Below are 56,433 nucleotides of genomic sequence, written 5' to 3' on the forward strand. Positions count from 1 at the left end.
CTCAATCGGGAAGGGGCCCATGCCCAACATGCCGTTCTCGGACTGAAGGGTCACTTCAATACCGTCGGGGATATAGTTTGACACCAAGGTCGGAATACCGATGCCAAGGTTCACATACCAGCCGTCCTGCAGTTCTTGCGCGGCGCGTGCGGCCATTTGATTGCGGTCCCACATCTTATGCGCTCCTCACTGTGCGTTGCTCGATCCGCTTTTCATGTTCGCCTTGGATCAAACGATGCACGTAAATGCCCGGCAGATGAATGCTGTCAGGATCAAGCGACCCTGTCGGCACGATTTCTTCGACTTCGGCCACGCAAGTCTTGCCACACATCGCAGCAGGCGGGTTAAAGTTGCGGGCGGTCTTGCGGAACACTAGGTTCCCGGTCGCATCCGCTTTCCAGGCTTTCACGATGGCAAGGTCGGCAAAAATGCCTTCTTCCATAATGTAGGTTTCGCCGTTGAAGTCTTTATGCTCCTTGCCGTCAGCAATCACGGTGCCAACGCCGGTTTTTGTATAAAAACCGGGGATGCCGCAGCCGCCTGCGCGCATCCGCTCGGCAAGCGTGCCTTGAGGGTTAAACTCAAGCTCCAGCTCACCTGATAGATACTGGCGCATGAACTCCGCGTTTTCGCCCACGTAAGAACTGATCATCTTTTTGACCTGACGGGTCTGCAGCAGGATGCCTATGCCGAAGTCATCCACCCCAGCATTGTTCGACGCAAAGGTCAGATCCTTTGTGCCTGCGTCCTTGATGGCACTCAACAACAGTTCAGGGATGCCGCACAGGCCAAAGCCACCAGCGGCGATAAACATGCCGTCATGCAACAGCCCATCTAAGGCTGCGGCCGCATTTGGGTAAATCTTCTTCATTTTGGGTTCCCCGATAATCTGGCGCGGAAGGTGGCAATCTGATGGGGCGTTGTCAATTCAATTGCTGCGATGCGGCAGATCACATACCTGCAATGGGCCAAGCCTATCTGTTGGCTTTCATTGGCCGCAACGCTTTCGCAGGTGTCGACATCACTTGCTGTAAGTCTAGCTAGATAGCCTCAGCAATCACGACATAATTCTTGGGATACCCCTTGTCTTCGTACTTCAAGGCAACATCAAGTCGCGCCATAGGTCCGGTCAGCAGTCGCGCAGCACTGCGCGCAAAATACAAGATACAGGCATGACGCAGACGCATGAAAAAGCCGGCGTCAGAGGCAGGCCAGACTGGTAGGTTCCGAGCGATCCCCTTTAACTGGTAAGACACCGTCCCAAAATACCCTTCAAGCCAATCAATGCTTTTGACCTCAAAACCGGACTTGGCGAACATCATCTGATGGGCAAACTGCGTGTAGCGAAAGAAGTCGTAGGGCTGTTCGTGTTCTTCGTAATACAGCGGGCAGGTGCAGATAATGCGCCCGCCCGGTTTGAGGACACGGCGCAACTCAGTCAAAATGACAATCGGGTCAGGGACATGTTCAAGCACTTGATTAAGCACGACATGGTCAAACCTGCCGTCATCAACTGGTATCTGAGCGAGGTCACAGACATAGGTTTGCGGGGCATAGGTTTTCGACTCAACCTTGGTGAAATCCGCGCTCTCATAGACGGCATGGTCAAAAAGATCGGCATAGGGTTGTTCACCCGCGCCAGCGTCAAGGACATAATCGCCCTTTGACACCCCCGCTGCGAAGGCTGCATTGACCTTGCGCAAGTAGATCCGCGAAGAGTTGACTGCGGGCATCGGATACTAGCCTGACTTTGCGGCGGCTTTTTTCGCCACAGTTTTTTTCTTCTTCGCAGGCGCTTTCTTGCGGGCGGGTTTCTTCTTGCCCGCCTTCTCAGCGCGTTCATCAATCAGATGTACGGCCTGCGCCATGGTCAGCTCGGACGGTTCAATCGTGTCCGGGATCGTCGCGTTTATCTTTTCCCATTTCACATAAGGCCCATACTTGCCGTCAAAGATATTGACCGGACCGCCCGCTTCTGGATGTTCACCCAGCTCGCGGACAGGCAATGCCGCTTTGCCGCGCTGGCCACGGGACGCGACCTTTTCGGCCAACAATTGCACTGCGCGGTTCATCCCGACAGTCCAAACCTCATCAATGCTGTCAAGGTTGGCGTTTGTACCGCCACGGTGCGAGGTGCTTTCCGCGTGTTTGAGGTAAGGACCATAGCGCCCAAGATTGGCCCAAACGGCAACGCCATCCTCGGGGTGCGGACCCAATTCGCGGGGCAGAGATAGCAGCATCAGCGCCTGATCAAGCGTGACTTCCTCAGGCTCCCAACCTTCGGGTACGCCTTGACGGGGTGGCTTTTTGTTCTCTTCCGTCACTTCGCCGCGCTGGGCATAGGGGCCGAAGCGGCCTTTGAAGATGCGAATTTCATCGCCGTTATCAGTACCCAGCAACTTACCCTCAGGTGGAATCGCCGAGAGTTCTGCCTCTGGATTAGGCGGACCGAAGGCGCGGGTATAGCGACACTCAGGATAGTTGGAGCAACCAATGAACGCACCACCAGAGCGGGCAGTGCGCATTGACAAGCGGCCCGCGCCGCAGTTGGGACATAGGCGCGGATCGCTGCCATCTTCGGTGGGTGGGAACAGATGCGGCTCCAACACCTCATTGATTTTTTCAAGCACCTCGGTGATGCGCAGATCGGCAGTTTCGGCAATGGCGGCAGAAAAATCATGCCAGAACCGGCTTAGAACCTTTTTGTAGTCAGCATCGCCTGCACTGACTTCATCCAGCTGGTTTTCGAGATCAGCGGTGAAGTCATAGCCAATATAACGACGGAAATAATTCGTCAGAAAGGCCGTGACCAAACGCCCCTTATCCTGCGGGATCAGGCGGTTCTTGTCTTTTTCAACATAACCGCGATCCTGAATGGTGGTCACGATCGAGGCATAAGTGGAAGGGCGGCCAATGCCGAGCTCTTCCATCCGCTTGACCAAAGTCGCTTCGGTGTAGCGGGGGGGCGGTTGGGTAAAATGCTGTTCGGGATTGACCGATTTCTTCTCGGCTTTTTCGCCCTCGGCCAGTTGCGGCAAGCGCTTGTCGTCATCATCGACGACGCTGTCATCTTTGCCTTCCTCGTAAATCGCGATGAAGCCATCAAACACCATGACCTGCCCATTGGCACGCAACACGACCTGATCGTCGGCGCTCGTGATGTCGACCACGGTCCGTTCCAGCTTGGCGGCGGCCATCTGGCTGGCCATCGTGCGTTTATAAATCAGGTCATAAAGCTTGCGCTGATCTGCATCGACAATCTTGGCGTCTTCGGTGCTGACGTTCATTTCCGTGGGGCGAATGCACTCGTGTGCTTCTTGTGCATTCTTGGCTTTGTTTTTGTACATGCGCGGCTGATCAGGCAGGTATTTTTCGCCAAATCTCGCCTTGATTGCGTCACGCGCGCCGGTCACAGCCTCGGGTGCCATATCAATGCCGTCTGTCCGCATATATGTAATCAGGCCCGCCTCATACAAGCGCTGGGCGACGCCCATGGTTTGCTTGGCGCCCATGCCAAACTTGCGGCTCGCCTCTTGTTGCAGAGTAGACGTCATAAAGGGTGGTGAAGGGTTGCGGGTCGCGGGTTTCGCCTCAACCGATTTGATCACCAGATCACGCGAGTTTATCGCCTGCACCGCCAATTCGGCCTGCGTTGCGTTGCCCAGATCAAATTTATCAAGCTTCTTGCCCGCCAGCGTCGTCAGGCGCGCCTCAAAGGTTTGGCCCCGCGCCGATTGTAGCAGCGCTTTGACAGTCCAGTATTCCTGATTGCGGAACGCTTCGATTTCCATCTCACGCTCGACGATGATGCGCAGGCACACCGACTGCACGCGACCTGCGGATTTGGCACCCGGCAACTTGCGCCACAATACCGGCGATAGGTTAAAGCCCACCAGATAATCCAGCGCGCGACGCGCAAGATAGGCATCAACCAGCGGTGCATCGACCTGACGGGGGTTCTTCATTGCCTCTGTCACGGCGGCCTTGGTGATCGCGTTAAATACGACGCGGCTGACGGGCGTGTCTTTCTTGATCGCTTTCTTGGCGGTCAAAGCCTCAGTCAGGTGCCATGAAATCGCCTCGCCCTCGCGGTCGGGGTCAGTGGCAAGGATCAGTTCATTGTCTTCTTTCAGCGCGTCAACGATGGCTTTGATATGCTTTTTGCTGTCAGACGCGATTTCCCATTTCATGTCGAAATCTTCGTCAGGCAGGACAGATCCGTCTTTGGGTGGCAGGTCGCGGACGTGCCCATAAGACGCGAGAACCGTGTAATCGCTGCCAAGATACCCGTTTATTTTCTTGGCCTTAGCAGGGGATTCGACAACAACAACGGGCATGAGAATCCTTTACAGCAAATGCAGTTCCTTAAGTCGGGCAAGATGTGGCGTCTGTTCGCCGAATGTCAATGAGGGGAAAAGTCTTTGCCGAAAATCGGCGACTATTTTACACGACGCGGGCCAGTAACCCACCCGACTGCCGGGTGATTTTGCCATCAAGTTCAAGATCGACCAGCACAGGCGCCACGTCGGTTGCGGCGGCTTTGATGTCGCGCAACAGCTGATCTTCAGCGATGGGTGCAGGTCCCAGACGCGACAGAATTTCAGAGTGGAGTGCGGCCACATCGCGTAAGCTGCGCTTTGTTGCGGCGGGCAATGGCAGATCAAGTTCTGCCGTGCGTTCCGCAACAGGGGCTACCGCATCAATCACATCCTGCGCATTGCGCACCAAACTTGCCCCATCGCGTATCAGCATATTGCAGCCCCAGGCGCGTGCATCAAATGGGTGGCCCGGTACCGCCAGCACGTCGCGGCCTTGGTCCAGCGCGTTGCGCGCCGTAATCAAGCTGCCGGATTTACCAGCGGCCTCGACCACGACAACCGCTTTTGCCAATCCGGAAATGATTCTGTTGCGGACTGGGAAATGCCGCGCTTGCGGTTGCAGACCCATCGGCATTTCTGACAGGCGCAGACCTGTCTTTGCAATGTCATGGGCCAACTGCGTATTTTCTGCAGGATAGATGATGTCCGCACCACCGGCCATCACCGCAACTGTGCCACTGGCCAACGCACCATGATGGGCCGCTGCATCAATGCCGCGCGCAAGCCCCGACACAACAGTGAAACCAGCTTTGCTCAGGTCCTCGCCCAGTCGTTTTGCCATGCGCGTGCCAAGGGACGACGCATTGCGCGCGCCCACCAAGGCAATCATCGGGCGCTGTAAAAGAGAAATGTCGCCAATTGCCCACAGAAGTGGTGGCGCATCCGCAAGGTCCAGCAAAGACGCAGGGTAACCCGGTGCATCCTTGTGCAGAAGACGGGCGCCTGCCGCTTTGCCTGCTTTCAATTCGGACCGAACAACGCCTTCGGGACATATTGCGTAGTTGGCAACACCAGCGGCCTTTGCCACTTCCGGCAAGACGCGCAAGGCTTCAGCCGCACTGCCGTGTTCTGCCAGCAGCCGGTGATATGTTGCAACGCCAACCCGACGCGAACGCAATAGGCGGAGCCGGTTGACCGTATCGTCTTCCGTGGTGGGGTGGAGTGGGGGGTGAGTGGAAGAAAGTTGTGGTCCGGTCATCCCGTTAGCTCCGCCATATTGCCCTTTGATCATAAGGCGCACGAAGTTAACGAGTTCTGAATCAATCAAAGATGTTTTCGCGCAAAATGCGGCCTTTTGTAGTTAATCTTCTGCCGAAGGAATGAATTATCCTCAATTTGGTCAGTCTAAGCAGACCAAGAGGGAATCACAGCGATCGACTCAGGCCGTAGCCCCGCCAACCGTCAGACCGCCAATCATCAGGCTTGGTTGCCCGACCCCCACTGGCACCCATTGTCCCGCCTTGCCACAATTGCCGATACCCGGATCAAGGGCCAGATCATTGCCGATGCCGCGGATCTGCTTCAGTGCGGTGGCCCCGTCACCAATCAACGTGGCCCCTTTCACCGGAGCACCTACAACGCCATCCTTGACACGGTATGCTTCGGTGCAGCTGAACACGAACTTGCCGTTGGTGATATCGACCTGCCCACCACCAAAGCCCACGGCGTAAATTCCGTCCTTGAGGTCGGCAACCAAAGCCTCGGGTGCGGTGTCGCCCGCCAGCATGTAGGTGTTGGTCATGCGGGGCATCGGCGCATGAGCAAAGCTTTCGCGGCGTCCGTTCCCAGTGGGCTCCACCCCCATCAGGCGGGCATTCTGGCGGTCCTGCATGTAACCCACCAGCACGCCATCCTCGATCAAGGTATTCTTGGCGCTGGGCGTGCCTTCGTCATCAACGGTGATAGACCCGCGCCGGTCCGGGATCGTGCCATCATCCAGAACGGTGACGCCCTTGGCGGCGATCTGTTCACCCATCAGCCCCGCAAACGCGCTCGAACCCTTGCGATTGAAATCACCTTCAAGCCCGTGCCCGATGGCTTCATGCAGCAGAATACCGGGCCAACCAGGGCCCAGTACAACGTCCATCACGCCGGCTGGTGCAGGTTCCGCGTCCAGATTCACAAGGGCGATGCGCAGCGCTTCGCGGGCCACCGGTTCCCAGTGATCGCGCCCGATCAGACCGATCAGACCGGCGCGACCACCGCCACCCATACCACCGCTTTCACGCTTGCCGTTTTCCTCGACGATCACGCTGATATTCAGGCGCGACATGGGGCGGGTATCGGTCACCAGCGTGCCTTCGGGGCGCAGAATCAGCACTTCCTGATGCGATGCAGCCACGGTGGCCGACACCTGTACAACGCGCGGATCAAGGCCGCGGGCAAATTCATCAATTTCGCGCAACAGATCAATCTTAGCCGGGAAAGTCGCCTGCAACATCGGGTCATCATCGGAATAAAGCTTGCGATTGGTGCCTGCCGGAGCGTCGGCCATCGTGCCGCCACCATCGCCCACAGCCAAGCGGGCGGTTGCGACGGCACGTTTCAACGCATGTTCGTCAATCGTTGTGGAATGGGCATAGCCTGCCGTTTCTCCACGTACAGCGCGCAGGCCGAACCCTTCGGAGGCATCGAAACTGGCGGTTTTGATCCGCCCATCGTCAAAAGAAATCACTTCAGACTTGCGGCGTTCCAAAAATAGCTCGCCATCATCGGCACCGGCTGTCGCCTCTTGCAAGAGCGATAGTGCTCTATCCTGATCAAGATTGGTCTCAAACGGGCGAAACGGATCTGTGGACATGAAGTTTTCCCTCTACCAGACAAGAATTGTCACGAAAGCGTCTGTTTGACGCAATAGCAGTTCTTGAGTTGTTCATCAGGATATGGGACACGGTCGGTCGAATACAATGGGATTCCGTCCGCAGCCCGAACGGAAATTGCCAGGGATCGCATCCCACGGGGTGCAACGAAGATAGGGTACGATATGCGTTTGAACACCTTTGCGACGTCGCTTTGGACAACAGCTGGTCTGGTGATGGCAGGATCTGCGGCAACAGCACAGCAGATCAATCAAGAGCTTGAAATTGTAGGTCGCCCGGTCGACCGCGGCATGGGCTTTCAGCCTTCCGCCACTGAATTGGCGCGCGATGTTGTCTGGCTCGACAATTTGTTGCTGATCATCATTACGGCGATCACGCTGTTTGTGACGGCACTGCTGGCATGGGTTGCAATCCGCTATAACCGCACCAGAAATCCCGAGCCTGCGACCTTCACCCACAACTCACCGCTTGAGGTGGCATGGACCGTCGTGCCTGTTGTGATCCTGGTGTTTATTGGCGCGTTCTCATTGCCTGTGCTGTTTAAACAGCAGGAAATTCCTGAGGCGGATATCACGATCAAGGTGACAGGCTACCAATGGTACTGGGGCTATGAATATGTGGACCACGGGGTTGAATTCGACAGCTACATGCTGGCCCGTGACGAGTTGGAAGAGAACGGGTACAGCCAAGAAGAGTATCTGTTGGCAACCGACACAGCCGTCATTGTGCCAATTGGTGCCACGGTGGTGATGCAGGTGACGGCCGCGGACGTGATCCACTCTTGGACCATCCCGGCGTTTGGCGTGAAGCAAGATGCGGTGCCGGGTCGTCTGGCCGAGCTTTGGTTCGCGGCAGAGCGTGAAGGCATCTACTTTGGTCAGTGTTCCGAACTCTGTGGCAAGGACCATGCCTATATGCCGATCACGGTCAAAGTGGTCAGTCAGGATACGTACGACGCATGGCTCGCCGAGGCGACTGGCACGTCCTAAGGGTAAGGTGGGTCAAGACCCACCTTACATCAACCACCGTTCGATCATGTAAGGTGGGTTTCAACCCACCCACTTTTGAAGGTCAGTTATGAGCGACATCAGCGCATCAGATCAAAGCTATGAGGCGAACATGGGCGATTACTTTGCCCTGTTGAAGCCGCGTGTGATGTCGCTGGTCGTGTTCACGGCGTTGGTGGGGCTTTTAGTATCGCCAGTGCCAGTGCACCCGTTCATCGGCTTTGTAGCCATCCTTTGCATTGCCGTTGGAGCCGGTGCATCTGGTGCGTTGAACATGTGGTGGGACGCTGACATTGACGCGCGCATGAAGCGTACCGCCGGGCGTCCTATCCCGTCAGGCCGTGTTGAACCGGGTGAAGCGCTGGGCATCGGTCTTGCGCTCTCTGGCTTTGCTATTGTGTTGCTGGCGCTTGCGACTAACTTCCTTGCGGCCTTCCTGCTGGCCTTCACCATTTTCTTTTATGCTGTGGTCTATTCAATGTGGCTCAAGCGTGCCACGCCGCAAAATATCGTCATTGGCGGGGCCGCTGGTGCGTTTCCTCCGATGATCGGCTGGGCCGTGGCGACTGGGGGTGTCAGCATTGAGAGCGTGCTGATGTTCGCATTGATCTTCATGTGGACGCCGCCGCATTTCTGGGCGCTGGCCCTGTTCGTCAAATCTGACTACGGCAACGCAGGCGTGCCTATGCTGACTGAAACACACGGTCGCGACGCAACCCGCAAGCATGTGATCATCTACACGCTGCTACTGGTCCCGGTTGCAATCGGGCTTGGGTTTACCTCGATTGGTGGGCCTTTGTATCTGGCGGTTGCCGTGGTGATGAACGCCTGGTTCCTCAAGGGGGCCTATGACATCTGGCGTCGGACGGATGCAGATTGTGAGGCCGATAAGCATCGGGTTGAAATCAAGGTGTTCAAGGTATCGCTTTACTACCTTTTCGCACATTTCATAGCGCTTATGCTGGAAGCAGCACTACGCCTCTACGATCTGGGAGGCTGGTGATGCCAATGCAGGTTGAACATGAGCTTCATGAACGGCGCAAAGGGCGTAACTATGGGCTTGGACTCATCCTTGCCGGGTTCATTGCGGTCATTTTCGGACTGACAGTCGTGAAGGTTCTGCAACTGGGTGATACCGCCCAATTTGAAAGATTTGACCATGTGGCGCGGCCACAAATTATCCCGGAAGAGGGGGTGGGTGAATGATGCTTTTTCCAAACCTTCAAGGACCGCAGCGGACAGTTGTTCAAACTGTCTCGGTCGTGATCCTCATGGGTGGGCTCGCTTGGGCGTCTGTACCGTTTTATGACTGGTTCTGCCGGGTCACTGGGTTTGGCGGGGCAACAAATGTGGCGGAAACCGGCAGCGATGTGATCCTTGATGAAACCATCAAAGTGCGCTTTGATGCCTCGCTTGAGCGGGACATGCCTTGGACTTTCAAACCCGAAGTGCGCGAAATGGAAATCCGGATCGGTGAGACAGGTCTTGCGTTCTACGAAGCACATAACCCGCTTGACGTGCCGATTGCAGGGCAGGCGGCTTACAATGTTACGCCTTACGAGGCGGGCGCGTTTTTCGATAAGATCGAATGTTTCTGCTTTGTCGAACAGGTGCTGATGCCGGGCGAAACCGTCATGATGCCCGTCAGTTTCTTTGTGGACCCAGCCATCGTCGACGATCGCGAAGGGCAATATGTGCACACGATCACGCTGAGCTACACCTTCTACGAAATTGATTTGCCCGAGGATGAAATCCAAGCCTCGCTCGCACCGCAAGCTTTGACACCGGCGCCACAAGACGCCATACAAAATTAAGACGACGAACCGATAGGGAACGCACCACATGGCGCACGCGAAAAACCACGATTATCACATTCTGCCACCTTCGATCTGGCCGCTCATGGGCGGTCTTGGTGCGTTTATCATGCTATTTGGTGCTGTGATCTGGATGCATGGCTCCGGCCCTTACATGTTCCTGATCGGTCTGGCCGCAGTTCTTTACGTCATGTTCGCATGGTGGGCCGAGGTCGTAGCAGAAAGCAATGTAGGCGATCACACGCCCGTCGTGCGGATCGGCCTGCGCTATGGCTTTATCATGTTCATCATGTCCGAAGTCATGTTCTTTGCGGCATGGTTCTGGTCGTTCTTCAAACACACGATCTATCCGATGAGCGAATATGCAGGCACTTCTTATGTAGAGCCAAGTTTCTATCAAGTTGACGCTTTCCACCTGCCGTTGATCAACACGCTTGTATTGCTCTGCTCGGGTATGGCGGTCACATGGGCACACCACGCGCTGGTGCATGAAAACAATCGCAAAGACCTTGAGCACGGGCTTTTGCTCGCGGTTGTCCTCGGTATCCTTTTCACAGGTCTTCAGGCCTATGAATACTGGTATCTACTGGTACAGCAGGACTGGACGTTCGGTGGCGACAAGTTCTTCTCAAACTTCTTTATGGCCACTGGTTTCCATGGCTTCCATGTGATCATCGGGACGATCTTCCTGTTCGTTTGCTACATGCGGGCGCGGGCAGGGCATTTTACTCCCGAAAAGCATGTGGGCTTCGAGGCAGCAGCTTGGTACTGGCACTTTGTGGACGTTGTTTGGCTTTTCCTGTTCTTCGCCGTCTACATCTGGGGCATATGAGCGCTGATCATGTAAGGTGGATCTTGATCCACCATTCAAATGCAAACGCGCGAGGGCAGTCTCGCGCGTTTTCACCATCAAGGGCGCAAAATGCTGCGTAAGATTCTCTTTCCATTGATTCTCGGTCTGGCTGGTTGCGGCGTGCTGATCAGCCTTGGACTTTGGCAGGTTGAGCGGCTCGCATGGAAAGCAGCCATTCTTGAAGACATTGACACCCGGCTTGCCGCGGACCCTGTTCCATTGTCGCTTGACGTGACCGAAGACACCCACGAATACACACGCGTCAGCTTGGTGGGAATCCCGACAGGTGATGAACTGCATGTTCTGGTATCCGGCACCCAAGCAGGTACCGGCTACCGCGTGATCTCAAAGGTGCAAACCGCACTTGGGCCGATCCTGGTCGATCAGGGGTTGCTGGCGCTGGACAACAAGGATGCGCGGCCTTTGGTGGCTCCGATGGATATGACGGGCACTTTGCTTTGGCCGGATGATCAGAACAGCAGCACTCCTGACCCTGACTTGGATGCAAACATCTGGTTCGCACGCAATATCGCAACCATGTCCGCCGCGCTCGACGCCCAGCCTTTGATGGTTGTCACAACCCAAACGTCGCCTGCGGACCCGCGTCTGACGCCTTTGCCGGTGAACACGGCGACCATCAAAAACGACCATTTCGAGTATGCGGTGACATGGTTCTTGCTGGCCTTCGTCTGGGCGACTATGAGCCTTTACCTGATACGCCGTACCCTGCGCCCGAAGGACGCCCAAGACTGATGCGCTATATCTCGACTCGTGGTGCAGCACCCACGTTGAGTTTCGAAGAAGCGATGCTGACGGGTCTGGCCCGGGACGGCGGTCTTTATGTCCCGGAAGAGGTGCCATCGCTGACCCATGCCCAAATCGCGGCGATGGCGGGGAAATCCTACGAAGAAGTCGCCTATGATGTGATGCGCCCATTCATCGGTGACACTTTCACAGACGATGAATTCCGCGGCCTGATCAAACAAGCCTACGCCGGTTTCGGCCACGCCGCGCGCGCGCCGTTGGTGCAACTCGACAGCAATCACTACCTGCTGGAACTGTTTCACGGCCCGACGCTGGCGTTCAAAGACTTTGCCATGCAGTTGATTGGACAGATGTTCCAAGCTGCCCTCACACGTTCTGGCGACCGTGTCACCATTGTGGGGGCTACCTCAGGCGACACAGGCTCTGCGGCGATCGAAGCGTTCCGGGGGCTCAAGGCTGTCGACGTGTTCATCATGTATCCACATGGCCGTGTGTCCGAAGTGCAGCGCCGCCAGATGACCACGCCCACGGAAAGCAACGTGCATGCGCTGGCCGTCGATGGTGATTTCGACGACTGCCAAGCGGCAGTCAAAGACATGTTCAACGACTTCGCGTTCCGTGAAGAGGTGAAACTGGCCGGCGTGAACTCTATCAACTGGGGCCGCGTGCTGGCGCAGGTGGTTTATTACTTCACCGCCGCTGTTTCACTGGGCGCGCCGCACCGGGAGGTCAGCTTCACAGTGCCGACGGGCAACTTCGGCGATATCTTCGCAGGCTACATCGCCAAGAAGATGGGCCTGCCGATTGCCAATCTTGTGGTCGCCACCAACCGCAACGACATTCTGCACCGGACGCTCAAGACTGGCGCCTACACCAAAGAAGGCGTGGAGCCGACGATCAGCCCCTCTATGGATATCCAGGTCAGCTCCAACTTCGAACGCGCTCTTTTTGACGCCTACAACCGCGACGGGGCGACAGTTGCGGCACAAATGGAAGACCTCAAGCAGGGTGGTTTCCAGATCAGCCAAGGCGCATACCAGATGCTGAAAGACACCTTCAAATCCGGCCGCGCGTCCGAGGATGAAACGCACGCCGCAATCAAAACCTACCTCGCGAAACACGGCGAACTCCTTTGTCCGCACACCGCGGTCGGCGTCCATGTGGCCGAGGCGCATTTGGGCACAACACCGATGGTCACGCTGGCAACAGCGCACCCGGCAAAGTTCCCCGACGCCGTGAAAGCGGCCTCAGGTGTCGCGGCACCTCTTCCCCCACGCATGGCTGACCTGTATGACCGACCGGAGCGCGTCACACGCGTAAAGAATGACTTGTCGGCATTACAAGCCGTCATCAAGGAACGGATACGTAATTGACCATCCAACTGCACACGCTGTCCAACGGCTTTCGTATCGTCACCGAGGATATGCCAGGGCTGAAATCTTCCAGTATCGGTATCTGGGTTCAGGCGGGCGGACGCCACGAACGGATTGAACAGAACGGGATCGCGCACTTCCTTGAACATATGGCGTTCAAGGGAACCAAGACGCGGAGCGCCCTGCAAATTGCCGAAAGCATCGAAGATGTGGGTGGCTACATCAATGCTTATACCAGCCGCGAGATGACAGCCTATTACGCGCGTGTGCTGGAAGATGACGTGGCGCTCGGCCTTGATGTGATCTCAGACATTCTGCTGAACCCTGTCTTCGACCCCGCCGAGATCGAGGTTGAGCGTGGTGTGATCTTACAAGAAATCGGGCAAGCACTCGACACGCCTGACGACATCATCTTCGACTGGCTGCAAGAGGTGGCCTATCCTGATCAGGCATTGGGTCGCACGATCCTGGGGCCGACGGAACGGGTCAGCAGCTTTAGCCGCGATGATCTGCAAGGGTTTGTCGGCGAGCACTATGGCCCCAATCAGATGATCTTGTCTGCGGCAGGGGCCATTGACCATGACGCAATTGTCGCCCAGGCCGAAGCGTTGTTCGGACATCTGCCCGCAGTCGCACGTGCCCCAGAACTGATGCAGCCAGCCGCCTTTGGCGGTGGTGAGCGGCGCGAAAACAAGGACCTTGAACAGGTCCATTTTGCGCTAGCCCTCGAAGGGCCGACTTACCTCGACCCTGCGATCTACACCGCACAAATCTACGCCAACGTCATGGGCGGTGGCATGTCCTCGCGTCTGTTCCAGGAAGTGCGCGAGCATCGCGGGCTGTGCTACACGATCTTTGCGCAGGCAGGTGCCTACGAGGACACAGGCCTCACGACAATCTACGCAGGGACCAGTGCCGAACAGATTGCAGAACTTGCCAACATCACGATTGATGAGATGAAGCGCGCTGCTGACGACATGAGTGCGGCAGAGGTCGCGCGGGCGCGGAGCCAGATGAAAGCAGGCCTGTTGATGGGATTGGAAAGCCCGTCCAATCGGGCCGAACGGCTTGCACGGCTTTTGTCAATCTGGGGGCGTATCCCCAGCATTGATGAAACCATCGAGCGGATTGATGATGTGACGACAGGTGACGTCAAAGGTTTTGCTGGGGAAATGGCGGGGCAGGCAGGTACAGCGCTGGCACTCTATGGTCCGGCGGATGCGGCACCGTCGCTTGACGCTTTGAAAGCACGGTTGGCGGCCTAATGCTCGGGGCCAAAAAGAAGGTCCGTATCGAAACCGAGCGGCTGACATTGCGCCCGCCCGTGCACAGCGATTTCAGGGCGTGGTCCGGGTTGCGGCGCGATAGTGAAGCCTTCCTCAAACCGTGGGAGCCCACATGGGCCTCTGATCATTTGTCCCGTAAGGCCTTTACCAACCGGGTCTATTGGGCGCAGCGGTCGATTGCCAATGGCACCGCCATGCCGTTATTTTTGGTGCGGCGCGAGGACAATGGCCTCTTGGGGGCGATCACGCTCGACCACATCAAGCGGGGACCGGCACAATCAGGGATCACGGGGTACTGGATTGGTGAACCCTTCGCGCGGCAAGGCTATATGCGCGAGGCTATTCAAGCCGTCGTTCACCATGCGTTTACAGCGCTGGACCTGAGCCGGATTGAGGCGGGATGCCTGCCCGAAAACAACGCATCACGGCGTTTGCTGGAACAATGCGGCTACAAATACGAGGGTGTGGCCCAAAGCTATCTGCAAATTAATGGGCGCTGGCGCAACCATGTGCTTTACGCCAACTTGCGGGGTGACCGACGCGGCAAGACCGAAGTAGGCTAGCCTGCCGGGGCTAAGAGGGCCGCTTCGTGGCGCCGCAAGGTACGGGTTGCGACCGGTCCATAGCTGTCTAAACCTTGGGTCTGCAACTCTGGAAACAGCGTCATAATCTCGTCCTGCGCTGCACGGGCCATGCCGCGCAATGTCATGTCACCGGGGTACAAGCTTTCGCTGGGCACGCCGTTTGAGACGAGGATTTCGTGCTTGTCGAAAAGCAAGTGGAAATAGGTGATGCTGGCCAGATCAGTGACCTGTTCAACACCGTCCTGTCCAATCAGAAACTTTGCAGCGACCAGCACGTCCGGCTGCCCAAAATGGAGCTCATTTTCCGGTGATGAGATCAGCATCCGGTGGTTCGGCGAAACGGTTAGATCGCAGGTTGGCAGTCCAGCGCTAAGGGCCCCCGTGCTGATGCGCACGGGCCAAAGTCCATGATCCGTCGCAAAAGAGGGCAGGATCACGCGTCGCCCAATCCAGCGGATTATTTGTGTTTCACCCGACGCGGTCGTGACGTGGTCACCAACGTTGAGGTCATCAACCGCACGCTCGCCATCCGGCGTCATGATCATCGTGCCGGCGAAAAAGCAAGGCACGTCGACGATCGCGGTCGGATCGGTTGTATCTGGCGCGTTGAAGGGCGTGACGTTTGTTATCGAAAAAGTATAGGTGACACCGGGGTCCAGCGGTTCGGACACGATGTGGCCGACAAATACACCCTCAACTTCAACACGATACATCGTAATTGTCGCGCCGCCGGGGGCTGTCAGCAAGTACGACTCTTCAAGGTACATGTCGCCGCTGGCAAAGGTGGTGGTTCCATCGAGGTTGGTGGCAACGCCAGTTTGGGTCGCATCATCGCCATCTTCATCATCTAGACGGTCACCATCGAAAATAACACCGGCGTCGGTACGGCCGCCCAACACGGTACCACCCGCACCATCATTGACGTCGAAAACGCGCCGGTTGACGTTGGCATCGTAAGTGCCAGATAGCGACACGTTACCGCCGCTGAAAACAACCGCGGTGGTATCATATCCGATATAGGAATACTGCGCCATTTACTCGTACCTTACTACGTTACCGTCGCCTTTGCGCCGCAACGGTAATTTAAAACAGAACACTATGAACATCTACCTACCAAAAATGGCACTTTTGAGGAAAACGTAGGGCGGGAAACCTTACAGAATCAGGTTCCTATCGCAGCCTTAAAGGTCCCGCATACGTCCCAAAATATCCGCGCCCTGCATGGCAAGAAAGTGCAAAATATCAATGAATATCCAGTTTTCGGCCAGCTTATCGCCGTCGCGTCGATACAGATCCACGACCCGCATTTCGGATCGTGCCCCGGCGGGCATACCAAGATAGCCGCCGCCATTTGTTACGCTCAGGTTGGCCCAGCCAAAGAAACCGCCGAAATTCCCCTCGGCTGTGCGGCAGATGTGCCCGTTATAGACCCGATCCTTGATTTGCGTGCGAAACGGGCGTTGATGCTGCTCAATATAGCGGTCAATGGTGTAGGTCGCCCCAATCCCGTCAGGCCCCCACCAGACGAAATCGTCATGCCAGCTTTGAGCAAGCTCTTCTTGCGGGGTGCTGTATTTTTGATGAGTGTTGATATCGCCGATCATCTGGTTGATGAGCGTGAGCGTTTTCTCACCTTCGCCGGGTGCGGCATCATTAAACAACAAACCATCGTGGGTTGCAGGTCCCGGCTGCACCAGATGCATGCCCGTTTGCGGGGGCAGAGGGTATTGGCCCGCTTGGCTCATCAGGTGGATCAGATCGCAGAACATTGCCGTTTCAACGATCTTGCCGTCCACGACCTTATGGAACTCAGCATAGCGCAGCATCGCGATCCGGCGATTGGGTTTGATGCCAAGGAAAGGTGCATCAAACAGCCCCATCAGGTGACCCATAGAGATCACCCAGACCGACTGGAAATCATCAATCTCATTGCGACCGGCGATAAAGATGTCCTGCCGGCGCTGGACCTTGGTCATAGCCCTCAGAAACGGCGCCCAAAAACTCTCGGCGACGGCCTGCGCCCCGTCTTGTTCATAAAACGGATGCATCCCACGCCAGTGCCAATCTGCACTGGTGTGCACGGCCAGCGCATCTGCCACAGTTTCAGGTGTTGCTTTGGCCAGCGCATCATAATGGGCGCGCACCAGCGCTTTTTCAGATTGGAAACTCATTGCAATTAGCCTTTCACAGCGCCTGCGGTCAGACCTGATACGATCTGTTTTTGGAAGAAAATGATCATGATGAACAGCGGTGCCGTGATTGACACAACAGCAGCCACCGCAAACATCACATTACCCTTGGTTTGGGTCGTACCAAGGAAGCTGACCAGCTTGGGCACCATCGTCTGGTTCTCTTTGCTCAGCAGCATCGTTGTGACAGCAAAGTCGTTATAGGCCAGCAGGAAGCTGAACAAACCTGTGGTAATCACACCGGGCCACATGACCGGGATGATCACATGGCGAAAGGCCTGAAAACGGGTGCAGCCGTCAACCATTGCGCTTTCGTCAAGATCCGTAGGGATGTTTTTAAAGAAGGCATGCAGCATCCACAGGGTGAAAGGCTGGTTAATCGCCACAAGCACGATGATCGTCGTGCTCAGATGGCCCCAGAGGTTCCACTCAAAGAACGGCAACAGATAGCCCGATACCAGTGTCAGCGGCGGCATGGCGCGGAACATCAGCGCAAACAGCAAAAACCAGAACGCGTAGCGGTATGTGGATCGCGACAGGGCGTAGCCGCCCAAAGTGCCGCAGGTCAGTGAGATTGTGACAACGCAAACGCAAACGATGAATGTATTCAGTGCGGCGCGCCAGAACTCTTCTTGTATCCACGCGCCATAGTATCCGTCACCAGTAAAGCTGCCGCCGGTTTCGGCAATCGTCAGTGTACCAAACAGCGAGTTTGCCCAATCGGCCTTGGAAAAGAAGTCACCCTCAACCTTGAACGATCCCCAGAGGGTCCAGATGAACGGGAAGGCGGCCATGACCAGCCAGAGACCTAAGAAGCCGTAGGCCATGATCTTGGTTGTGGGGGAAAGTCGGGTGGCTTTTGACATCGGGCTACCTTGCCTTTCCGAAATCGCGCCACGTCCGCACAAGGACAGGCGACAACAGGATCGCGACACCAATGATTGTCAGCACCGATGTGGCGGCAGCAGAGGAGAGCAAACGCGTCTCGCCACCCAAATCGTTGAAGATGGCGAATGACAGCGACCTTGCATGGGCCTGTGCGCTGAAACTCACGATGGGTTCAAAGACGCGGAAGTTATCCATCAGCTGAATCAAGGCGATGAACGTGGTCAGCGGCACCAGATGAGGAATGACAACATAGCGAATGCGCTGCCAGCGGGTAGCCCCGTCAATCATCGCGGCCTCAAGCGTGTCTGTATTCACAGTTTGCAGACCAGCGTAATAGACGATGAAGGCAAAAGGGGCGGACGACCAGATGCCGTAGACCATCAGCATAATCCACGTCAGCGGGGTCGAGGCTTTGACCGAGAGGTTCGGGTCGTCGGCCAGCCACTGCAAGCCAGCACCCAGAACGCCCCGCGCATCCACCATCCAGAACAGGACCAGCGCGCCGACGATTGGGGTGACGATCATCGGCAAAAGCGATAAAAAGATCGTGGGCCCGCGCATCGTCCTTGCGACGGCGTTGACGCCAATGGCAATCAGAAAACCAAAGATGATCGTCAGGGGTGTGACCACGGCGGTATATGTCAATGTGAACGCAATCGCGTCATAGAACGGCAGGTTCATCAAAGACCCTGCGAAATCACGCATGCTGACTGAACTGGCCCAAGCCTCGCCGACTTCTGCAAAGGCAAGGTGGTTGCGATCTTTGTAGATATCCAGACCGGCCCACTGGCCCAATGGCTGTGCCGCGCGCAGGGCTTCGGTGGCTTGGGTGTCAACGGTCGTTGATTGCGTGCAACCGAAGGGGCCGCAGTTTTCAACCTCAATCAGAACCTGCTCATGCTCTTGATAAAGCGATTGTGTGACCACCGACACAATCGGGAAGGCGATGAAGGTCAGCATCAGCAGGGCTGATGGGAGGACAAACCAAAAAAAGGAGGAATGCTTCATATGATTTGCCCCAGATCGTGAAACGGGAAGGCGGCACGCGCCTTCCCGATTGCGTCCTTACTGCAGGAAGCCTTTTTCAGTCGCCGCAGCCGTGTAGGCCGCTTCGATATCTGCCAATGTCTGTTCGGCGCTTTCGTTGCCTTGCAGGAAATCCGCGATGTTGTCACCCAGTGCTGTGTGCAAAAGGCCCTGGAATGGACGCATTGGGTAGGGGGTGGAACCGGCTGCAACAGAAGCCAAAACGCCTTCGTTGACGGCTTCAGGTTGGTAGCCTTCCATCAGCCAAACCGCTTGGCTCATCGTCGTGTCATCCAAAATCGCAGGAGATACACCGGCGGCCATCGCTTGGAATGTCGCCGCCGCATCTTCATCGCTGATGTTCTTGGCGACGGTCCAACCGTCCCACCAGAGTGTCGTGGCAGGTGTGCCGCTGTCGCCAACGGTCAACGGGCCGGACACGGCCGTGTTTTCATAGACTTCCGGTGCTGCCCCTTCGTCGTCCATCAGAACACCGGTACGGCTGCCCCACATATTCATCAAGGCCACATTGCCTGCTTCCCACTCGGCAGAGGTCGCGTTGCTGTCGTGCGTGAGATAGTCAGGGTTCATATAGGCAGTCAGCGCCTTCATCATCTCAAGCGCCTCAACGCCCTGCGCATTGTTGATGCTGATTTCGGCAGTGCCGGGTTTGAAGAACGCGCCGCCTGTCCCAATGTACATATTGGTGAATTCCTGTGCGAGGTTCCAACCGGCGGCATATGCACCACCCACCGGGTGTTCCATGATGCCAGCGGCGCGGATCGCCTCGGCCGCAGCAAGCACTTCTTCGTAGGATGTGGGCACTTCAAGGCCAACCTGCTCAAGCACGTCAGCGCGGTACACAAGGTGCTGGGCGTTCGCCATGAAAGCAACGGCCATGATCTTACCGTCAACGGTGATCAACTGCGAAGGCGCGATGTCCTGGCCATATTCAGCAACCAAATCGTCAAGCGGGCGGATCACATCTTCGTTGATCAGGGCGACGATGGAAGAGTTCGCAACGATCGCCGTTGTGTACTCAGCCGGGTTGCCTGTCATACCGGCAACATTGAGTGTTTGGTGATCAGCCGTCAGGTTCGACGAAAATGTGATGCCTTCACATGCACCAGCTGCGGCAGCGACAGTTTGGATCGCAGGAAATTCGTTGCCGATGATGCTGACACGACCATCCGCTTCGCAGGCGAAGGTGCCCGTCGCGGTAAGTGCAGCAACGGCGGTGCCCAGCATAGCAGTTTTCCAGATTTTCATTTTTTAAGAACCTCCCAGTTGTTCTTTTGGTACCGGTGTGTCCCGGCTGGATATCGGCCATCCGCGAATCGCGATGGCTTTGCATACGTTTGCAAGTTAACCTTCAATGGTCCGCATCACGCAAGCATTTTGAGTGTGAAAAGCAAAGAAATTTAAGTGCTGACGATTTATACTTGCCAGATTTTCGGAATCGCGGCAGTCTTTTTGCAAACGTATGCAAGGGGCGCATCATGGCCGAAATTCAGCTACGCAATGTATCCAAACGGTGGGGGTCTTTTGTTGGCGTTCAGAGTTTTGATCTGACAATCGCTGATCAAGAGTTCCTTGTGCTGCTTGGTCCATCTGGATGCGGCAAGACTACGACGATGCGCATGATTGCGGGGCTAGAAGACGCCACTGACGGTGACATCATGGTTGACGGCAAGCGGATCAACGATCTTGAACCCAAGGACCGCGACGTGGCGATGGTGTTCCAAAGCTATGCGCTTTATCCCAACCTGAACGTCTATGAAAACATCCGCTTTCCGCTGAAAGTACGCGGTGTGCCGCAGGTCGAACACGACGAGCGCGTGATGCGCGCTTCGGCCATGGTCGAACTGGATGACTTCCTGCACCGCAAACCCGCAGAACTGTCAGGCGGCCAACGCCAGCGTGTTGCCTTGGCGCGCGCCATCGTGCGTGAACCCAATGTGTTCTTGATGGACGAACCCCTGTCAAACCTTGATGCGAAACTGCGGGTCTCCACGCGCGCACAGATCAAGAACCTCAGCCATGAACTCAAGGTCACTACGATCTACGTGACCCACGACCAGATCGAAGCCATGACACTGGCGGACCGCGTTGTGGTGATGAGCAAAGGTGTGGTTCAGCAAGTCGGAACGCCCACGGAAATCTACGACAACCCCGCCAACACCTTCGTTGCGGGTTTCATCGGATCGCCGGCCATGAACCTTGTCGATGGCGAGATTTCTGATGGGACGTTCACGGCGAAAAATATGACTATCAGCGGTTTGCCGACCGGGCAGAGTGGCCCTGTCACACTGGGCTTCCGCGCAGAAGATGCGAGCGTCGCCGAAGGCAGTGCCGAGGTTAACTCCGCCGTCTATTCGCTCGAACTTTTGGGCGAGGCGACGATGGTGACGATGCGTGTGGGCAACACGATTGTGTCCGTGAAATCGGGCAAGGAATATCGGGTCGAGATTGACGAACCGGTCCACGCCAACATCCCTGCCGACATCTGCCACCTGTTCGATCAAAAAACAGGCGAGCGCATCTAGCGGGCAGATGCCGCAGCCGATCACGCCTGAAAGATACAACACAGCAAAGGACGCCGCATGACCCGCGACGCAAAATCACAAGCCTCACTCGATGCCGTCAAAGCGATGGAACAGGGTCTTGCGAACAACGAAATGGATATGCTGAAGTACTTTACCGAAGATTTCACATGGCGCGGCAATCAAGGGTGCGGCACCAAGAATGGCGTCAAGGCATTCCAGCGTAACTGGCAATGGCCGCTACGCGCGGCATTCACCGACCGCGACTATAAGACGGATCAGTTCCTAGCTGACGGCGAATGGGCCGCCTGTTTCGGCCATATCGAAGGCACACATACCGGCACATTCATGGGCATCCCTGCCACCGGCAAACGAGTCAAAATCCCATATATGGATTTCTGGCGGGTTGAGGACGGGCGCATCGCCGACAACCCGGTCTCGGTCGATTTCGTCTCCGTGATGATGCAACTCGGTGTCGATGTCTTTGGCGGCGAAGGCTGGGAGAAATACGACAAAGGCGACGCAGAGCCGCCTAAACCGGAAGGGTACTGATGACCCATCTAGCCAACAAACAGATCGCCAAAACCTACCTTGATGCCTTCGCACACCCCGGCGGGCATGACGCAGCCGTGCGTGGGTTTTTTGCGCGCGATGCCGTGATCCATCACAGCCATCCGTTCAACGATCTGGCTGGACCAGACGCCTATATCGACCGCTTTCTTGCCCCGCTGCAATCGGCGTTCCAAGGGCTTTTTCGCCGCGACTACATCCTCACAGGCGGCAGTTACGACAATGCTGATTGGGTCACCTGTACGGGGTATTATGTTGGCCACTTCGCGCAAGACTGGTTAGGGATCAAAGCCACTGGCACATTGTCCTACCTGCGCGTAGGTGAATTTCACCGGATGGAGAACGGGCAGGCGGTCGAAAGCTGGATCTACCTCGACATCCCCGAACTGATGATCGCCGCAGGCGCATGGCCCATCAAAGACAGCCCCGGACGTGATCGTGGCTACACCGGCCCACACCGCGGCCCTGCCACGCAAGACGGGTTGCAACTGCACGACAACGACCCGGGACGCAGTGCAAGCTCAGCCGAGATGGTCACCCAAATGCTCAAAAACCTCGCTACCGAGGACGAAGCATGGCGCCCCTACTGGCACGAAAACATGGTCTGGTACGGGCCTGCGGCCTTCGGCTCTTTCGTCGGGATCGAAAACTTTGCAGGCTTCCAGGTTCCCTTTGAAAACGCATTTTCGGATTGGTCGGGGGGTGCCGCAGGCAATGGCGTCACCAGCCACCTGACCCGCGCCGCCGATGGCGATTATATCTGGAGCGCTGGCTGGCCTTCGCTGATGTGCGTGCGCAAAGGCCCGTTCCTCGACCAACCTCCCTCGACCGACACGCTGCTGATGCGGGTCTGTGACTGGTGGCGTCGCGAAGGCGACTTGCTGGTCGAGAACTGGGTTTTCGTCGATATTCCCGATGTCCTTCTGCAAATGGGCGTCGATCTATTCCCCGGGTTGCATAACGTCCCACCCGGCCCCCGAATGACATCTTAAGAGGTCTGCATCATGGCAATCACATATCTCAAATCAGGCAAGCCCGAAGCGGAGCGTGCCGAAGATGACGCCAAAGTGCGAGGTATTGTCGAAACAACGCTCAGCGATATCGAAAAGCGTGGCGATGCGGCAGTGCGCGCGCTGTCCGAGAAGTTCGATAAGTACTCGCCGGCCAACTTCCGCCTCAGCCAGTCCGAGATTGACGCGGCCATGTCCAAAGTTTCGCCCCGCGACATGGAGGACATCAAATTCGCCCAAGACCAGATCCGCAGTTTCGCCCAGGCACAACGGGCCTCAATGACCGATATCGAGGTCGAAACGATCCCTGGTGTGATCCTTGGTCACAAAAACATCCCCGTGCAATCCGTGGGCTGCTACGTCCCCGGCGGCAAATTCCCCATGGTCGCCTCTGCGCATATGTCGGTCCTGACCGCCTCGGTCGCGCAAGTTCCCCGCATCGTTGCGTCGGCTCCGCCACAAAACGGCGAACCGCACCCGGCCATCGTCGCCGCGATGCACATGGGTGGCGCACATGAAATCTACGTTCTGGGCGGGATGCAGGCGGTCGGTGCAATGGCACTGGGCACCGAAACCGTCGATCCCGTGCATATGATTGTCGGCCCTGGCAACGCCTTCGTGGCCGAGGCCAAGCGGCAACTCTTTGGGCGCGTCGGCATCGACCTTTTCGCCGGACCCACCGAAACAATGGTCATCGCAGATGACACCGTCGATGCCGAACTTTGCGCGACTGACCTTTTGGGGCAGGCGGAGCATGGCTACAACTCACCCGCGGTTCTGCTCACCAACTCCGCGAAGCTTGCCAAGGACACTCTGGCCGAGATCGACCGCATCCTCGATATTCTGCCCACCGCTGAAACGGCACGGACCTCATGGGAGGATTATGGCGAAGTCATCCTCTGCGACACCTACGACGAAATGCTGGCCGTCGCCGATGATATTGCATCTGAGCATGTCCAAGTCATGACAGACCGCGACGATTGGTTCCTTGAAAACATGACCTGCTACGGTGCGCTGTTCCTCGGGCCGCGCACCAATGTCGCCAACGGCGATAAGGTTATCGGCACCAACCACACGCTGCCGACCAAAAAGGCCGGGCGCTATACGGGTGGTCTGTGGGTTGGTAAGTTCCTAAAAACGCATAGCTATCAAAAGGTGCTGACGGATGAGGCGGCCACACTGGTCGGCGAATACGGTTCGCGCCTTTGCATGCTTGAAGGCTTTGTCGGTCACGCTGAACAATGCAACATCCGCGTGCGCCGCTATGGCGGCAAAAACGTGGCTTACGGGACAGCAGCGGAATAGGTCATGGCAACGGGGAAGAAACGCAAACCAAAAAGCTACAGCGCGCTCGATGACCTCGGGCGCGTGCGGCTATCGCGGCATTTCTTCATGCGTGATTTTCTTTACACCGAAATCGGCAACTTCTTTGGCATCCCGAATATCCCCGATGATCCTAATCTTGCGATCACAGCAGGCATGCAGCTTTGCCAGAACCTGCTCGACCCGATGGTCGATACATTCGGGCCGATTGCTGTGCGCTCTGCCTATCGGTCGCCGACGTTGAACCATTTTGGGGCGACCGAGGCCAAACCACAGCGCTGCGCACGCAATACATCAAATTACGCAGGCCACATCTGGGATATGCGCGATGCCAAGGGCCGGATGGGGGCCTGCGCCAGTATCGTGGTGCCGTGGTTTGCAGATCAATACGATCATGGTCGCGACTGGCGCGATCTGGCCTATTGGGTGCACGATCATCTGCCCTATCACGAGATGTGCTTCTTTCCAAAACTTGCAGCCTTCAATCTGACATGGCGCGAAGAGCCTGCGCGCATGATCTACAGCTACGTGCGCCCGCTGGGCAAGCTGGTCCATGCCGGTCACCCTCCGCCTGAAGATCACGGCGAACGCATGGCGCGGTACGCTGATTTTCCGCCGTTCGAGGGCATCAAATATCCAACGCCGCCCGCTGATCGTCTTGCTCGAAAAACTCCCGCCAGAGGCTCTGGCACCATCGACAAGGGGCTATCGCAATGACATTACCGACCACCCCTTCCTTCCGGCTTGATGGCAAACGCGCACTGGTGGCCGGCGGGTCCTCGGGCATTGGCTTGGCCTGCGCGGTGGCCTTGGCAGAGGCTGGGGCCGATGTCACAGTCTCGGCACGCAACGCAGAGAAGCTGGGCGCTGTTGTCCAACAAATGCGTAACGCAGGGTTTCAGGCACAGGCCATCGCGATGGATGTGTCAGACGTTGCGGCGACCGAAGCGACCGTCGCCGAACAGGGCCCCTTCGACATTCTGGTCAACTCGGCTGGCCTCGCCATCCACTCGCCCGCCATTGAAACGACAGAGCAAGATTTCGACGCCGTCTCTGACATCAACTTCAAAGGCGCTTATTTCCTCACCCGCGCAGTCGCTAAGGGTCTGCTCAACGCTGGCAAACCCGGCAGCCTGATCAACATCACCAGCCAGATGGCGCATGTTGGCGGGATCGAGAGGGCGGTTTATTGCAGTACGAAATTCGCGGTCGAAGGCTTTACCAAGGCCATGGCCATCGAATGGGGCAAACAGGGCATCCGGGTCAACACGATCTGCCCGACTTTCATCCGCACGCCATTGACCGAACAGACCTTCAGCAACCCTGACCGGGTCGCGTGGATCATGGACAAGATCAAGCTGGGGCGCGTGGGCGAAGTCACCGACATGATGGGACCTGTTGTCTACCTCGCCTCGGACGCTTCCGCGCTGATGACCGGCACGCATATGTTGATCGACGGAGGTTGGACAGCAGACTGATGGTTAAGATCACATCTCTCCAAGTCGCTGAACGCGCAGGCGTCAGCCAATCGGCGGTCAGTCGGGTGTTTACACCCGGTGCATCCGCGAGTGCCAAGACGGTGGAGAAGGTCCGCAAGGCAGCCGAAGAGCTTGGCTACCGCCCAAACATGATGGCGCGCGCGATGATCACCGGTAAAAGCCGGATCATCGGGTTGGTTGTGGCGTATCTGGATAACCAGTTCTATCCGCTGGCCCTGCAGCTGCTGTCCAATGCGTTGCAGGAAAAAGGCTATCACATCCTTGTCTTCACCGCGTCCAACAGCCAAGGGGCCGCCGAAGAGGTCATGCAAGAACTACTCGACTACCAGGTCGACGGGATCATCACGGCTTCAGTCGGCATGACAAACGATTTAACGCAACGCTGCGCGGCGGCAGGTATTCCGGTCGTCATGTTCAACCGTGGGCAAGAAGGCGAAGCGATCTCCTCGGTCACATCGGCCAACGTCAAAGGTGGACGTGCGGTCGCAGAATTTCTGCTGTCCTGCGGGCACAAGACCATCGGTCATATCAGCGGCTGGGCTGGGTCATCTACCGGACGCGACCGGCAGGCGGGGTTCTGCGAGGTGCTGGCCGAACATGGTATCACACCCCAGATCATCGACGGCATGTACGACCGCGAAACTGCCGCCGCCGCCGCGCAATCCATGATGGACAGCAGCATACCACCCAACGCCATTTTCGTGGGCAACGACCACATGGCATTTGCTGTGCTGGACACGCTGCGCCACGAAATGGGGCTACGCGTGCCGGACGATGTGGCGATTGTCGGTTACGACGACGTACCCTTGGCGGCATGGCCTGCCTACAACCTGACGACGATGCGCCAGCCCCTGAACCGCATGGTCGAGGCCACGGTCGAGGCGCTGATCAGCCGCATCGACGACCCGACACTGCCCGCACAGCTGATAGAAATAGACAGCCCGCTTATCCAGCGCGGCACCACCAAAGGACCAAAGACATGAAGGGCTTTTCCAACCGCTGGAAAGATTTCCCCGACTACATCATCGGGATCACCAAAGAGATTTGGGAAGATCGGGGCGTTGGCACGCTGAACCATTATTATGCGCCTGATATTCCTGTACGCTCGCCCATGGGGATTAGCATGGGCAATCAAGACGTGATCGCCGCAACCATGGCCACAATCAACGAATTCCCGGATCGTGAACTCTTGGGCGAAGACGTGATCTGGTCAGGTGATGAAAACACGGGCTATCTGTCATCTCACCGCTTGCTGACCAAAGCAACACACACACGCGACGGACAATTCGGCCCGGCAACAGGCAAACACTGGCAGGTCTATGTCATCGCTGATTGCGCGGCAAAAGAAGACACGATCTACGACGAATGGCTGGTCCGCGACTACGGTGGGATCGTGCGGCAGTTGGGGATGGACCCGCGCGATTATGCCGCCGAACTGATCGCCCGCGAAGGTGGCCCCGACAAAGCCAACAAACCCTTTACGCCTGCGATGGACGTTGACGGAGGCTATCACGGCACCGGGAATGACAACGCATGGGGGCAACGCTATGCGGACACACTCACCCGGATCATGAACCACGACTTTACACATATCCGCGACAGCTATGACCGAGCCTGCATTGGCGAATATGCGGGCGCGAGACGAGCGGTCGGTTGGGAAGGTATCCTCGAATTCTGGGTTGGCCTGCGATCGTCCTTCCCGCATGCAGAGTTCAAAATCCACCACCAGATCGGCATGGATGCCGACATGCTGTCGCCTCGCGCCGCGATCCGCTGGTCACTCGACGGCAAGCACGAAGGCTGGGGCAGCTTCGGCGAACCCACCGGTGCGGACGTGCACGTAATGGGGATGTGCCACGCCGAGTTCGGACCTTACGGTCCTGACGGTGTTGGCCTGCGTCGCGAATTCGCGCTTTATGATGAAATTGCGATCTGGAAGCAGATTTTGATGGCGCAGGGTTAACCCATGACAGATCGCAGCATCATACCACCCGGCATGGAAGGCTACGTTGACGATTGGAAGATGTCACCTGCGCTCTTTTCAGGTGATTTTCTGTTTCTAACCGGCATGACCGGGGCAGGGCCCGGCGGCACAGTCGACCCCGACCCCGAGGCGCAAATCAAGCTGGCTTTCGCGCGTGTCAACAGCGTGCTGGAACATGCCGGCCTCAGCTTTGCCGACGTCGTCGAAATGACCAGCTACCACGTTGGTATTCGTGATCACATTGCCGCGTTCCGCCAAATCCGGGACCAGTATGTGACCGACCCCTATCCCGCATGGACTGCAATTGAAGTGGCAGGGTTCGTGACCCCCGGCACCATCTGCGAACTTCGCATTATCGCGAAACGAGGAACGACATGATGACCCCCGCTGAAATGGAAAGCCGCATCGTCCGCTATGGCGAGCTGCAACCCTGCAAAACTGCCTTCATCGACGCCCACACGCCCGGCTCTGATCAAAAAGAGAATTTTACGATCATCGGTGGCGGCGTGTCCGAGAGCCCCGACCAACACGTCCACATCAACATCCCGCATCGGTTCAACATCGGTGCCGCCGGGCAGCCGCCGCGCGTGCGCAATTCCTTGCATGATCACCACACGGCAGAGGTGTTCTTTGTCCTGAAAGGCAAATGGCGGTTCTTTTGGGGACGTTGGGGTGACGCGGGTGAGGTCGTGCTGGAAGAGGGCGACATCTTCAACATCCCCACCGGCATCTTCCGTGGGTTTGAGAATATCGGGACCGACTACGGGATGATCATGGCCGTCCTTGGCGGCGACGACGCAGGCGGCGGTGTCATGTGGGCGCCGCAGGTGATTGAAGACGCGGCAGATCACGGGCTGATCTTGGGCGAGAACGGCAAACTCTACGACACCAAGCGCGGGCAGAAACTGCCGGAAGGGACTGGCCCCATGCCCCTGATGTCGGACGAAGAACTCGCCAAGCGGCCAGAGCCGACAACGGCAGAAGTGCTGCCCAACCACGTTGCCCGCTACTGGGACCTCTATGCGCTGGCCGACAAGAAACCCGCCAAGGTCATCGGCGAACATGGCATCCTGCGTGACAAACCGGGGTTCGAGATTGATTTCATCACGCGCGGTTCCGCGAGTGAGGCGAAACACAGCCACCCATACCCATCCGTTCTGATGCCCATGCGCGGGCATTGGCGGGTCACATGGGACGGCGGCATAGCGACGCTGGCACCGGGTGACACGATGTCCGTGCCGGAAAACTTGCCGCATAGCGCGGTGCCTTCGATGACGGGAGAGGCCAGCCTCTACCACATCGTCGCGACGGGCGATTCGGCGGGGGCCACGTGGAAAGGTTAACGGCCTGCGCGATGACAGCTGTACGTACAGCGTGTGTACAGGTTCTGTACGCGAAACATACTTAAGAGGATGATGAAATGTCGAAAGTCTTAACCACCCACGTGGGCTCTTTGCCCCGCACCCAGGAAGTCGTCGATTTCATCTTCGCGCGCGAGCATGGCAATGAATACGATGCGGATGCTTTTGATGCGGCCATGACATCGGCAGTCTCAGAAACCGTGCGAAAACAGGTGGATGCAGGCATTGATATCGTCAGCGATGGCGAGACGTCCAAGATCAGCTATGCCACCTACGTCAAAGACCGCTACACCGGTTTCGATGGCGACAGCCCGCGCAACGCGCCTGCCGACCTCAAGCAATTCCCCAGCTTTCTCAAACGCTTAGCCGACGACGGCGGCACCCCGCAGTACGCAAGGCCCATGTGCGTGGGCGAGGTGAAATCAAAAGGGCAGGGTGAATTGGAAAAGGACATCGCGAACCTTAAGGCGGCGATGGCGGAACATGGGGCAGAGCGCGGCTTTATGAACGCCGCATCCCCTGGTGTTATCTCATTGTTTTTGCAGAATGATTACTACAAATCACGCGAGGCTTATCTGGCTGCACTGGCTGATGCGATGAAGAAAGAATACGAAACCATCGTGGCCTCTGGCCTCGACCTACAACTCGATTGCCCCGACCTCGCGTTGTCGCGTCATATGTTGTTTAACGATTTATCGGATGATGAATTTCTCAAGATCGCGGCAAGCCATGTCGAAGCGCTGAACCACGCGCTGTCCGATATGCCTGCCGAAAAGGTACGGGTGCATATCTGCTGGGGCAACTACGAAGGGCCGCATGTCTGCGACATTCCGATGTCAAAGATGTTCGACACGCTGATGTCGACGAAATCGCAGTACGTGCTGTTTGAAACCTCCAATCCGCGTCATGGCCATGAATGGTCCGTCTTCCGTGATCGCGCAAAGGATATCCCTGATAACAAAGTGTTAGTGCCGGGTGTCGTTGATACGACAACCAACTTCGTGGAACATCCCGAGCTTGTCGCCGAACGCGTCAGTCGTTTCGTGAACATCGTTGGTGCAGACCGCGTGATCGCTGGATCAGATTGCGGATTTGGGACATTCGCAGGCTTTGGCGCTGTCGATCCCGAAATCGCCTATGCAAAGCTGGGCGCGCTGTCCGAAGGGGCAGCTCTGGCCAGCTAAACGGGTTGGACGCGCGGCGTTTTTGGACCATGTAGCGTGTTAACCTGAAGGGGAATTCACATGCTTAACCCGGTCACGCCCGAATTTGAAAGTAAGCTGCGTGGCTTGCTACCTGCTGCGGCCTTTAAAGAGGACAGTGCGCCCTATCTGTCGGAACCACGCGGGCGCTGGGCAGGACAAGGCTTTGTGGTCGCACCGGGGTCAACGGATGAGGTCGCATCTGTGGTTCGCACCTGCGCCGATGCGCAAGTGCCGATTGTGCCTTACAGCGGCGGAACCGGTCTCGTTGGTGGGCAATTAGCCGGCGACGGGCCGATCCCGGTTGTACTTTCTCTGGAGCGTATGAACCGCATCCGCGATATCTATCCGTCTGAGAATGTGCTGGTTTGTGACGCGGGCGTGATCCTCGCCGATGTACACAAAGCGGCCGAAGATGCGGGGCGCTTGTTCCCGCTTTCGCTGGCTTCCGAAGGGTCAGCGCGTATCGGTGGATTACTGTCAACGAACGCAGGTGGCGTGAATGTGCTGCGCTATGGCAATGCGCGCGCGCAATGTCTGGGGCTAGAGGTGGTGCGCCCGGATGGCACGATCTGGCATGGGCTGACGCGGCTGCGCAAAGACAACACCGGGTATGACCTGCGCAACCTGATGATCGGTGCCGAAGGAACGCTGGGCATTATCACGGCTGCTGCTTTGAAACTCGCCCCAAGGCCTGTTGGCGTTGGTGCTGCGATGATGGCGGTGGCCTCGCCTGCGGCAGCGCTGGACCTGCTTGCCATGGCTGGTGACCAGATCGGCGAAGGGGTATCAGCTTTTGAAATCATGCATCGTGCAGGCTTTGATTTTCTGGATGAGGTCGGGCCAGACTACAAACAACCCTTTGATGAGGTCCCCGAATGGACCGTGCTGATTGACGTTGGGCTGCCTGCCGGGTTGCACCCGGAAGAGGCATTGGAAGGGCTTTTTTCCAGCGCGTTTGAAGCAGGGTTGGTGACTGATGGCGCGGTTGCCCAGAACGTCGCACAGCGCGACGCATTCTGGCATATTCGCGAAAGTATACCGGAGGCGAACCGGCGCATTGGGTCGGTCAGTTCGCATGATATCTCGCTCCCGCTCAGCGCCATCCCTGCATTTATTGAACGGGGCAAGCAGGCACTCGCTGAGGTGGGCGCGTTTCGGATCAATTGCTTTGGGCATCTGGGCGACGGAAACCTGCATTACAATGTTTTCCCGATGCCGGGGAAAAACCGCGCGGCCTATGAGGCGGAGCGGCCAGAGGTAAAGCGTGTTGTGCATGATCTGGTGCACGCGATGGACGGTTCTGTGAGCGCAGAACACGGGATCGGTCGGTTGAAGATCAAAGACCTTGAGACCTATGGCGACCCGGCCAAACTGGCGATGCTGCGGGCGATCAAGGATGCGCTTGATCCTTTGGGGATCATGAACCCCGGTGCTGTTTTGCGTGAAACAGGATAGTGGTACATGTGGCGACGTCGGAGCCTCCGGCGGAAGTTTTTGGGGAAAAAGAAGTTGTTAACTCTCTTGTGTCAAACACACCAAGCACGGTGGACTGAAGAGTTATGCCGTGTGGAATGAGAAGTCGCCCGGCCCCGGACCCAAAAGGTCAATCTGTAGCGGATAACGGCGGTCGGGCGCGTTCTTTTCTACTTCTTTTTCCCCAAAAACTTCCCCCGGAGGGATCAATCGCCGGCAAAGCTGCACAGCGTATGCACATCCATACCCAAGGTTTCCAGTTTCTTGCGCCCACCAATATCCGGCAGGTCGATGACGAAGGCGCAGCCGATCACCTCGGCTCCCATACGTTCGATCAGTTTGATCCCGGCCTCGGCGGTGCCGCCGGTGGCAAGCAGATCATCCACCAGCAAAACCTTCTCGCCCGGTTGCAGGGCGTCGTCATGCACCTCCATCGTGGCTGTGCCGTATTCCAGCGTGTAGTCCTGCTCAATCGTCTTGCCGGGTAGTTTGCCCTTTTTGCGGATCGGCACAAAGCCCAGCGAAAGCTGGTGCGCGATGGCTCCGCCAAGGATAAACCCGCGCGCCTCAAGCCCGACAACCTTGTCGATGGGTTGCCCTGCATAGGGGTGCAGCAATTGGTCGATGGCAATGCGGAACCCCCGCGGGTCGCCGAAAAGCGTGGTCACATCGCGGAACATGATCCCTTCATGCGGGAAATCGGGGATCGTGCGGATGTAGTCTTGGACGGTTTTCATGGATCAAGCTTTCTTAAAGGACACGGCCAGCGATGGCGTCGAGTTTGGCAACCAATGCAGGGTCGCGTTTGTCGGGGGCGGTCATCACAGCGTATTCCAGCGCGCGGTCACAGCCATGCGGGCAGGGCGCGCGGTCCGGGCCCAGTAAGGCGGGCAGGCGGCTGATAAGATCTTGTGCCTTGGTGCCATTGCCTTGCAGCGTTTTGATCACGTCGCTGACGTCAACCGCCCCGTGGTCGGGATGCCAGCTGTCATAATCCGTGACCATCGCCACGGAGGCATAGCAAATCTCGGCTTCGCGGGCGAGTTTGGCCTCGGGCATGTTTGTCATCCCGATCACATCGCAACCCCAGTCGCGGTAGAGTTTGCTTTCGGCCATGGAAGAGAATTGCGGACCTTCCATCGCGAGGTAAGTTCCGCCGTGATGAATGTTGATCCCAGCGTCGCGACCTGCGGTTTCGCAGGCGTCAGACAGGCGTGCGCAGGTCGGGTGCGCAACGCTGACATGCGCGACACAGCCGGTGCCGAAGAAGGACTTTTCACGCGCGAAGGTGCGGTCAATGAATTGATCGACAATGACAAAATCACCGGGCGCCATCTCTTCGCGGAATGATCCGCAGGCGCTGACGCTGATGATATCGGTGACACCCAACCGTTTCAGCGCGTCGATATTCGCACGGTAGGGGACGGTCGTGGGTGAATGCACATGCCCACGCCCATGGCGTGGCAAAAAGGCCATATCAACGCCGTCCAGCCGCCCGGTTAAAATGGCGTCTGACGGTGTACCCCAAGGGCTCTTGGCCGCAATCCAAGCGGCATCCTCCAGCCCGTCCATGTTGTAGATGCCAGAGCCGCCAATAATCCCGATTTTCGTCTGCATGATCCGCCTTGTCGTAATCCCCGCCCGCACATTGAAACGGAATGCCATAGAATGGAACCCTTGCATGCAGTGCCAAAGACGCAACATCGCAAATTCACGCGGCGTCGAGGGGTGACAAGGCAAGCTTGCTCCTTTAGGGGGCAATGAAATTCCCCTTTCGACAGGATCTTTTATGGCCCGCGCCCTTTTAGCGAGTTTCGCTGACAGCCTTTCGCTTCGCGACCCCGATGCCCCGCTGACCCCAGGCCAGTTCCGGGTTGAGATTTTATCAGGTCTGACCGTGGCCCTGGCTTTGGTTCCTGAGGCGGTGGCCTTCGCTTTCGTGGCTGGCGTGGAACCTCTGGTTGGGCTCTATGCGGCCTTTATCGTCGGTCTGATCACGGCTGTCTTTGGTGGCCGTCCGGGGATGATTTCGGGGGCCACTGGCGCTTTGGCCGTTGTGATGGTCAGCCTTGTTGCAGTGCATGGGGTGGAATATCTGTTCGCGACCGTGGTTCTGATGGGTCTCATCCAGATTTTCGTGGGCATCATGCGCTGGGGTAAGTTCATTCGCCTTGTGCCGCACCCGGTGATGCTTGGCTTTGTGAACGGTCTGGCGATTGTGATCTTCCTTGCCCAATTGGGCCAGTTTCAGGTGCCGGGTTCTGCTGAAAGTGCAGGTCACGGCATGGCGAATGGTGAATGGCTGTCAGGTGCGCCCATGTATTTAATGCTGGGCCTTGTGGCGCTGACCATGGCGATCATCTGGGTCATGCCCAAGATCACCAACGCTATTCCCGCACCTTTGGCTGGCATCGGCATTGTGGCCGCACTTGTCATTGGGTTTGGCCTTGATGTGCCACTTGTTGGCGATCTGGCCAGCATCGAAGGCGGGTTGCCACCGTTCCATGTTCCGATGGTCCCGCTGAATTGGGAAACATTTGAGATCATCTTGCCCTATGCGCTGATCCTTGCCGCAATTGGCCTGATCGAAAGCTTGCTGACATTGAACCTTGTGGGTGAAATGACAGGCAAGCGTGGTGGCGCGAGCCAGGAATGTCTGGCTCAGGGGGCCGCCAATACTGTGACCGGGTTCTTTGGTGGTATGGGCGGATGCGCGATGATTGGTCAGTCCATGATCAACGTGAAATCAGGTGGCCGGACACGGGTGGCGGGGATCGCTGCGGCGCTGTTCCTGCTGGCTTTCATCCTTTTTGCAAGCGGCCTGATTGAGCAGATTCCGCTGGCCGCACTGGTCGGTGTGATGTTCATGGTCGTGATAGGGACGTTTGCTTGGAACTCCTTGCGTATCCTGCGCAAGGTGCCGCGCACGGATGCGTTTGTGACGATCCTTGTGACCATCGTGACCGTGGCGACCGATCTGGCGACTGCAGTAGTTGTTGGCGTGATCGTCTCGGCTCTGGCTTATGCCTGGAGCAATGCCACACGCATTCACGCCATCAAACGCGAAAGCCGGACCGAAGCGGGCGCGCAGGTTTATGAAATCCAGGGTCCACTGTTCTTTGGCTCCGCTGATGGTTTCATGGAAATCTTTGATATCGCCTCTGACCCGGATGTCGTGATCGTCGACTTTGCCAACAGCCGTGTTGCTGACCAGTCCGCGTTGCAGGCGATTGAGGCACTGGCACAGAGATACATTGATGCGGGCAAGCAGATACAGCTGCGCCACCTCAGCCGGGACTGTCATCAGTTGCTGTCAAAAGCGGGTCATTTGATGGTCGATAGCGATGACGACCCTGACTATGCATTGGCGGTGGATTACAGCGTCAAGACGGGCATCATCGGCGGGCACTGATTTGTTCTGAGATGGGCTTGAAACTGGCCGCGCGCGCGATCATTTGCCTGCAAACGGGTAGGGGTTACTTGCCCGTGTCGGCATAGGAGTCCGCGCATGCCTTTCGATATCGGTCTTGTTCTTGGGGGCCTTGTCGCCCTGCTGGTCGGGGGCGAAGCCCTTGTGCGCGGCGCGGTCATCATTGCGCGCTGGATAGGATTGTCCCCGCTTGTGATCGGGCTGACGCTGGTAGGTTTTGGTACTTCCACGCCGGAACTGATGACAAGTCTAATTGCCGCCTTTGACGGATTGCCCGGTATTGCGCTGGGCAACGTGATCGGAAGCAACATTGCGAATATCCTGCTGATCCTTGGCCTGTCGGCGGTGATTGCACCGGTTGCCGCAGGCGCGTTCTTTGGCCGCGATGGCTGGGTGATGTTGGCCGCCACGGGTCTTTGCGTGGTATTGATGCTCTCGGGAGTGATCGGGCTGGTTGGTGGATTGATCTGTGTGGTCGGTCTTGCGGTCTATTTGCTGGTGACACTGCGCGCAGGCGCCGCTGATCCGCTTGACCTTTCCCCCGCAGTAGCCCCGGCCTGGCAGGGCGCCTTGTTCTTTGTCGCCGGGCTAGTCGGGATTGTGTTGGGTGCAGGATGGCTGGTTGATGGGGCCAGCGCCATCGCGCGCAGCTTTGCTGTCTCTGACGCGGTGATCGGGCTGACGATCGTCGCAGTGGGAACGTCTTTGCCAGAGCTGGCGACGTCAGTTATTGCGGCGCGCCGTGGTCAAGGCGCGATGGCGGTCGGCAACGTTATCGGGTCCAACATCTTCAATATTCTGGGAATTTTGGGGATCACAGTGCTTTTCACACCGCTCGCGGTGCCGGACGAAATGCTTGGCCTCAGCTTGTGGGTCTTTGTCGGAGCGGCCATCGCACCACTGATCTTGATGCGCCTGTTTGGCAGGCTTGGACGGCTGAGCGGTGGTCTGCTTGTGCTGGCCTATGCCGCCTATACAGTGACCCTAGTCATCGGGGCGCTTTAAGCTGAAAACCTCGCGGATAACCGAATAATCGCGATACCCCAGACGGGTCAGCGGGTTAAAGGTGGTCACGTCGAACTTGCCATCAACCAGGCAGTTATCACGCAGATGCACGCCGGTGACTTCGCCGAAGACGACAAAATTTGCCTCGCCGGGCAGTTGCACGATCTGGGTCATTTTGCATTCCAGCGTGGCTGGCGCATTCAACACGCGGGGACAGTCGATCGTTTCGCATGCGCCTTTTTCGACGCCTGCAAGCGCGAATTCATCCGTTTCACGCTCCCACGGGCCGGAGGTTTTGTTCATGATGTCCCGCGCCGCATATTCGACGATGTTGACAGCAAAGACGCCTGTGTCACGGATGTTGGCAACCGAGTCCTTGGTGCCGTCACGGTCTGGCTTGGCGCTGGTGGAGGCGAACATCACCTGCGGCGGCACGTAGGCCACGGCATTAAAAAACGAATAGGGTGCAAGGTTGTCCCGGCCATCGGCACCCCGCGTCGCAATCCATCCGATGGGGCGGGGTGAGACGACGGCGTTGAACGGGTTATGGGGCAGGCCGTGGCCATTTTTGGGTTCGTAGAACATTGCAGTCCCTTTTCGTTTACTTTTCCAAGGGGTAGCCTGCGGTGATGCCCTTGGCCAGATGAAAGAGACATGCAGCAGACGGCACTGATATTGGCCACGGAAACCCCAGACGACTGGTGGGAGGTCGAGGCACTTTATGACCTGTGTTTTGCACCGGGGCGATCTGCCTTGTCGTCGTATCGTTTGCGTGAGGGTGTCAATCCGATTGCAGCGCTTTGCCTGACCGCGCGCGATAGAGATGGGATATTGGCGGGAGCGGTGCGCAATTGGCCTGTTCTGGTCGGAGGGAAAGACACAGTTTTGCTTGGGCCAATTGCCGTGCACCCGACGCGTCAGGGCGAAGGTGTTGCGTCGCTCCTGATGCAGCGCTGCCTGACCGATGCGCGCGATCTGGGTTGGTCACGGCTCATGCTGGTGGGCGATGCCCCCTATTATCGCCGCTTTGGCTTTGACCGTCTGAAAGGGGTTATCATGCCACCCCCGACAAACCCTGACCGTGTTCTGGGTGTGGCTCTTTCAGAAGGCGCTTGGCATGGGGCGCAAGGGGCCGTCACATCGGTGAACGATTGAAACTGACGCTTCGCATACCCATTTCAAAGGAATGGATGACCAAGGCACTGTGATGAAAGAGATTAATCCGGCTGATCCGCCCAAGCCTCTGACCGAGGCAGCCAAGGCCGAGATCGCCGAACTGGCTGCACGTCAACGCAAGGCCAATGGCGTGTTGATGTCGGCGATCAACTTTGTGGGTGGTCAGGTGGAGGACGGGCTGAAACTGCTGCCAGCTTCGGTGCGCGATCAGGTCGATGATCTTGCCCGCGCGGCGTTACGGCAAAGCTTCGATGTGGCAAGCAGATCGCGCACTGGCCGTGGCGAAACCATAGGCTCTGACCGCATTCACAAGATTTTGGGCACGATTTCCGGTGCGCTGGGTGGTTTTGGCGGATTGCCCACAGCGCTGGCGGAATTGCCTGTCGCGACCACCGTCATTTTTCGCGCAGTGCATCACGTTGCCGTCGAATACGGCGAAGACCCCCATGCAGAGGAAACCAAGATGGAATGCCTTGCCGTTTTTGGTGCGGGCGGTCCGGGTACGGATGATGATGGTGTTGATACCGCCTTCATCGGCGCGCGGCTGAGCATCTCGGGTGCTGCGGTCAACGGGTTGATCAGTAAGGTCGCACCGCGATTTGCCGCCGTCTTGTCGCAGAAACTCGCCACGCAGGCGGTGCCGATTTTGGGTGCTGCGGCCGGGGCAGGGACGAACTATGCTTTCGTAGATTATTACGTCGCAATGGCGCATGTGCATTTTGGGCTACGTAAGCTGTCGCGCACCTATGGTGATCAGGCAGTGGCCGACCATTTCCATGCGATCTTGGCCTCCGGCAAGTTGCCTCAAACCTGATAAACCAGCCAATCGGCGACAGCGCGGCGCACGGATTGGTCGCCGTTGGCCATCGCATCATCCATGATTTTGCGCACTTCATTCAGATCGACACGCCGCAGCAGGTGTTTGACCGGGCCAACTGATGCGGGGCGCATTGATAGCGTGCGCAGGCCAAGAGCTGCAAAGCAAAGCGCCTCAACCGGGCGGCCTGCATCCTCGCCACAGAATGACAGCGGTGTACCGTTCGCCTCGCAGCGTAGAATGACGTTGCGCAGGAAGGCCAGAAAGCTGCTATCGAGCGTGTCATAGCGTTTGCGCACGCGCTCATTCTCGCGATCGGCAGCAAAGAAGAATTGCTTAAGGTCGTTGCCCCCGATTGAGATGAAATCGACCTCTTCAAAGAACGCATCAGGTGCATAGGCAAGCGACGGGGTCTCCAGCATCGCTCCCACTTCCAACGTCTCTGGCAGCGCATGCCCTAGCTTGGTTTCACGCTCCATTGCTTTATCCATCTCAGCGCGGGCCGCGCGAAATTCGTTAATGAGCGTGATAAACGGAAACATCACCGTCAACGGCCGTCCATTGGCCGCCCGCAGCAACGCCTGCAACTGCATCCGCAAGACACCGGGTTTATCAAGCCCAACGCGGATCGCGCGCCAGCCCATGGCCGGGTTGGGCTCATCATTGGGTTTCATGTAGGTCAGCACCTTGTCCGACCCGATATCCAACGTGCGGAAGGCGACGCGTTTGCCATCCGCAGCCTTCAATACACGCGAATAAAGGGCGGATAGCTCAGCGCGGCGCGGCATCTGGTTGCGGACCAAGAACTGCAACTCGGTACGGAACAGGCCCACGCCTTCGGCGCCTGACCCTTCCAAGGATGGCAGGTCAGCGATCAGGCCAGCGTTCATTTGCAATGAGATCACCGTCCCGCATTTGGTCTCGGCCGGTAAATCACGGATCGAGGCATAGCGCTCCTGCGCGCGTGCCTGCATTTCAATCTTGTCGCGGAAGGCGGCGTGCACCGTTTCATCGGGGCGCAGGTGGGCGATGCCCTGTTCGCCGTCGACAAGAATGGGATCGCCGTTCAATGCCTCGCGTGTGACACCCTTGGCATTAATGATCAGCGGGATCGCCCATGCCCTTGCCACAATGGTGGCGTGGCTGCCGACCGAGCCTTCTTCGAGCACGATCCCTTTGATGGTTTTGCCATATTCCAGCAATTCACCCGGACCGATATTGCGCGCCACGAGGATCGGATTTTCGGGCATATCTGCGCGCGCTTCAGCACCCTGGCCGGTCAGAATACGCAGCAGCTTGTTGGACAGATCATCAAGGTCATGCAGCCGTTCGCGCAGATATGCATCGGCGGCCTTAGACATCCGCGCACGGGCCAAGGATTGCTCTTTTTCAACGGCAGCTTCGGCGGACAAACCGTTTTTGACGTCCTCTTCCATGCGTTTCAGCCAGCTGCTTGAATTGGCGAACATACGGTAGGCCTCAAGCACCTGCGCTTGGTCTTTGTCCAGAGAACTTGTGCTCAGCAACATGTCGTCGACACCAGAGCGCAGTTCGTCAATTGCACTGCGCAACCGGGCCAACTCGGTCTCAGGGTCATCCGAAATAGGGTTCGTGACGACAACGCGCGGTTCATGCAGGTAGACCCGACCCTCGGTTGCGCCTTCTTGCGCGATTGAGCCGCGCAAAAGAACAGGTTGTTGGTGACGGGCTGAGAGGGCAGCACCTTCACCAACAAATGCGCCCAACTCCGTCATCTCGGCGATAACCATCGCCACGATTTCAAGCGCGTAGACCTCATCCAATGTGTATTTGCGGGCGCTTTTTGATTGCACGACCAGCACGCCCAAAACCTCTCCCAACCGCTGGATCGGGACACCACAGAAGCTTGAGAACCGTTCTTCGCCGGTCTCGGGCATATATCGAAACCCTTTGGAGGCGGGCGCGTCGGCAGTGTTGATGACACTGCGGCTTTTGGCGGTCCGCCCCACAAGGCCCTCGCCAAGCCGCATCCGGGTTTGGTGGACGGCTTCGGCCTGTAAGCCTTCTGTGGCGCAAAGTTCCAGTGTCTCGGGGTCGCGGAACAGGTAGATCGAACACACCTCGGTGCCCATCGACCCTGCAATCAGTTTCACCACAGAATCCAGCCGCGCCTGACCTTCGTTGTCAGCCGCCAGTGCTTCGCGCAGCCGCCCCAGCAGCTTGCGACTTTCGGATTCGAGCCGATGTGGCATGGATCCCCCGCGATTGCAGACCGCCGAAAAAGATGATCAGCCTGCTTTTTCCAATTCGAAAGCATCATGAAGGGCTTGCACCGCAAGTTCCATGTATTTTCGGTCGATCAGTACGGAAATCTTGATCTCGGACGTTGTGATGACCTTAATGTTCACACCTTCAGCAGAAAGCACACGGAACATCTTGGCGGCGACGCCGGTGTGGCTGCGCATCCCGATGCCCACGACGCTGACCTTGGCGACACCTTCGTCGGCGACGAGGTCGTGATAGTTGATCTCGCCACTGTCCTTGGCCGCTTGCATCGCCTTTTCGGCGCGCTTCACCTGATCGGTGGGGCACGAGAACGTCATGTCCGTCCGCCCTTCTTCGGATATGTTCTGCACGATCATATCGACGTTCACGCCGGCATCCGACAGCGGCCCAAAGATCGCCGCCGCGATACCCGGACGGTCAGCCACGGAAATGAGGGTCATTTTCGCTTCGTCCCGGGAATAGGCCACACCGGCCACTACGTTGGATTCCATGATATCCTCCTCATCGCAGACCAGCGTGCCTGCGCTGTTCGATGGTTCCTCAAATGATGACAGCACCCGCAGGCGCACTTTGTAGCGCATAGCAAGCTCGACCGAGCGGGTTTGCAGGACCTTTGCACCTAAGGACGCGAGTTCGAGCATTTCCTCAAACGCGATTTTGTCGAGCTTACGGGCTTTGTTCGTGATGCGCGGGTCGGTTGTATAGACGCCATCCACATCGGTGTAGATATCGCAGCGCTCGGCCGCGAATGCGGCGGCAAAGGCCACGGCTGTTGTATCGGAGCCGCCGCGACCCAGCGTTGTGATCCGTCCTTCGGGGCTGAGCCCTTGGAAACCGGCGACCACGGCAACCCGCATACCCTCACCGAATTTGGCGTTGATGTTATCAGTCGGAATGTCCTCAATCCGTGCGCTGGAATGGGCCGAGGTCGTTTTGACCGGCACTTGCCAGCCTTGCCAACTGCGCGCCGGGATATCCATTTCCTGCAATCGTAGCGCCATCAGGCCTGCCGTGACGTTTTCGCCCGACGACACGATCGCATCGTATTCGCGTGCGTCATAAAGCGGAGAGGTTTCATCGACCCAGCCCACCAGCTCATTCGTTTTGCCCGACATGGCCGACACGATGACGATCACGTCATACCCATTGGCCACCTCGACAGCGACGCGTTTGGCGGCGCGCGCAATCCGGTCAAGGTTGGCCACGGATGTGCCACCAAATTTCATCACAAGCGTTGGCATGAGGTGTCCTAAGGATGCGTCTTCTCGTATGCGCTTCCTTTAAAGCTGCTTCTGGCGAAGGGCAATCGGTTAGTAGGCGTGCGCTCGCCCGTCCCAGGTTTCAAAACAACCCGTTGTGGTCGCATTGAGTGCCGCAAAGCGCGTGGCCAGTCCCGCAGCACTTTCATCGACGCTGAGTGCGGCGGCATCTGTGCCCATATCAGTGCGGACCCAACCGGGGTGGTAGATCCCGACGGCAATCCCTTCAGGCTTCAGGTCAGTGGCAAGGTTACGGCCAAGGTTCAGCACGGCGGCTTTGCTTGCACGATAAATATAGCTGCCACCCGGCGCATGAGTGTCGGATGCCATCTGCGAAGAAATGATCGCGATCTTGCCGGTTTTGGCGTTTCGCAGATGCGGCAATAAGCTTTGGATCGTCAGAAAAACGCCTGTAACGTTTGTCGCAAACCCCTGCGCCCACATGTCTGACGGATAGCCATCCGCAAGAGGCTGGCCCTTGTCCGGGTAGACGCCTGCGTTGCAGATCAACAGATCAATGGCGGTATCACCCAACCTATCTGCCAAAGCGGTATGCGAAGCAGGGTCTGTCACATCAAGCTGGTGCATTTGCCCTGCGCCCGCAGCGCGATGGGTGCCGATGACAGGGGCACCTGCATCTGCGTAGTGGTCGAACAAAGCTTTACCGATGCCACGATTTGCGCCGGTAATCAGAACCGTCATTCTTAGTTCACTTTCTTTGTCGGCATGAAGGGCAGGGGCAAAACGGGGATGCCGTCATCCACCAGTTTCTTGGCTTCGGCCAAATTCGCCTCACCGTAGATCGGACGCGCGGGCACTGTGCCGTCATGCATATCGCGCGCCTCTTTGGCAAACCCTTTGCCCACATAGTCAGAGTTGGCTTCAACCTTCTTGCGCATCTCGGCAATGGCGGTCTCGGTCGGTTTTGGAGCGGTGATCTGGGATGAGGTGCTGACAGCGGGGGCCATAATTGTCTTGCTGACCTTAGCAGAGCCGCACGACGTGCAGTTCACCATGCCTGCGCCCACAAGCTTGTCAAAGGCGGCGCCTGACTGAAACCAGCTTTCGAATTCGTGGTCTTGATCACATTTAAGGTTGAAGCGGATCATTGTGCCCTATCTTTTCGTCTCTGGCCGATAAATAGGCCTTTTGCGCCCGTCTGCAAGCGCGCCTTAGCGTCCGATCTTATGTGGTTTGAACGCGGCAACGATCCTTCTTAGTTCGGGTTCCGACAGTTTCTTGGCCGCTTTGGCCGGGCTCATCCATTTGCGCCGCCGCTGTTTCTTTTCGGGCCATTTGCTATGCACATGGGTCACATGCAGTGGGTAGATCATGGTAATGATCGGGGCATTTCCGACCTTCTGTGGCTTATGATAGCTATAGACACCCAAACAAAAGTTAATCGGGTCACCACTCACGCCCGCTTCTTCAAAGGCTTCGGTCGCGGCCGCCTCTGCGGGCGTTTGCTTGTCCATCGGCCAGCCTTTGGGAATGATCCACCGCTTGCGGGTCCGGCTGGTAATCAGGCAGACCTGCACCTTATCATTCTTGACCCGCCAACACAGTGCTGCAAACTGCGCCCGCACATCCGTCTTGCGGCCCGTACGCAGTTTCAAGGGAAGTTGTTTCGCGATTGTTTTGCCCATGTTCTCCGTCACAAAAAGCGTTACATCGCGACCTATGACAGAGGTTACGCAAGCTTCCGTGACACAGGCAACCCCTGGCCCCCGTTTTATCGGGTCCGAGATCTATCGCCATTCCAGTTATGGCGCATGGCATCCTTTGCGGGTGCCGCGTGTGTCAACTGTGATGGATCTGGCGCGGGCCTTGGGTTGGCTCTCTGCGGATCAGTTTATCACCAGCCCAAAGGCCAAGCCTACGGCGCTCACCGGGTATCACACGCCCGGTTATCTGGCCGCACTGCAAGCGGCTGAGGCGGCACAAGCCGTAACCGATGATGTGCGCCAGAAACATGGCCTTGGGACCCCGTCCAATCCGGTGTTTCGCGAAATGTACCGGCGGCCTGCGACCTCTGCGGGGGCATCACTGCTTGCGGGTGAATTGCTGAAGCGCGGCGGCGTGATCTATTCGCCTGCCGGGGGCACACATCACGGCATGCCCGATCGCGCAAACGGGTTTTGCTATCTGAATGATCCGGTACTTGCCATTCAGTCGCTGCGGCGCAACGGCGCGCAGCGCATTGCCTACGTGGATATCGACGCGCATCACCCAGACGGGGTAGAGCATGCCTTTGCCAACGATCCCGAGACGCTGCAAATATCCGTGCATGAAGAAAACCGCTGGCCGCGTACGGGGAAATTGACTGATGTAGGGTCGGGGCAGGTCTATAACCTGCCGGTGCCGGCGGGGCTTAATGACACTGAAATGGCCTTGATCCGGGATGTGTTGATCCTGCCCTTGGTCGCCGATTTTCGCCCTGATGCGATTGTGCTGCAATGCGGGGCCGATGCGGTGACAGAGGACCCGCAATCGCGGTTGACCCTGTCCAACAATGCGCATTGGGCGATTGTTGCAGCCCTCATGCCGCTGGCACCGCGCTATCTTGTGCTGGGCGGCGGCGGTTACAACCCTTGGTCTGTCGGGCGGTTGTGGACCGGGGTTTGGGCGACCTTGAACGGCTATGACATCCCCGATGTTCTACCGCCCGCGGCACAGGGTGTTTTGGGTGCTTTAACATGGGACGGACCGCTGCGGCGGCATCATCCCGATCCGCACTGGATCGCTACGCTGCGAGACGTCCCGCGCAATGGTCCGATTCGCGATGAAGTTCGTGCTCGCACCCAGCGCTTGGCGGCCCGCCGCGCGGTCTGGCGCTGACCCTTGCAAGCCCGCAGCAACGCCCCGATAGTCGCGTCATGAATTTGTGCGCACTTCTTTTTGGTCTTGTGATCTCGCTCGTGGCCCCCGCTGCGCGGGCCGAGGTTTTAATCTTTGCGGCGGCCAGTCTCAAAGAACCTGTGGACCAGATCGCGGCGCGCTTTGACGACGTGGTCGTGTCCTATGGCGGCAGTGGTACATTGGCGCGACAGGTCAGTCTGGGCGCCCCGGCTGATATCGTCTTGCTGGCCAATACGGATTGGATGGATGCCTTGATCGCAGGCGCACATGTCCGCCCAGAGACAATGGTTGATTTCGCCAGCAATCGACTTGTCCTGATCGGCCCGCGCGGTGCCGCAGCGGTTATTTTGGAACCGGGTGCGCTGCCTGAGGGCGGACGCATCGCGGTTGGGTTGACCGAGGCGGTGCCTGCCGGGATTTATGCAAAGGCTGCACTGCAATCGCTGGGCCTTTGGAACGAGGTATCGGGCCGATTGGCCGAGGTCGACAACGTGCGGGCCGCATTGGCTTTGGTCGCGCGGGGGCAGGCCCCCTTGGGTATTGTCTACCGCACTGACACGCGGATCAGCGATGCGGTGGCCGAGGTCGCGGTTTTTCCGGCAGAAAGCCACCCCCCCATTCGCTACTTAGGCGCATTGACGGGTAATGCTGACGATCAAGCGAAAGAGGTGTTGGATTTCATCACCAGCCCGCAAGGGCAGGGCATCCTTGCAGCCGCCGGTTTCCTGCCGCCATTGGACATCGCGCAATGATGGATACGCTTGGCCCCGCTGAATGGACGGCGATCTGGCTATCGCTGCGGGTGGCGCTGGTGGCCACTTTGGGTGCGTTGCCGGTCGCAATCTGGGTCGCCTACGTCTTGGCGCGCAAAAGCTTTCCAGGTCGTCAGTTGCTTAACGGGCTGGTGCATTTGCCGCTGGTCCTGCCTCCGGTCGTCACTGGCTACTTGCTATTGGTGCTTTTCGGACAGCAAGGGCCGATTGGCAGCGTGCTCTATCAGACCTTTGGGATCAGTTTCGCCTTTCGCTGGACGGGCGCTGCACTGGCCGCAGCGATCATGGCGTTTCCACTGATGGTGCGGGCGATCCGGCTGGGGTTTGAGGCCGTCGATGCGGGGCTGGAAGACGCCGCAGCCACGCTTGGTGCCTCGCGCGGGCGGATTTGGCGTAGCGTGACATTGCCGCTTGTCTTGCCCGGCGTTCTGGCAGGCGCAATTCTGGGATTTGCAAAGGCGCTGGGCGAATTTGGCGCGACGATCACATTTGTTGCAGCGATCCCCGGCCAGACGCAGACCATTCCCACAGCGATCTATGGCCTGTTGCAGGTACCGGGCAGCGAACCTGCGATTGTCGGGCTCGTCATCGTATCAGTTGTCCTTGCGATGGGCGCACTCTTGGTCTCCGAATGGCTTGCGCGGCGTATGGCAAAGCGGTTGGGCAAGCCATGATCAGCGTCGATATCAAGAAACGCCTGGGTGATTTTCAGCTGGATGCGCAGTTTGAGGTACCCGCCGGGGTCACTGCGATTTTTGGACGCTCTGGATCGGGGAAGACGTCGCTCGTCAATGCCGTTGCCGGGTTGCTGCGCCCGGATGCGGGACGGATCGCGGTGGGTGACACCGTTTTGTACGACTCAACGCAAAAGACGCATTTGCCACCGCAACAGCGGCGGATTGGGTATGTCTTCCAGGATGCCCGCCTGTTTCCGCATATGACAGTGATGCGCAACCTGACCTACGGTGGCGATCATGATGCAGAACGTGTCATCGGGGTTTTGGGTTTGGAACATCTGCTGACCCGGATGCCTGCTGGCCTATCGGGCGGTGAACGCCAGCGTGTTGCCTTAGGCCGCGCGCTGATGTGCAATCCGCAACTATTGCTGATGGACGAACCGCTTGCCGCACTGGACGCGCCGCGCAAGGCTGAGATTTTGCCGTTCATTGAACGCCTTCGCGATGAGGTGAAAATCCCGATGCTTTATGTCAGTCACGACGTGTCAGAAGTCGCGCGGCTTGCGACGACATTGGTGGTGCTTGAGGCAGGGCAGGTCGCGACCGTTGGTCCGGTCGGCACGGTTTTATCACAGCCCGCAACCGTGCCTTTGGTGGGGGTTCGCGCAGCAGGTGCGGTGATCACAACGAAAGTCGCGGGGCGTCTGCTGGACGATGGGCTGACAGAGTTGGCTTTTTCAGGCGGTCGCTTGATGTTGCCGGGGATATTGGGGGTTTTGGGGCAAACCGTGCGTATCCGTATTCCGGCGCAGGATGTGATCTTGGCCAAGGACCGCCCCACAGGGCTGAGCGCGCTGAATGTGCTGCCCGTCACGATCACGCAAGTGGAACAGGGGCGGGGACCGGGTATGGCGGTGGGGCTTTTGGCGGGCAAGGATCATCTGTTGGCCCGCGTGACGCGGCGCAGTGCGCTGCGGATGGAACTGGCCGTTGGTCAGCAGATTTTCGCGATTATCAAGGCGACGGCCGTTGGGCCAGAGGATATCGGGCGTTAACCGTCAAGCGCTTTGGGGATGGCGGCGATGGTGCGCGCAACGCCACCTGCATGTTCTTGGTAAAACGCTGTGATCTGTGCGTCTGTGACGGTGCCGGGCGCAGCCACCTCTGCCAAAAGGGCGGCCTCATCCGGGACAAGCTGGCAGACGCCTGCGGCAATTGCCTCGGTTGCCGGGTATTCGATGGTCCAGATGTGCGGCCCGACGATGACCGGTTTCTTCAGTGCCAGGGGTTCGATGACATTGTGTGCGCCTTTTGGCACAAACCCACCACCCACGATGGCGCGGTCGCACAGACCAAGGTAGAAATACATCTCGCCCATGCTGTCACCCAAAAGCACGTCAATGTCGGGTGTTGGATTGGTCAGCCCAAGGTCGCCATTCAACAGGTCTGACCTGCGCGCAAACCGAATGCCTGCGGCTGCCAGCATCCCTGCGACCTCTTCAAACCGTTCTGGTGCGCGCGGTACGTAGGTGAAGAACACGCCCTTGGTCTGACGGATCATGTCGATGTAGATCGCATCCTCGCCCTCGACTACGCTGGTCAGGGTAAAGCTGTGCCGTCCACTGGTCAGCGCATCGCGGCAGGATGCAGCGGCTTGCAGATGTGACGCTGGGATTGGCTGATCAAACCGCAACTCGCCAGTAACATGGATGTTTTGCATGCCCACCGCGGCAAAGCGTGCCTTTTGGCCTTCGGATTTGACAAAGGCTCCTGCGAAACCACCGGCGAGTGCGGCGCGCAGGCCAAGGCCCTTTTGGTCCTTGTCGAAGCTCTTTTTTGGGTATTGCGCGTTGCACATGAACAGAGGCGTGCCATGTTTGCGGCAAGCCATGATCATGCGCGGCCAAATCTCGATCTCCATGACAAGGCCGTACTTTGGCGTGAAATGGCGCAGAAAGCGCCGGTAGGCAAAGCCATACTCAAAGGGGACCCATACGGATTGCACGGTGCCTGCGGCAATCTCGGCTGCAAACTCGCGCATCGCCTCGCGTCGTCCGGCAGGGGTGAAATGGGTCGTGACGATGGTTTCGCCCTTTGCCAAAAGCGCGCGGATCAATGGCGTGGCAGAGCGCATTTCGCCAAGTGATACGGCATGGACCCACACAGGGTTCCTGAGCGGTGCGTTGTGGCGGCCAAAACGTTCAGACAGATTTTGGGCATAAAACGGATCTTTGCGACCCCTTCGGTTGAGGTAAAGCAGGACAACAGGCAGCAGAACCCACCACAGAATGCTGTAAGCCACGAGGGCCAAGCGCAGTTTCAGACTGGGAAAGCTAGCGGGCATCAGGCATCTTCAACAACTGCAAAAGCGCCGCCGCCAGCGCGTCTGTTTGTGCGCTTGCTGTCTTGATCGCTTGCGTCGCATGGGCAACCTGCGCATCAAGGTCATCAGACGTCAGCGCAGCCGCGATGTCGTCTGCCGTGCGCACAAGCGTCGCACCTGATGCCGCAGTCAGCCCACCGAAGTCCGCCGCGAAATTCGCAGTGCGCGGTCCATGAAGGATAGCGCAACGCAAGGCCGCCGCTTCCCACGGGTTGTGTCCTTCAACGTCGCCAAATGTGCCGCCGATCAAAACCGCATGGGCAAGGCGATAGACAAGCCCAAGTTCGCCAAAGGTATCGAAATGCCAGACAGCGTCCTCCGCGTTTGGCATTTCGCCTTTGGACCGACGCGGACCCGGATGCGTGACAGCGGCGTTAGGAAAGCGCGGCGCAATGATAAGAAGCGCAGATGGATCGCTTTTGCGTAGCAAATCATGTGCTTCCTGTGCAATTTGCATATCCGCCGCATGGGCCGGGGCAACCGCCCAGACCGTGCGCCCCGCTAAATGCGCTGTGATCGTCGCCAATGCTTTTGGCTCGTAAGACAACAGTGGTGCGGCAGGTTTCAGTGACCCGCTGACCTGCGGATCGGCACCAAACGACCGCAGATGCGCGGCCGTTGCCTCATCCTGAGCGGTGATCAAGGCCATCGCACCATAAAGATCACGAAAGAGGCCACTGGCCCTTTGGTGCGCGCTATGCGATTTCGTATTCATTCGCGCGGCCACCATGCACTGCGGTATTCCGCGCGCCGCCAGATCGCTGACCAAGCCGGGCCATAGGTCTTGTTCGACCCAGACACAAAAATCGGGCGTAAAATGATCCAGAAAGCGCCTCCGATAGCCCGGCGCGTCAAGGGGCAGGAACTGGTGCAGTGTGCGGGCAGGGGCGTTCTTGGCAAAAACTTCAGCCGAGGCAGCCGTGCTGGACGTAACCAGAAAAGACAGATCAGGGCGGGCCTTGGACAGCCGGTCAATCAAGCCGCGAACGGACAGAACTTCGCCCAAGCCGACCGCATGTAACCAAACAAGTGGCCCTTCTGGCCGGGGCGCAAGTGCTTGCCCAAGTTTCTCTGGCCACCGCGTCGGATGCTCCTTGCCGCGTTTCAGACGCCGCTGAAGGATTGGCTTTGCGACAAGCGGAAACAGATGGCTGGCGGCCAAATAGCAGCGTAGCACAGGTCCGCGATGCATTTCAGTCGGCGGTGTCATGGAAGGTCTTTTGTAGCGACGTTTCCCAGAATGCAGAGGCGGTCAGCACAGCAACAAAACGCTCAGCGGCACTGCCACCGCCAAAAGCGTCATGGCGGGGATAGGACCGGCCCCATTGGTTCTGCAGGAACTGCGCAATAGCGGGCTCGTCGGTCGCATCGGCAAAAAACACCGACGGAGACTTCGCGCGGTTGGTCTGCCGCGTGCCGATATCCAGCGAAGGAAGCCCGATAAAGGGAGCCTCGCGGACGCCAGCAGATGAATTGCCAACCATGGCCTTGGCGTTTTTCATCAGTTCCGAGAAATGTGCAAAACGCATCGACGGCAAGACCCTGAAGCGGTCCTGGGGTACGCGGGCGATTGCATCAAAGATCGCCGCTGATCCGGGATCATTGTTGGGCGCAATCACCACGAAATTCTGCCCGGACCGGTCCAACGCACCAAAAAGCGCGTCAGCTTGAATGCCCATCGTATCCGCCTCGGAGGTCACCGGATGAAAGACACAAATCCCGTAGTCATCAAAGGGCAGGTCGTAGCGATCCTGAACCTCGGCCAATGTGACGCCCGATGGCCCCGCGTGAAAGTCCAACTCGGGTGATCCGATGGCGTGGATGTTTGCCTCAGGTTCACCCAGCGCCATAACCCGGCGCGCGGCATCCTCGGATGACACAAAATGCTGACTGGCCAGTTTGCTGTTACAATGACGATAGATTTCATCAATCGTACCAGAGACTTCGCCGCCTTCAATATGCGCGCAGCGGATGTAATTGGTCGCGCAGACAAGTGCACAGGCCAATGCCTCAACCCGGTCACCGTGGATCACGACCAGATCGGGTTTGTATTCCTTCACGAAGTCCGAAAACCCGATGACGGTCTTGGCCAAAACCATATCCTGCGGATCGCCCGGACGCTGGTTGAGGAACTCATGCACCTGCACGCCGGGGGTGCGGTGCACCTCAAGCTTGGTCAGGCCATAGCGTTCCAGCATATGCATCCCGGTCGTAAAGAATGACACGTCAAAACCTGCGTCGCGACAACCGACCGCCAAAGGTTCCAACTTGCCAAAATCGGCCCGGGTCCCGGTGACAAATAGAACTGAGCGCGACATGTCGTTTTTTCCAGCTAGCGTGTGAAAGGCAGGCCCGATCACGATGTTATGGCAACGTAACTTGATGCTGCGGGAAAGGAAACGGGCTTTGGCAAGGCGGGCGCGGAGATATCAATAATGACGTTCTGCATGATATGATATCCGCTTGACGTGAAGGGGCTTGGTCCTTAGGTGATGGCGGCACGAGGCGAGTGGGCAGGTAGGTTATGCAGCGGATTGCAAATCCGTCTAGACCGGTTCGATTCCGGTACTCGCCTCCAAACATATCCCTGGACCTGCAATGCGCCGTCGTTTGTGCGCCGCAATCCGCCTCGGCGGTCATGTTCAATGTTGCTGCTTGCAACCTTCTATGGCATCAAACAACAAACAACTGAACGAAAGAGTTTAGATCGTGACTGACTATACCTCACGCCGCACAATGATGGTCGACACGCAGGTGCGTCCGTCCGATGTGACCAAGTTTCCCATCATTGACGCAATGCTGTCCGTCCCGCGCGAGGCTTTTGTACCCGATGACAGGCGTGAAGCGGCCTATGTGGGCGAAAACCTCGACATCGGGGGTGGTCGCGTGATGCTTGAGCCGCGCACCTTGGCCAAGATGCTGGAAGTGCTGGATGTGCAGCCCTCCCATATCGCGTTGGATATCGCCTGTGGACTTGGCTATTCGACCGCTATTCTGGCGCAGATGTGTGATTTTGTCGTCGGCGTCGAAGATGATGAGGCGCGCGCGCAAGAAGCACAGGGTATCTTGTCGCAAAACGGCATTGATAATGCGGCTGTCATGGCAGGTGTACTTACTGAGGGCGCGGAAAAGTCCGGGCCATATGACATCATCATCGTGCAAGGCGGTGTTGAAGAAATGCCTGCGACTGTTCTGGATCAACTACGCGAAGGCGGTCGGGTCGCTTGTGTTTTCTCCGAAGGCACATTGGGTGTCGCGCGCGTTGGTCATAAAATTGATGGTGCTGTTAACTGGCGCTTTGCCTTTAATGCAAGTGCACCGGTGCTGTCAGGTTTTGAACGGCGCGATGTTTTTGCGCTCTGAGTGATCGTTTGCGCGGTATTTCGCGTATAAAAACAAACAATTGGGGTTATAGCATGATCAGACGTCAAAGATTGATTGCAGCAGTGTTGGTGTCGATGTGTTTGGCACCAGTTGCACAGGCTGAAACACTGTCAGAAGCACTGACATCTGCATATAACAACTCTGGTTTGCTGGAGCAGAACCGAGCCTTGTTGCGGGCCGCTGACGAAGGGGTGGCGCAGTCTGTTGCGGCGACGCTGCCTGTGATCAACTGGTCATTGTCGGCCAATCGCACGCGGGTCGAAACGCCAATTCAAGATACCAGCGACTCAGTTCTTGCGCGCATTGGCGCGGAGTTGACGCTTTACAGCGGTGGTGCGAACCGGCTGGCGATTGAAGCACAAAAAGAGGTCGTTCTGGGCACCCGGCAAGCATTGCGTGGCGTTGAGCAGGATGTGCTTTTGCGTGCTGTACAGGCTTACATGAACCTGCGCAGTGCGCGCCAGTTTGTTGAATTGCGCGAGAACAATGTGCGTTTGATCACGCAAGAGTTTCGCGCGGCACAAGACCGGTTTGAAGTGGGCGAAGTGACACGTACCGACGTCGCTTTGGCTGAGGCGCGTTTGGCTGCGGCCCGCAGCTTGTTAGCGGCGGCTCAGGGCGATCTGGCACAGTCCGTGGAAGAGTATGTTGTCGCTGTCGGGCGTGCGCCTGCTGGGCCACGGGCAGTGAACCCTGCGCCTGTGTCGCGCAATATGGCAGATGCCAAGGCTTTTGCCGTGCGCAACCACCCCCGCATTCTTGAGGCCCAGCACTCTGTGACGGCCGCTGAGTTGAACATCCAGCGGGCGCAGGCTGCTATAAAGCCGCGGGTGACGCTTGATGGTTTTGTAAGCAGAGATGAAGACGCAAACGATAGCGCTCAGATCGGGTTGAGTATTGGTGGTCCGATCTACAACGGTGGTCTTATCTCCAGCCAGGTGCGGCAGGGGCGGGCCAACCGCGATTCCGCCCGGTCCGGTTTGATCCTGACGACCCAGACAATTGAACAACAGGTCGGCAATGCGTTCGCCCTTTTGCAGGTCGCACGCGCTTCGCGGCAAGCGTCCGAACAGCAAATCAGTGCGGCGCGCATCGCCTTTCAGGGCGTGCGCGAAGAAGCGACATTGGGTTCACGCACCACCTTGGACGTGCTGAATGCAGAGCAGGAATTGCTTGATGCAGAGGCCAACAGCATCGCCGCGCAGTCGGATGAGGTCGTGGCTTCTTATTCACTGTTGTCTGCGATGGGTTTGCTGACGGCTGATCACCTGAACCTGCCTGTGCAACAATATGATCCGTCCGAATACTACAATCTGGTCAATAACGGCGCGGTCAGCTCGCCGCAGGGCGACGCGCTTGATCGGGTTCTAGAGGCAATCGGCAGAGAGTAAACGCGTAGTTGTTTGGTGCGTGAAAATCCGCTAAAGTCTTGAGACTGGGTGCAGAATTGGGATGAAAACGATGTCCAAGATGGCACATACGGATGATATTGATGAACTGGTTTCATCGGTACGTGATTTTGTATCGCACAAAGAGCCGCACCGCACCCGATCGCGCATCCTACGTGAACGTTTGATCCTGACACCCGAACAGCGTGTCACGGATGAACCGACGCACGAAACACCTGTGTTCATTGACCCAAACTCGGACCTTGTACAAGGAAATGTCCATGTGCTGAACGCGGCCAAAGGGCTGGACAAGATAGGTCTTGAGGCAACAATCGCCGAGCTTGAGGCGGCAGTGACAGCCCAGTCTGACGACTGGGAACCCGATGAAGGCGAAGATTTCGCGGATGCCGCATGGGCTGCAAGCGCCTTTCGAACGCCTAACGACGATTCGCTTGCACAAGCTGAAATGGCACCTGATGCGGTCACCGCCAATGAAGCGCAAGGCACTGCATCCAGTGGCCGCTTCCCGGTGAAGGATGCTTTCGCGGCAAAAGGCAAGCCTGCCGAACCCAAAGAGCAGGCGTCGGCCCCCACGCCCCTTGTTGGCATTGACGAAGACATGCTGCGCGGCATGGTTGTGAAAATCATGCATGAGGAGCTGAGCGGGGCCTTGGGTGAACGTATCACGCGCAATGTGCGCAAACTGGTCCGCCGCGAGATCAACCGCGTGCTGACAAGCCGCGAGATGGGCCAAGACTAGCCTGCTATTTTGAGCAGCGCATCAATATCCATATGGGTTTCCAGATGGGCGGCCAGCGCATCCAGCGTGTTTTCGACGCTCTTTGAATAGTCATGGTTCGTGACTGGCTTTCCGATCTTTGCAAGAAAGGCCGCACGGAACGCATCTGCTGCAAAAAGCCCATGCAGATAGCATCCCATGACGCGGCCATCGGGTGATGCAGCCCCTTCACCACGCCCATCCAACGACAGCCAGGCGCGGGTGCAGTCGGGACCGTCAGTTTCACCTATATGGATCTCATAGCCGCTGACAGCATCACCTGTCGGCAAATACGTCGCATCCGAGAGAGCTAGTCGCTTTTGCGGCACCATTACTGTGCGCACGTCCAGCAGGCCAAGCCCGTTAACACGCGATGGCGGACCTTCGATGCCGTCATCGTCGACAATCTCGGCCCCCAGCATCTGATAGCCCCCACAGACACCCAGCACATGCCCGCCGCGCCGCACATGGGCATATAGGTCGATATCCCAGCCTTGCATGCGGAAATGGGCCAGATCGGCGATGGTGGACTTTGAGCCGGGTATGATGACCAGATCGGCATCACCGGGCAGGGGGCGACCGGCCTCAATAATCTCGACGCTGACATCTGGCGTGGCGGTCAGCGGGTCAAGATCATCAAAATTCGCGATACGGTTCAGGCGGGGCACCGCAATTTTGATCGCACCGCCCCTGCGACTTGTAATGTCCATGACATCCTCGGCAGGGAGTTTCCACGCGTCAGCAAACCAAGGCACGATACCAAGCGGCGCCCATGCGGTGCGCTCTGCAATAATATCCATCCCAGCGGAAAAAAGCGTTGGATCGCCGCGGAACTTATTGATTGCGAACGCCTTGATCAGGGCCTCATCCTCAGGTGGCAAAACGGCATGTGTGCCCACAAGCTGGGCAATCACGCCGCCCCGGTCGATATCACCGATTAGGACGACAGGCACATTGGCGGCGCTGGCAAAACCCATGTTGGCGATGTCGCCTGCGCGCAGGTTTACCTCTGCGGGGCTGCCTGCACCTTCGACGATCACCAGATCGCGGCCTTCGCCAATGCGGCGGAAGCTGTCCAGAACGGGTGGCATCAGTTTGGCTTTCTGCTTGCCATAGTCGCGGGCTTTCATTGTGGCAAAGCGTTTGCCTTGGACAATGACCTGCGCGCCAATTTCCGACTCAGGTTTTAGCAGGACCGGGTTCATATCGACCAACGGTTCCAATCCGCAGGCCAGCGCCTGTAGCGCCTGTGCGCGACCAATTTCGCCGCCATCTGCCGTGACAGCGGCATTGTTGGACATATTCTGCGGCTTGAACGGTGCTACGGACATACCGCGCCTAATGCAGGCCCGCGCAATACCGGCGACCAGCATGGATTTACCCACGTTCGAGCCCGCGCCCTGGATCATGATTGCTCTGGCCATCGCTGCCCCCTTCGTTCACTTCATAGGGGCGCAAGAGGCGCGGGGAAAGAGCATGAACACACCGGCGCATCTGATTTTCGGCATGACGGCCTTTGGCAAAGCCAGGCGGCCTGCGGTCACCGCAGCGGCCTTTGCCGGATCGTTGATCCCGGATCTGTCGCTTTACTTAATGGTGGGGTGGCATTTGCAGGTCTTGGGCACGCCACCCGAGGTGGTCTTTGGCCAGCTATATTTTTCAGACGCGTGGCAAAGCATATTCCGCATCGACAACTCGATGATCCTGTGGGGGATTGCCTTTGGCTTGGGTGCGATGGTCCGTTCACAGGTGATGATTGCGCTATGTGGGGCGGCTTTGTTGCACCTTGGGTTGGATTTTCTGCTGCATAACGACGACGGGCGGGCGCATTTCTGGCCACTCAGCAACTGGATTTTTCAAAGTCCAGTCAGTTATTGGGACCCGGATCACTATGGTAATATCGCAGGCGCGATTGAGGTAGCGCTGTCGCTGCTGTGCTGTGGCATACTATGGCATCGCTTCAAGGGAATTTGGATGCGTGGGCTGATTGTGACGCTGGGTGCGGCCGAGTTTGCGCCATTTATCATTTTCGCGATTATGTTTGCCGGCCCCTGACATAAAAAAACGCGGCCCCTTCAGGACCGCGTCTTTTTGCATTACTGCAAGCTATCTTTAGGCAGCGCGTGCTTCTTGCTCGGCCGCGTTGCGACGTTCGCTTTCTTCACGTGACAGCGCCACAGAGGTACGGACGCCTTTTCCGACGAATTCCATCAGACCGCCGACAACCCGCTCGTTTGGGTCAATACCGGCGCAGGACAACACTTCACGGCCATCGCGCGACCGTGCCC

Annotated in this window: 57 protein-coding genes and 1 tRNA gene (2 of these 58 only partly in view); 34 read left to right on the forward strand and 24 right to left on the reverse strand. The window is 57.6% G+C overall.

Annotated features, from left to right (window positions below):
- The 6 genes from MWU60_RS07210 to tldD form a co-directional block, all read right to left on the reverse strand.
- Positions 1 to 174, reverse strand: the beginning of a protein-coding gene (locus MWU60_RS07210; protein WP_247226571.1) for a 3-oxoacid CoA-transferase subunit B. Its footprint begins 450 nt before the window's first position; the window shows 174 of its 624 coding nt (coding positions 1-174); its start codon is at positions 172 to 174; its stop codon lies beyond the left edge, outside the window.
- 1 nt (position 175) lies between these two features.
- Complete coding sequence (locus MWU60_RS07215) at positions 176 to 871, reverse strand: CoA transferase subunit A (protein ID WP_247226572.1); 696 nt, start codon at positions 869 to 871, stop codon at positions 176 to 178.
- A 169-nt stretch (positions 872 to 1,040) separates the two neighbouring features.
- Positions 1,041 to 1,733 (reverse strand): class I SAM-dependent methyltransferase, encoded by a 693-nt coding sequence (locus MWU60_RS07220; RefSeq protein ID WP_247226573.1) that lies wholly within the window; start codon positions 1,731 to 1,733, stop codon positions 1,041 to 1,043.
- A gap of 6 nt (positions 1,734 to 1,739) precedes the next feature.
- Entirely contained in the window at positions 1,740 to 4,337 is a 2,598-nt protein-coding gene (topA, locus tag MWU60_RS07225; protein ID WP_247226574.1) for a type I DNA topoisomerase, read from the reverse strand.
- A 106-nt stretch (positions 4,338 to 4,443) separates the two neighbouring features.
- A complete protein-coding gene (dprA, locus tag MWU60_RS07230) occupies positions 4,444 to 5,577 on the reverse strand; it encodes a DNA-processing protein DprA (protein ID WP_247226575.1) in 1,134 nt (377 codons plus the stop codon).
- Between the two features lie 180 nt (positions 5,578 to 5,757).
- A complete protein-coding gene (gene tldD, locus MWU60_RS07235) occupies positions 5,758 to 7,179 on the reverse strand; it encodes a metalloprotease TldD (protein ID WP_247226576.1) in 1,422 nt (473 codons plus the stop codon).
- Positions 7,180 to 7,362: 183 nt separating this feature from the next.
- On the opposite strand from tldD, the gene coxB reads away from it, so the two are divergent.
- The 9 genes from coxB (at position 7,363) to MWU60_RS07280 (ending at position 14,859) form a co-directional block, all read left to right on the forward strand.
- Complete coding sequence (gene coxB / locus MWU60_RS07240; protein ID WP_247226577.1) at positions 7,363 to 8,187, forward strand: cytochrome c oxidase subunit II; 825 nt, start codon at positions 7,363 to 7,365, stop codon at positions 8,185 to 8,187.
- 88 nt (positions 8,188 to 8,275) lie between these two features.
- A complete protein-coding gene (gene cyoE, locus MWU60_RS07245) occupies positions 8,276 to 9,208 on the forward strand; it encodes a heme o synthase (protein WP_247226578.1) in 933 nt (310 codons plus the stop codon).
- Positions 9,208 to 9,411, forward strand: a complete 204-nt coding sequence (locus MWU60_RS07250) for a hypothetical protein (RefSeq protein ID WP_247226579.1) — start codon at positions 9,208 to 9,210, stop codon at positions 9,409 to 9,411. Before cyoE ends, MWU60_RS07250 begins: the two co-directional genes overlap by 1 nt.
- Positions 9,408 to 10,019 carry a cytochrome c oxidase assembly protein gene (locus MWU60_RS07255; protein ID WP_247226580.1) on the forward strand — a complete coding sequence of 204 codons (612 nt, stop codon included), beginning with the start codon at positions 9,408 to 9,410 and terminating at the stop codon, positions 10,017 to 10,019. Before MWU60_RS07250 ends, MWU60_RS07255 begins: the two co-directional genes overlap by 4 nt.
- 28 nt (positions 10,020 to 10,047) lie before the next feature.
- Positions 10,048 to 10,851, forward strand: a complete 804-nt coding sequence (locus tag MWU60_RS07260) for a cytochrome c oxidase subunit 3 (protein WP_247226581.1) — start codon at positions 10,048 to 10,050, stop codon at positions 10,849 to 10,851.
- Between the two features lie 90 nt (positions 10,852 to 10,941).
- Complete coding sequence (locus MWU60_RS07265; protein WP_247226582.1) at positions 10,942 to 11,625, forward strand: SURF1 family protein; 684 nt, start codon at positions 10,942 to 10,944, stop codon at positions 11,623 to 11,625.
- On the forward strand, positions 11,625 to 13,010 hold the full coding sequence (gene thrC / locus MWU60_RS07270) for a threonine synthase (protein WP_247226583.1): 1,386 nt from the start codon (positions 11,625 to 11,627) through the stop codon (positions 13,008 to 13,010). Before MWU60_RS07265 ends, thrC begins: the two co-directional genes overlap by 1 nt.
- Positions 13,007 to 14,275, forward strand: coding sequence for a pitrilysin family protein (locus MWU60_RS07275; RefSeq protein WP_247226584.1), 1,269 nt, complete (start codon positions 13,007 to 13,009; stop codon positions 14,273 to 14,275). Before thrC ends, MWU60_RS07275 begins: the two co-directional genes overlap by 4 nt.
- Complete coding sequence (locus tag MWU60_RS07280; RefSeq protein WP_247226585.1) at positions 14,275 to 14,859, forward strand: GNAT family protein; 585 nt, start codon at positions 14,275 to 14,277, stop codon at positions 14,857 to 14,859. The genes MWU60_RS07275 and MWU60_RS07280 overlap by 1 nt, the downstream gene beginning before the upstream one ends.
- Here the strand turns inward: MWU60_RS07280 and MWU60_RS07285 are convergent.
- The 5 genes from MWU60_RS07285 to MWU60_RS07305 all read right to left on the reverse strand — a co-directional run bounded on the left by MWU60_RS07285 (position 14,856) and on the right by MWU60_RS07305 (position 20,252).
- A complete protein-coding gene (locus MWU60_RS07285; RefSeq protein WP_247226586.1) occupies positions 14,856 to 15,914 on the reverse strand; it encodes a Hint domain-containing protein in 1,059 nt (352 codons plus the stop codon). The genes MWU60_RS07280 and MWU60_RS07285 overlap by 4 nt on opposite strands.
- A 147-nt stretch (positions 15,915 to 16,061) precedes the next feature.
- Entirely contained in the window at positions 16,062 to 17,051 is a 990-nt protein-coding gene (locus MWU60_RS07290; RefSeq protein ID WP_247226587.1) for a nuclear transport factor 2 family protein, read from the reverse strand.
- A gap of 5 nt (positions 17,052 to 17,056) precedes the next feature.
- Entirely contained in the window at positions 17,057 to 17,935 is an 879-nt protein-coding gene (locus tag MWU60_RS07295) for a carbohydrate ABC transporter permease (protein WP_247226588.1), read from the reverse strand.
- 4 nt (positions 17,936 to 17,939) lie between these two features.
- A complete protein-coding gene (locus MWU60_RS07300) occupies positions 17,940 to 18,965 on the reverse strand; it encodes a sugar ABC transporter permease (RefSeq protein ID WP_247226589.1) in 1,026 nt (341 codons plus the stop codon).
- Between the two features lie 57 nt (positions 18,966 to 19,022).
- On the reverse strand, positions 19,023 to 20,252 hold the full coding sequence (locus MWU60_RS07305; RefSeq protein WP_247226590.1) for an extracellular solute-binding protein: 1,230 nt from the start codon (positions 20,250 to 20,252) through the stop codon (positions 19,023 to 19,025).
- Between the two features lie 230 nt (positions 20,253 to 20,482).
- Here MWU60_RS07305 and ugpC point away from each other — a divergent pair, with 230 nt between their 5' ends.
- The 12 genes from ugpC (at position 20,483) to MWU60_RS07365 (ending at position 31,933) form a co-directional block, all read left to right on the forward strand.
- Positions 20,483 to 21,529: a sn-glycerol-3-phosphate ABC transporter ATP-binding protein UgpC gene (ugpC, locus tag MWU60_RS07310; protein WP_247226591.1), complete on the forward strand. Its 1,047-nt coding sequence runs from the start codon at positions 20,483 to 20,485 to the stop codon at positions 21,527 to 21,529.
- Positions 21,530 to 21,586: 57 nt separating this feature from the next.
- Positions 21,587 to 22,078: an ester cyclase gene (locus MWU60_RS07315; RefSeq protein ID WP_247226592.1), complete on the forward strand. Its 492-nt coding sequence runs from the start codon at positions 21,587 to 21,589 to the stop codon at positions 22,076 to 22,078.
- Entirely contained in the window at positions 22,078 to 23,088 is a 1,011-nt protein-coding gene (locus MWU60_RS07320) for a nuclear transport factor 2 family protein (RefSeq protein WP_247226593.1), read from the forward strand. The genes MWU60_RS07315 and MWU60_RS07320 overlap by 1 nt, the downstream gene beginning before the upstream one ends.
- A 12-nt stretch (positions 23,089 to 23,100) precedes the next feature.
- Positions 23,101 to 24,411, forward strand: a complete 1,311-nt coding sequence (hisD, locus tag MWU60_RS07325) for a histidinol dehydrogenase (protein WP_247226594.1) — start codon at positions 23,101 to 23,103, stop codon at positions 24,409 to 24,411.
- 3 nt (positions 24,412 to 24,414) lie between these two features.
- The gene (locus MWU60_RS07330; RefSeq protein WP_247226595.1) at positions 24,415 to 25,146 is read left to right on the forward strand and encodes a hypothetical protein; all 732 of its coding nucleotides are present in this window, start codon (positions 24,415 to 24,417) and stop codon (positions 25,144 to 25,146) included.
- Positions 25,143 to 25,907 carry an SDR family oxidoreductase gene (locus tag MWU60_RS07335; RefSeq protein WP_247226596.1) on the forward strand — a complete coding sequence of 255 codons (765 nt, stop codon included), beginning with the start codon at positions 25,143 to 25,145 and terminating at the stop codon, positions 25,905 to 25,907. Before MWU60_RS07330 ends, MWU60_RS07335 begins: the two co-directional genes overlap by 4 nt.
- Positions 25,907 to 26,911: a LacI family DNA-binding transcriptional regulator gene (locus MWU60_RS07340; protein ID WP_247226597.1), complete on the forward strand. Its 1,005-nt coding sequence runs from the start codon at positions 25,907 to 25,909 to the stop codon at positions 26,909 to 26,911. Before MWU60_RS07335 ends, MWU60_RS07340 begins: the two co-directional genes overlap by 1 nt.
- Positions 26,908 to 27,891 (forward strand): nuclear transport factor 2 family protein, encoded by a 984-nt coding sequence (locus MWU60_RS07345; RefSeq protein WP_247226598.1) that lies wholly within the window; start codon positions 26,908 to 26,910, stop codon positions 27,889 to 27,891. Before MWU60_RS07340 ends, MWU60_RS07345 begins: the two co-directional genes overlap by 4 nt.
- A 3-nt stretch (positions 27,892 to 27,894) precedes the next feature.
- The gene (locus MWU60_RS07350; protein WP_247226599.1) at positions 27,895 to 28,290 is read left to right on the forward strand and encodes a RidA family protein; all 396 of its coding nucleotides are present in this window, start codon (positions 27,895 to 27,897) and stop codon (positions 28,288 to 28,290) included.
- Complete coding sequence (locus tag MWU60_RS07355) at positions 28,290 to 29,255, forward strand: cupin domain-containing protein (protein ID WP_247226600.1); 966 nt, start codon at positions 28,290 to 28,292, stop codon at positions 29,253 to 29,255. Before MWU60_RS07350 ends, MWU60_RS07355 begins: the two co-directional genes overlap by 1 nt.
- Before the next feature lie 77 nt (positions 29,256 to 29,332).
- The gene (locus tag MWU60_RS07360) at positions 29,333 to 30,457 is read left to right on the forward strand and encodes a cobalamin-independent methionine synthase II family protein (RefSeq protein WP_247226601.1); all 1,125 of its coding nucleotides are present in this window, start codon (positions 29,333 to 29,335) and stop codon (positions 30,455 to 30,457) included.
- Between the two features lie 60 nt (positions 30,458 to 30,517).
- Entirely contained in the window at positions 30,518 to 31,933 is a 1,416-nt protein-coding gene (locus tag MWU60_RS07365; RefSeq protein WP_247226602.1) for an FAD-binding oxidoreductase, read from the forward strand.
- 224 nt (positions 31,934 to 32,157) lie between these two features.
- On the opposite strand, the gene MWU60_RS07370 is transcribed toward MWU60_RS07365, so the two are convergent.
- Both MWU60_RS07370 and MWU60_RS07375 read right to left on the reverse strand, forming a co-directional pair.
- The gene (locus MWU60_RS07370; RefSeq protein ID WP_247226603.1) at positions 32,158 to 32,688 is read right to left on the reverse strand and encodes an adenine phosphoribosyltransferase; all 531 of its coding nucleotides are present in this window, start codon (positions 32,686 to 32,688) and stop codon (positions 32,158 to 32,160) included.
- A gap of 13 nt (positions 32,689 to 32,701) precedes the next feature.
- Positions 32,702 to 33,571 carry an S-methyl-5'-thioadenosine phosphorylase gene (locus MWU60_RS07375; RefSeq protein ID WP_247226869.1) on the reverse strand — a complete coding sequence of 290 codons (870 nt, stop codon included), beginning with the start codon at positions 33,569 to 33,571 and terminating at the stop codon, positions 32,702 to 32,704.
- Positions 33,572 to 33,740: 169 nt separating this feature from the next.
- Between MWU60_RS07375 and MWU60_RS07380 the strand changes: the two genes are divergently transcribed.
- Positions 33,741 to 35,363: a SulP family inorganic anion transporter gene (locus MWU60_RS07380; RefSeq protein WP_247226604.1), complete on the forward strand. Its 1,623-nt coding sequence runs from the start codon at positions 33,741 to 33,743 to the stop codon at positions 35,361 to 35,363.
- A gap of 96 nt (positions 35,364 to 35,459) precedes the next feature.
- Positions 35,460 to 36,386, forward strand: coding sequence for a calcium/sodium antiporter (locus tag MWU60_RS07385; RefSeq protein ID WP_247226605.1), 927 nt, complete (start codon positions 35,460 to 35,462; stop codon positions 36,384 to 36,386).
- Here MWU60_RS07385 and MWU60_RS07390 read toward each other — a convergent pair.
- On the reverse strand, positions 36,366 to 36,971 hold the full coding sequence (locus tag MWU60_RS07390; protein ID WP_247226606.1) for a flavin reductase family protein: 606 nt from the start codon (positions 36,969 to 36,971) through the stop codon (positions 36,366 to 36,368). The two genes, MWU60_RS07385 and MWU60_RS07390, sit on opposite strands and share 21 nt — an antisense overlap.
- 69 nt (positions 36,972 to 37,040) lie before the next feature.
- On the opposite strand from MWU60_RS07390, the gene MWU60_RS07395 reads away from it, so the two are divergent.
- On the forward strand, positions 37,041 to 37,541 hold the full coding sequence (locus tag MWU60_RS07395; RefSeq protein ID WP_247226607.1) for an N-acetyltransferase: 501 nt from the start codon (positions 37,041 to 37,043) through the stop codon (positions 37,539 to 37,541).
- A gap of 31 nt (positions 37,542 to 37,572) precedes the next feature.
- A complete protein-coding gene (locus MWU60_RS07400) occupies positions 37,573 to 38,376 on the forward strand; it encodes an EcsC family protein (RefSeq protein WP_247226608.1) in 804 nt (267 codons plus the stop codon).
- Here the strand turns inward: MWU60_RS07400 and ptsP are convergent.
- The 5 genes from ptsP to MWU60_RS07425 all read right to left on the reverse strand — a co-directional run bounded on the left by ptsP (position 38,367) and on the right by MWU60_RS07425 (position 43,549).
- Entirely contained in the window at positions 38,367 to 40,610 is a 2,244-nt protein-coding gene (gene ptsP, locus MWU60_RS07405; protein ID WP_247226609.1) for a phosphoenolpyruvate--protein phosphotransferase, read from the reverse strand. The two genes, MWU60_RS07400 and ptsP, sit on opposite strands and share 10 nt — an antisense overlap.
- A 36-nt stretch (positions 40,611 to 40,646) precedes the next feature.
- The gene (locus tag MWU60_RS07410; RefSeq protein ID WP_247226610.1) at positions 40,647 to 41,885 is read right to left on the reverse strand and encodes an aspartate kinase; all 1,239 of its coding nucleotides are present in this window, start codon (positions 41,883 to 41,885) and stop codon (positions 40,647 to 40,649) included.
- A gap of 69 nt (positions 41,886 to 41,954) precedes the next feature.
- Positions 41,955 to 42,605: an SDR family NAD(P)-dependent oxidoreductase gene (locus MWU60_RS07415; RefSeq protein ID WP_247226611.1), complete on the reverse strand. Its 651-nt coding sequence runs from the start codon at positions 42,603 to 42,605 to the stop codon at positions 41,955 to 41,957.
- A gap of 2 nt (positions 42,606 to 42,607) precedes the next feature.
- The gene (locus MWU60_RS07420) at positions 42,608 to 43,012 is read right to left on the reverse strand and encodes a DUF1178 family protein (RefSeq protein WP_247226612.1); all 405 of its coding nucleotides are present in this window, start codon (positions 43,010 to 43,012) and stop codon (positions 42,608 to 42,610) included.
- A gap of 63 nt (positions 43,013 to 43,075) precedes the next feature.
- A complete protein-coding gene (locus MWU60_RS07425; RefSeq protein ID WP_247226613.1) occupies positions 43,076 to 43,549 on the reverse strand; it encodes an NUDIX hydrolase in 474 nt (157 codons plus the stop codon).
- 34 nt (positions 43,550 to 43,583) lie between these two features.
- Here MWU60_RS07425 and MWU60_RS07430 point away from each other — a divergent pair, with 34 nt between their 5' ends.
- The 4 genes from MWU60_RS07430 to modC are packed head-to-tail and all read left to right on the forward strand — an operon-like array spanning position 43,584 to position 47,267.
- Positions 43,584 to 44,741 (forward strand): acetoin utilization protein AcuC, encoded by a 1,158-nt coding sequence (locus MWU60_RS07430; RefSeq protein WP_247226614.1) that lies wholly within the window; start codon positions 43,584 to 43,586, stop codon positions 44,739 to 44,741.
- A 38-nt stretch (positions 44,742 to 44,779) separates the two neighbouring features.
- The gene (modA, locus tag MWU60_RS07435; protein WP_247226615.1) at positions 44,780 to 45,514 is read left to right on the forward strand and encodes a molybdate ABC transporter substrate-binding protein; all 735 of its coding nucleotides are present in this window, start codon (positions 44,780 to 44,782) and stop codon (positions 45,512 to 45,514) included.
- Complete coding sequence (modB, locus tag MWU60_RS07440) at positions 45,514 to 46,209, forward strand: molybdate ABC transporter permease subunit (protein ID WP_247226616.1); 696 nt, start codon at positions 45,514 to 45,516, stop codon at positions 46,207 to 46,209. Before modA ends, modB begins: the two co-directional genes overlap by 1 nt.
- Positions 46,206 to 47,267: a molybdenum ABC transporter ATP-binding protein gene (modC, locus tag MWU60_RS07445; protein WP_247226617.1), complete on the forward strand. Its 1,062-nt coding sequence runs from the start codon at positions 46,206 to 46,208 to the stop codon at positions 47,265 to 47,267. Before modB ends, modC begins: the two co-directional genes overlap by 4 nt.
- Here the strand turns inward: modC and MWU60_RS07450 are convergent.
- The 3 genes from MWU60_RS07450 to neuC are packed head-to-tail and all read right to left on the reverse strand — an operon-like array spanning position 47,264 to position 50,913.
- Positions 47,264 to 48,556 (reverse strand): glycosyltransferase N-terminal domain-containing protein, encoded by a 1,293-nt coding sequence (locus MWU60_RS07450; RefSeq protein WP_247226618.1) that lies wholly within the window; start codon positions 48,554 to 48,556, stop codon positions 47,264 to 47,266. The genes modC and MWU60_RS07450 overlap by 4 nt on opposite strands.
- Positions 48,546 to 49,805, reverse strand: a complete 1,260-nt coding sequence (locus tag MWU60_RS07455) for a glycosyltransferase N-terminal domain-containing protein (protein ID WP_247226619.1) — start codon at positions 49,803 to 49,805, stop codon at positions 48,546 to 48,548. The genes MWU60_RS07450 and MWU60_RS07455 overlap by 11 nt, the downstream gene beginning before the upstream one ends.
- A complete protein-coding gene (gene neuC / locus MWU60_RS07460) occupies positions 49,789 to 50,913 on the reverse strand; it encodes a UDP-N-acetylglucosamine 2-epimerase (RefSeq protein ID WP_247226620.1) in 1,125 nt (374 codons plus the stop codon). The genes MWU60_RS07455 and neuC overlap by 17 nt, the downstream gene beginning before the upstream one ends.
- Positions 50,914 to 51,099: 186 nt before the next feature.
- Here neuC and MWU60_RS07465 point away from each other — a divergent pair.
- The 4 genes from MWU60_RS07465 (at position 51,100) to MWU60_RS07480 (ending at position 54,127) form a co-directional block, all read left to right on the forward strand.
- Positions 51,100 to 51,173 (forward strand) — tRNA-Cys (locus tag MWU60_RS07465).
- A 158-nt stretch (positions 51,174 to 51,331) separates the two neighbouring features.
- Positions 51,332 to 51,958, forward strand: a complete 627-nt coding sequence (locus MWU60_RS07470; RefSeq protein ID WP_247226870.1) for a protein-L-isoaspartate O-methyltransferase — start codon at positions 51,332 to 51,334, stop codon at positions 51,956 to 51,958.
- Between the two features lie 53 nt (positions 51,959 to 52,011).
- Positions 52,012 to 53,370, forward strand: coding sequence for a TolC family outer membrane protein (locus tag MWU60_RS07475; protein ID WP_247226621.1), 1,359 nt, complete (start codon positions 52,012 to 52,014; stop codon positions 53,368 to 53,370).
- Positions 53,371 to 53,440: 70 nt separating this feature from the next.
- Positions 53,441 to 54,127 carry a hypothetical protein gene (locus MWU60_RS07480; RefSeq protein WP_247226622.1) on the forward strand — a complete coding sequence of 229 codons (687 nt, stop codon included), beginning with the start codon at positions 53,441 to 53,443 and terminating at the stop codon, positions 54,125 to 54,127.
- On the opposite strand, the gene MWU60_RS07485 is transcribed toward MWU60_RS07480, so the two are convergent.
- Positions 54,124 to 55,569 carry a cobyric acid synthase gene (locus tag MWU60_RS07485; protein ID WP_247226623.1) on the reverse strand — a complete coding sequence of 482 codons (1,446 nt, stop codon included), beginning with the start codon at positions 55,567 to 55,569 and terminating at the stop codon, positions 54,124 to 54,126. The genes MWU60_RS07480 and MWU60_RS07485 overlap by 4 nt on opposite strands.
- Before the next feature lie 52 nt (positions 55,570 to 55,621).
- On the opposite strand from MWU60_RS07485, the gene MWU60_RS07490 reads away from it, so the two are divergent.
- Entirely contained in the window at positions 55,622 to 56,200 is a 579-nt protein-coding gene (locus tag MWU60_RS07490) for a cobalamin biosynthesis protein CobQ (RefSeq protein WP_247226624.1), read from the forward strand.
- A 57-nt stretch (positions 56,201 to 56,257) separates the two neighbouring features.
- Here MWU60_RS07490 and MWU60_RS07495 read toward each other — a convergent pair whose 3' ends face one another.
- A protein-coding gene (locus MWU60_RS07495) for a DUF6280 family protein (protein WP_008230719.1) crosses the window boundary here: on the reverse strand, positions 56,258 to 56,433 show its 3' portion. Its footprint extends 148 nt past the window's final position; 176 of the gene's 324 nt are visible here — the last part of the coding sequence; its start codon lies beyond the right edge, outside the window — the gene reads right to left on this strand; it ends in the stop codon at positions 56,258 to 56,260.

Origin of the sequence: Yoonia sp. F2084L, assembly GCF_023015625.1 — a bacterium.
GTDB lineage: Bacteria > Pseudomonadota > Alphaproteobacteria > Rhodobacterales > Rhodobacteraceae > Yoonia.

Coding starts and splice junctions, on each gene's coding strand:
- MWU60_RS07215 (WP_247226572.1), bottom strand. CDS start 871: ATGAAGAAGATTTACCCAAATGCGGCCGCAGCCTTAGATGGGCTGTTG.
- MWU60_RS07220 (WP_247226573.1), bottom strand. CDS start 1,733: ATGCCCGCAGTCAACTCTTCGCGGATCTACTTGCGCAAGGTCAATGCA.
- topA (WP_247226574.1), bottom strand. CDS start 4,337: ATGCCCGTTGTTGTTGTCGAATCCCCTGCTAAGGCCAAGAAAATAAAC.
- dprA (WP_247226575.1), bottom strand. CDS start 5,577: ATGACCGGACCACAACTTTCTTCCACTCACCCCCCACTCCACCCCACC.
- tldD (WP_247226576.1), bottom strand. CDS start 7,179: ATGTCCACAGATCCGTTTCGCCCGTTTGAGACCAATCTTGATCAGGAT.
- coxB (WP_247226577.1), top strand. CDS start 7,363: ATGCGTTTGAACACCTTTGCGACGTCGCTTTGGACAACAGCTGGTCTG.
- cyoE (WP_247226578.1), top strand. CDS start 8,276: ATGAGCGACATCAGCGCATCAGATCAAAGCTATGAGGCGAACATGGGC.
- MWU60_RS07250 (WP_247226579.1), top strand. CDS start 9,208: ATGCCAATGCAGGTTGAACATGAGCTTCATGAACGGCGCAAAGGGCGT.
- MWU60_RS07255 (WP_247226580.1), top strand. CDS start 9,408: ATGATGCTTTTTCCAAACCTTCAAGGACCGCAGCGGACAGTTGTTCAA.
- MWU60_RS07260 (WP_247226581.1), top strand. CDS start 10,048: ATGGCGCACGCGAAAAACCACGATTATCACATTCTGCCACCTTCGATC.
- MWU60_RS07265 (WP_247226582.1), top strand. CDS start 10,942: ATGCTGCGTAAGATTCTCTTTCCATTGATTCTCGGTCTGGCTGGTTGC.
- thrC (WP_247226583.1), top strand. CDS start 11,625: ATGCGCTATATCTCGACTCGTGGTGCAGCACCCACGTTGAGTTTCGAA.
- MWU60_RS07280 (WP_247226585.1), top strand. CDS start 14,275: ATGCTCGGGGCCAAAAAGAAGGTCCGTATCGAAACCGAGCGGCTGACA.
- MWU60_RS07285 (WP_247226586.1), bottom strand. CDS start 15,914: ATGGCGCAGTATTCCTATATCGGATATGATACCACCGCGGTTGTTTTC.
- MWU60_RS07290 (WP_247226587.1), bottom strand. CDS start 17,051: ATGAGTTTCCAATCTGAAAAAGCGCTGGTGCGCGCCCATTATGATGCG.
- MWU60_RS07295 (WP_247226588.1), bottom strand. CDS start 17,935: ATGTCAAAAGCCACCCGACTTTCCCCCACAACCAAGATCATGGCCTAC.
- MWU60_RS07300 (WP_247226589.1), bottom strand. CDS start 18,965: ATGAAGCATTCCTCCTTTTTTTGGTTTGTCCTCCCATCAGCCCTGCTG.
- MWU60_RS07305 (WP_247226590.1), bottom strand. CDS start 20,252: ATGAAAATCTGGAAAACTGCTATGCTGGGCACCGCCGTTGCTGCACTT.
- ugpC (WP_247226591.1), top strand. CDS start 20,483: ATGGCCGAAATTCAGCTACGCAATGTATCCAAACGGTGGGGGTCTTTT.
- MWU60_RS07315 (WP_247226592.1), top strand. CDS start 21,587: ATGACCCGCGACGCAAAATCACAAGCCTCACTCGATGCCGTCAAAGCG.
- MWU60_RS07320 (WP_247226593.1), top strand. CDS start 22,078: ATGACCCATCTAGCCAACAAACAGATCGCCAAAACCTACCTTGATGCC.
- hisD (WP_247226594.1), top strand. CDS start 23,101: ATGGCAATCACATATCTCAAATCAGGCAAGCCCGAAGCGGAGCGTGCC.
- MWU60_RS07330 (WP_247226595.1), top strand. CDS start 24,415: ATGGCAACGGGGAAGAAACGCAAACCAAAAAGCTACAGCGCGCTCGAT.
- MWU60_RS07335 (WP_247226596.1), top strand. CDS start 25,143: ATGACATTACCGACCACCCCTTCCTTCCGGCTTGATGGCAAACGCGCA.
- MWU60_RS07340 (WP_247226597.1), top strand. CDS start 25,907: ATGGTTAAGATCACATCTCTCCAAGTCGCTGAACGCGCAGGCGTCAGC.
- MWU60_RS07345 (WP_247226598.1), top strand. CDS start 26,908: ATGAAGGGCTTTTCCAACCGCTGGAAAGATTTCCCCGACTACATCATC.
- MWU60_RS07350 (WP_247226599.1), top strand. CDS start 27,895: ATGACAGATCGCAGCATCATACCACCCGGCATGGAAGGCTACGTTGAC.
- MWU60_RS07355 (WP_247226600.1), top strand. CDS start 28,290: ATGACCCCCGCTGAAATGGAAAGCCGCATCGTCCGCTATGGCGAGCTG.
- MWU60_RS07360 (WP_247226601.1), top strand. CDS start 29,333: ATGTCGAAAGTCTTAACCACCCACGTGGGCTCTTTGCCCCGCACCCAG.
- MWU60_RS07365 (WP_247226602.1), top strand. CDS start 30,518: ATGCTTAACCCGGTCACGCCCGAATTTGAAAGTAAGCTGCGTGGCTTG.
- MWU60_RS07370 (WP_247226603.1), bottom strand. CDS start 32,688: ATGAAAACCGTCCAAGACTACATCCGCACGATCCCCGATTTCCCGCAT.
- MWU60_RS07380 (WP_247226604.1), top strand. CDS start 33,741: ATGGCCCGCGCCCTTTTAGCGAGTTTCGCTGACAGCCTTTCGCTTCGC.
- MWU60_RS07385 (WP_247226605.1), top strand. CDS start 35,460: ATGCCTTTCGATATCGGTCTTGTTCTTGGGGGCCTTGTCGCCCTGCTG.
- MWU60_RS07390 (WP_247226606.1), bottom strand. CDS start 36,971: ATGTTCTACGAACCCAAAAATGGCCACGGCCTGCCCCATAACCCGTTC.
- MWU60_RS07395 (WP_247226607.1), top strand. CDS start 37,041: ATGCAGCAGACGGCACTGATATTGGCCACGGAAACCCCAGACGACTGG.
- MWU60_RS07400 (WP_247226608.1), top strand. CDS start 37,573: ATGGATGACCAAGGCACTGTGATGAAAGAGATTAATCCGGCTGATCCG.
- ptsP (WP_247226609.1), bottom strand. CDS start 40,610: ATGCCACATCGGCTCGAATCCGAAAGTCGCAAGCTGCTGGGGCGGCTG.
- MWU60_RS07410 (WP_247226610.1), bottom strand. CDS start 41,885: ATGCCAACGCTTGTGATGAAATTTGGTGGCACATCCGTGGCCAACCTT.
- MWU60_RS07415 (WP_247226611.1), bottom strand. CDS start 42,605: ATGACGGTTCTGATTACCGGCGCAAATCGTGGCATCGGTAAAGCTTTG.
- MWU60_RS07420 (WP_247226612.1), bottom strand. CDS start 43,012: ATGATCCGCTTCAACCTTAAATGTGATCAAGACCACGAATTCGAAAGC.
- MWU60_RS07425 (WP_247226613.1), bottom strand. CDS start 43,549: ATGGGCAAAACAATCGCGAAACAACTTCCCTTGAAACTGCGTACGGGC.
- MWU60_RS07430 (WP_247226614.1), top strand. CDS start 43,584: ATGACAGAGGTTACGCAAGCTTCCGTGACACAGGCAACCCCTGGCCCC.
- modA (WP_247226615.1), top strand. CDS start 44,780: ATGAATTTGTGCGCACTTCTTTTTGGTCTTGTGATCTCGCTCGTGGCC.
- modB (WP_247226616.1), top strand. CDS start 45,514: ATGGATACGCTTGGCCCCGCTGAATGGACGGCGATCTGGCTATCGCTG.
- modC (WP_247226617.1), top strand. CDS start 46,206: ATGATCAGCGTCGATATCAAGAAACGCCTGGGTGATTTTCAGCTGGAT.
- MWU60_RS07450 (WP_247226618.1), bottom strand. CDS start 48,556: ATGCCCGCTAGCTTTCCCAGTCTGAAACTGCGCTTGGCCCTCGTGGCT.
- MWU60_RS07455 (WP_247226619.1), bottom strand. CDS start 49,805: ATGACACCGCCGACTGAAATGCATCGCGGACCTGTGCTACGCTGCTAT.
- neuC (WP_247226620.1), bottom strand. CDS start 50,913: ATGTCGCGCTCAGTTCTATTTGTCACCGGGACCCGGGCCGATTTTGGC.
- MWU60_RS07470 (WP_247226870.1), top strand. CDS start 51,332: ATGATGGTCGACACGCAGGTGCGTCCGTCCGATGTGACCAAGTTTCCC.
- MWU60_RS07475 (WP_247226621.1), top strand. CDS start 52,012: ATGATCAGACGTCAAAGATTGATTGCAGCAGTGTTGGTGTCGATGTGT.
- MWU60_RS07480 (WP_247226622.1), top strand. CDS start 53,441: ATGTCCAAGATGGCACATACGGATGATATTGATGAACTGGTTTCATCG.
- MWU60_RS07485 (WP_247226623.1), bottom strand. CDS start 55,569: ATGGCCAGAGCAATCATGATCCAGGGCGCGGGCTCGAACGTGGGTAAA.
- MWU60_RS07490 (WP_247226624.1), top strand. CDS start 55,622: ATGAACACACCGGCGCATCTGATTTTCGGCATGACGGCCTTTGGCAAA.